Below are 56,993 nucleotides of genomic sequence, written 5' to 3'. Positions count from 1 at the left end.
TGGCGGGCGTGGCATGGGGGGTGATGTTTCTCTTCAACGTGCGTGGTGCGGCCGACGAGTTCGCCGCGCGACGCAACGCCGTCAGGGCTGTGGCCGCAGCGCAGACGATGAATCTGAGGCTTACAGAGCCGTCGCGACTTGGTGCTTGGTTCTTTCGGCTCATGGGCGGCATCGTGTTTCTCTGCTCGCCCGGGCTCGCCCTCGCTGGACTCGTCATCGCCGCGCGCAACTGACACGTTGATACGCGAGTTTGACTGACGTTGTGCCAGCCCCTGCAAGGAGGGGCGCCGTGGACATGACCGCCGTGGCTGCGAAGCAGGGTTCCATGGGCCGGAGATCGCGGACCGCTGCCGCGACCGGTGGCCGTCGCGTCCGCCGGCTTCCCGTTCTTCGGGCGCGGGAGGGCAGGAAGGCGGCGCAACTGCCGGTGCCGGAAAGATGGTTGACGCGGGTCGTATGGTGGTGGGGAATCGCATCGTCGCCGTCGTCGGCCTGGGTTCGGGCGGCCGAACGGGGGAAGAAGGGTGCGTGCCCGATGTCGGTCGGGCTCATCTCCACGATTGCCGCCGTGTTCTACGGGGGCACGGTCTCGGTCATCGCGCTGACGGCGACGTTCGCCCGGCGCCGTTCACTGCGGGACGAGGCGCGCAGCACACTGGCCGTTCTGGTGCCGGGCGGGTCGTCCGGGCCGTCGGGGCAGGAGGACGGCCCGGGGGTGATCGGGCCCAACGACGGTTGAGGACGATGCCGTTGGGGCCCGTTCCGGCGCCTTCCCGGTAACGCCCGCGGCGACAGCGACGGCAGCCGCCGCGGTGCCGGGGGTGGCAATGTTCCGGCACCCGCGGCCGCAGCCGTCGTTCACCGGTCCGGCACCGGCTCCGTCTACGTCCCGGGTTTCCACGCGCCGTCGAAGAGGGCCAGTTCGAGGAGGTCCGGTTCCGGGGGCCAGCCCGGCACCGTGGCGGTGAGGTGGGCGGTGGTGGTGTGCATCCACCGGAGGTAGATGTCGTAGCGGTGGGATGTCCAGCCGGCGTCGCGCCAAATGCGGGCGGCGATCGGCTCGGCCCAGGTGTATCCGGCCTCCTCGCCCGTGTCGATGGCGTGGGCGCGGAGGACCCGGGCCAGTTGGCTGTCGAGGATCAGCGGGGCGAGGCCCGCCGTCTCCGGCCGTGCCTTCGCGGCGAAGTAGAGGAACTTGGTGAGGAAGGCCGGGCCCAAGCCCTTCAGGACCAGCAGGGTGGTGTAGGCGGAGGAGGGGCCGACGGTGTTCAGACGGTGGACCGCTTCCGCGAGGATCCGCTCGGCGTCGACCGGGATGGCCTCGGGGGCGAGGATCGCGGCCGTGCGGTGCGGGCCGTAGCCCGTGCGGCCGTGGCCCCAGACCTGGCTCGCCGTGAAGGCTCCGGTCCACCCGCCCGGCCGGGTGTGCCGGAACACCTCCACCACTTGCTCCCGGCTCACCCGCGCCGACGTGGTGGTCGACCGGTCGGCCAACGCGTCGGGCCAGGGGGTGACGGACGTCCAGCGGTGCGGGGAGTACGTGACGGAGTGGGGGCCGGTTCCGTTCCGGTACGGTCGGCCGCGCTGCGGGGCGTCCAGCCAACTCCCCAGCTGGGCGGCCGCGGTGGGTGGCAGTGGGCGTTCGAGCATCGCCTCGTCGAGCATGTCGGCCAAGCGCTGGTCGAATCCCATGTGTGCCGCCCCCGTCGTGTCCCTCGTCCGCGTTTCCCGCGTCGGCGGTCATCGTGGCACGGGCGCGGCGGATACCTTGCCGGAATGGGCGACGAGGCGGCCGGGGCGGGTGGTTCGACCGGCATGGGCGGTCACGCCGGGGCGGACGGGCCCGGCGGAGCGGCGGGGGGCCCGGACGGGACGCAGCGTCCTGGCGGTACGGGGGGTCCGGGCACCGCCGGCGGTCCCGGTGGTACGGAGGCTCCGGGCACGCAGGGCGGTCCCGGTGGCACGGAGGGTGCGTGTCGGGTGGGCGGTCCGACGGTGTGGGCGGTCCCGGCGGGGTGGACGGCGTGGGTGGTTCGGGCGGGGCGGGCGGTCCGGCCGGGAAGGTCGCAGAGCTGTCGGACGGAGACGCCGGGTCGCCCCGTGGCACCCCGGACTCGCCCCGTGGCATCCCGGACTCGCCCCGTGGAAAACGTCGGTTCGTCCGATGACGCCGCCCATGCGGTCGGCCGCCCGGCCGGTGCGGGCTGCGGCGCCGCCGTCGAGGCGCCCGGCGCCCGTCGTGCGCCCGGTCCCGTGCCGCCTCCGCTGCTGTTCCTCGACGTCGACGGCCCCCTCCTGCCGTTCGGGAGCCCGGCGCCGATGGGGACGGCCGCCGCCGAGAATCCGCTGCTGGAGCGGCTGGATCCCCGGGCGGGCGCTCGGCTGCTCGCTCTCGGCTGCGTTCTCGTGTGGGCCACGACCTGGGGGGACGAGGCCAACGAGGTCATCGCTCCGCTTCTCGGTCTGCCTCCGCTGCCCGTCATGACCTGGGGCGAGGAGGACGGGAGGGGCGCCCGGGGCGTGCCGCGGGGGCTGCACTGGAAGGTGCCGCACCTCGTCGCGCGGGCCGGGGGACGGGCGTTCGTCTGGGTCGACGACGAGATCGGCGCGGTGGACCGGCTCTGGGTCGCGGCGGAGCACCCGGGAGCGGCGCTGCTGCACCGTGTCGAACCCCATGTCGGCCTTACCGGGAGGGACTTCGACGTGATCCGCCGGTGGGTCCGGGAGGTCGGGGGCTGCCCCGGGCCCGTTCCGGGTGGGGACGAGTCCGGGGGCGGGGGCCGGTGACCGTGCCGTCCGCCCCTCCGGCACCCGGGCGGATGGTCCCCGGCCCTCGCGTGCGCGCCGCGCGGACGAGGGCATCCGTCACGGTGGGCGCCGACCGCCCCCGGCCCTCGCGTGCGCGCCGTGCCGGACCGGTGGCCGGTGACCCCGGGGCTGTCCCGGGACCGGGACGGGCTCCTTGTGACAGGGCTGTGACCGGGAAAGTGGCCCCCGTCACAGGTGGGGGCGGGACCGGCTGGTGGGGTGGGCCGATGCGTACTTCGTCCAGGCTGCTCGCCGGGTCCGGTGTCCTCGTCGTCTCCCTGCTGCTCACCGCCTGCGGCACCCGGACCACGGGGGCGGAAGCGGGGCCGTCGTCGTCCGCCGGTCGGTGCGGGGAGGTCCGGGGCGACGCCGGGGACCTCGCGCGGGACGGTGTGCGGATCACCGGCGCGGTGGAGCGGGAGGGCGCGGCCGGCGGTCCCGGGGAGGCGGGCGGGTCGGCCGGCATCCCGGAGGGGCTCGTGCGGGCCGAGCGGCTGCCCGCCGCGGGCGGTCAGCGGTGCTCCGTGCGGTACTCCGTGACCAACGACGCGGCCGAGCCGTACACCTACACCGTCGTCTTCTCCCTGCTGGACGAGCAGGGGCGGGCTCTGTCGAACGTCACGGAGACGGTGCCCGGGGTGGGCGCCGGGCGGACCGTGCGGCGCACCCTGGACACCGGCGGCGGGCTCGGGGAGCCGACGCGTACGCGCATCCTGGACGTGAAGAAGGTGCCCTCCGCCGAGGCGCCCGCCGCTTCGGGGGACTGCCCGGCCTCCGGGCTGCGGCTCACCGCCGACGACGGGGACGCCGCCATGGGCCTGCGGGTGGTCGGGCTGCATCTGGAGAACTGCGGCAGCCGCCCGTACTCCCTGTACGGGTACCCGGTGGTGGGGCTGCTCGACGACGCGCTCCGCCCGGTCGGCGGCGTCGAGATCCTGCGCGGCACCGGTGACATCCCCATGGCGGGCGACTCCGAGCCGCCCTGGCCGCTGACCCTGCCGCCGGGCGGGGCCGCCGCGGCGACGCTCGCCTGGCGCAACACCACCGAGGCCGGGGAACCGGTGACCGTGCCGTACGTACGGGTACGGCCCAAGGAGGGCGCCGACCCCGTGATCGTCGCCCCGAACCTGGACCTCGGCACGACGGGCCGGCTCGGTGTGAGCGCCTGGCGCGAGGCCGCCACGGCCGGGAACTCCGACCGGCCTCGCGGCTCGTAGCCCCTGGCCGGGCGCGGGCCCGGGGCCGTGTCCGTGCCGTGCCGTGCCTGTGCCCACCTCTGGGCCGTGCCCGCCCCGGACTGCGCTTGCCTCCGCCTTCGGACCGCGCCTGCCCCGGACTGCGCTTGCCTCCGCCCTCGGGCCGCGCCTGCCCCGGGCCGCCCCTGCCTTCGCGTCGCGCCTGCCCCCGGGCCGCGCCCGTGTCCGGTGGGCGGTCGGGGCAGTGCGCGCCGGAGCGGTCCGGGACGGTCCGGGGGCGGTGACGGAACGCTTCACCCCTTGCGGCGCCCGAGGCCGTGCGGTTTCCCTGGCACGTCCGCCCCTGACAGGGGGAAATGCGTGTTGAAAGGGGTTTATCGACAAGTGCTCACGCTTGAGGGCGAATGATGCCGTCCGGGGTGGTTGGTTCGACGGCCGCTGGGCAATTCTGATCACGCGACGTCGTGCACCGCGTCGGGGCGGTCGGCCAACCGTCCCCGCACACCGGCCGGTTCGGCCGGTCCACCCACGTACATGGACGGTTCGCGCGGTCGGCGGTCCGCCGGGGCGCATCTTTCTGGAGGAACCACATGGCAAGCATCCGTACCGCCCGGGTCATCGCCGCGGTCGCCGCGCTGCCGCTCGCGGCCGCCCTCTTCGGCGGTGTCGCCGCGGCGGACGACGGGGCCGCGGCGGGCGGCGGATCGAGCGCGACGGCGACGGAGGCCGAGGCGGGGGTCCTCGGCAGCGGGGTCGCGGGGGACAACAGCGGCAACGCGTCGACCACACAGCAGCAGGCGGTCGGCCCGGGAGCCTCGAACCAGAGCAACACCGCGCAGGTCGACGGCTCCGCCCTCACGTCCGTCAACCAGGGAAACGAGAACGTGTCCGTCGGCTTCCCCCCGCTGTGGTGAGCTGAGGGCCGGGCCGCCGGCCCGGCGGACACGTGCTTCCCGGGGTCGTCACCGGGCGGCCCAGCGGCGGTGCTCCGGTACCGTACCCGGGCCGTCGCCGGGCTGTACCGGGGCCGTACCGGACCCCTGCCCGGGGCGGCGGGTTCGCGCCCCTCCTCCCGGCCGTGCCCAGCTGCCGCGGCCACTCCGCCACCGCCTGCGCCTTCCGGAGCCTCGCCTTCCAGCTCGCCCCGCCCGGCCCGCGCCTCCGGCACCGGCTCTGCCCGGCCCGCGCCTCCGTCATCGGCATCGACCGCGCCTCCGGGACCCGCGCCTCCGGGAGTCTCCAGGACCGCCCCGCCCGGCCCGCGCCTCCGGCGCCCGTACCACACCCTTCGCATCACCCCCACCCGTTCCCGAGGGCCCGGAGCCCTGGGTGTCCGCACCCCGGTCGTCCGGGAGTTCCGCCCCTCTCGTCCACCTACAGGAGGTGGGGGTGACCCCACCCCTACAACCTGAGGCGGACTCCGCTTCGGGACCTGCGGCCGATCCGCTCCCGTACCCCCGCTCTTAGCGTTGAGGCATGACTCCACCCGTCTGCACCAGCGCCCCGAAGGCCGCCCCGGCCGTGACGCAGACCGTCGCCTACCCCTCGTTCTCCTCGTACGTCCGGGCCCGTCAGCCGGTGCTGCTGCGTGCCGCCCGGTCGCTGACCGCGAATCCGAGCGACGCGGAGGACCTGCTGCAGACCGCGCTCACCAAGACCTACGTCGCCTGGGAGCGGATCGAGGACCACCGGGCGCTCGACGGCTATGTGCGCCGGGCCCTGCTGAACACCCGCACCTCGCAGTGGCGCAAGCGCAAGGTCGACGAGTTCGCCTGCGAGGAACTGCCGGAGCCCGAGACCCCGGCCGCCGGGGACGACCCGGCGGAGCGGCAGGCCCTGCGGGACGCGATGTGGCGGGCGGTGATGAAGCTGCCGGCGCGGCAGCGGGCCATGGTGGTGCTGCGGTACTACGAGGATCTCAGCGAGGCCAGGACCGCAGAGGTGCTCGGTGTCTCGGTCGGCACGGTGAAGTCGGCGGTGTCCCGGGCGCTCGGCAAGCTCCGCGAGGACGTCGAGCTGGGATTCATCCGGTAATCATCCATAGAATGGCGATATCGGTGGGGTCGTCGAGGGGCGCCTCCGGAAGATCGTTCCCTTCCCCTAGTGACATACCGCCCGGTATGTGCGCAGAATCAGCGCACCCCTTACCGCCGCGTAGGCAATGTCGCCCCGGGAGGACACCGTGCTGAGCACGATGCAGGACGTACCGCTGCTGATATCGAGAATCCTGACCCACGGGTCCACGGTGCACGGCACCTCCCAGGTGATCACCTGGACCGGCGAGGGGGAACCGCACCGCCGCTCCTTCGCCGAGATCGGCGCCCGCGCCGCGCAACTGGCGCACGCCCTGCGCGACACCCTCGGCATCCGCGGCGACGACCGTGTGGCGACCCTGGCCTGGAACAACGCCGAGCATGTCGAGGCGTACTTCGCCGTCCCCTCGATGGGCGCCGTGCTGCACACGCTCAACCTGCGCCTCCCGCCCGAGCAGCTCGTCTGGATCGTCAACCACGCCGCCGACCGCGTCGTCATCGTCAACGGCTCCCTGCTCCCGCTGCTCGCGCCCCTGCTGCCGCGCCTCGGCACCGTCGAGCACGTCGTCGTCGCGGGACCGGGCGACCGCTCCCTCCTCGACGGCGCCGCCGTCCGGGTGCACGAGTACGAGGAGCTGATCGCGGGCCGCCCGACCAGCTACGACTGGCCCGAGCTGGACGAACGCGCCGCCGCCGCCATGTGCTACACCTCCGGCACCACCGGCGACCCCAAGGGCGTGGTCTACAGCCACCGCTCCGTCTACCTGCACTCCATGCAGATCGTCATGGCCGAGGCGATGGGCCTCACCGACCGGGACACCTCCCTCGTCGTGGTCCCCCAGTTCCACGTCAACGCGTGGGGGCTGCCGCACGCCACCTTCATGTCCGGCGTCAACATGCTGATGCCCGACCGCTTCCTCCAGCCCGCCCCGCTGGCCGAGATGATCGAGAGCGTGCGGCCCACGCACGCCGCCGCGGTCCCCACCATCTGGCAGGGACTGCTCGCCGAACTCACCGCCCGGCCGCGGGACATCTCCTCCCTCAACCGGGTGATCATCGGCGGCTCGGCCTGTCCGCCGTCGCTGATGCAGGCCTTCGACAAGCTGGGCGCCCCGGTCTGCCACGCCTGGGGCATGACCGAGACCTCCCCGCTCGGCACCATCTCCCACGCGCCCGCCCACTCCCTGGGCACCGACGAGGAGTTCGGCTACCGCGTCACCCAGGGCCGCTTCCCGGCCGGTGTCGAGGCCCGTCTCACCGGCCCCGGCGGCGAACGCCTGCCCTGGGACGGCGAGTCCACCGGCGAGCTGGAGGTCCGCGGCAACTGGATCGCCGGGTCCTACTACAACGGTCCCGACGCCCCGCCGCTGCGCCCCGACGACAAGTTCAGCGAGGACGGCTGGCTGAAGACCGGCGACGTCGGCACCATCTCCCCCGACGGCTTCCTCACCCTCACCGACCGCGCCAAGGACGTCATCAAGTCCGGCGGCGAGTGGATCTCCTCCGTGGAGCTGGAGAACGCCCTGATGTCCCACCCGGTCGTCGCCGAGGCCGCGGTCGTCGCCGTCCCCGACGACAGGTGGGGCGAGCGCCCGCTGGCCACCGTGGTCCTCAAGGAGGGCGCCGCGGCCGACTTCGCCTCCCTGAGCGCCTTCCTGGAGGAGCGGTGCGGCATCGCCAAGTGGCAGCTCCCGGAGCGCTGGACGATCATCGAGGGGGTCCCGAAGACCAGCGTCGGCAAGTTCGACAAGAAGGTGCTGCGCAAGCGGTACGCGGACGGGGAGCTGGACGTGACCCGGCTCTGACCCGGCTCCGGCCCGTACCCCCTCCCGCGACCCCTCCCAGGCGCCCGCTCGCCTCCGGCTCCGCCCCGCGCCGGGCGCCCGCTCGCTCCCCGGCCCGGCCCGGCCCCGGCGCCCGCCCCCGGCGCGGACCGGGCCGTGGCGCCCGCTTCGCCCCGGGCCGGCACCCCGCGGCACCCCGCGGCGCCGGCCCGCGCCGGTCTCCGCTCCCGGCGGCCCGGAGGGGCGGCGTCGCCCACCCCGCCCCGGTCGGCGTCCCGCCGCATGGCATCGTGGGGGCCGCCGGGAGCGCGGACAGAGGGGGTGCTCGGGCGGTGGCAGGGGCATTCGGTACGGCCATGGACGTGTTCACCCTGGTCATGGGGGTGGGCTGCGGCGTGCTGGGCGTCTCGGCCCTGTTCCGGCCGCACGCGCTGCCGGAGATGATCCGGGGCCCGATCCGGGTGGTCCGTGCCTGGGGGCTCGGCTATCTGGTGCTGGGGATCTCCCTCACCGCCGAAACGGTGGCCGTGATGGGGGGCGGCGAACCGGGCCGGGCGTCGGACCTGGCCCGCTGGGTGGCCGGACCGCTGATAGTCGGAGCGCTCCTGGCCGCGTTCCTGATCCGGCGACGGGACCGCCGCGGGGCGACCGGCCCTGGGGAGCGGCGGTGAGCCGCACCGTCCTCCCGGCCGGGAGAGGGGCCGCCGTACCCGTCGTCCTCCGCTGAGCGGTCCCGCACGGAGCCTGCCGGGGGTCCGTGGACGGCCCCGGGATGCCCGGCGCGCCGTACCTCATCGCATGCCGCCCGTGCACGACCCGGTGCGGCCGGGAACGAACCGGTACGGCCGGGTCCAGGCCCCCTCCCGCAGGCCCCTCACGTCGCCGCGCGCACACCGTGCACCCCTTCCCCGCGCGACACCCTCGCACGGCTCCACGAGCACTCGTACAGCGCTCTCGTACAGCGCCCTCGTACGGCTCCGCGCATGCGTCCGTACAGCGCCGCGTACGCCCCATACGCTCGGTGCTGGTCCGGGGCCGTTGCGGGCCGGTAGGCGCCGGGGGGTGTGCTCCGCCGGATGGTGTTGCTGTCGCCGATGTCCGCGCACCGCCGGAGCCGTGTGCCCGAGCATCCGCCGACGAGCCACCGCATGTGTACCGCCCGGACCGGAACGGCTCTGAACCGGAACCCACCCGGACCGGCCCCCCCGTGGGACGGACGCGCTCGCGGCGGCGGGGGTGGCCCCGAACCGGTGCGGGGTGGCCCCGAGCCGGCCCCCGAACCGGCGCGGGGCGGGCCCGGCGTTCCCACCGGACCCGCCCCGCCCCCGCCGGTAGGCGACCCTAGTTCGTGCCGATCCGCGACAGCAGTTCCACGATCCGGGACTGCACCTCGCCGCTGGTGGAGCGCTCCGCCAGGAACAGCACGGTCTCGCCCGACGCCAGCCGCGGTAGGTCCGCCGGGTCGACGGCGGCGGTGTAGACGACCAGCGGGGTGCGGTTGAGCCGCCCGTTCGCGCGCAGCCAGTCCACGATCCCGGCCTGCCGCCGGTGCACCCGCATCAGGTCCATGACGACGAGGTTCGGCCGGAACTGCCCGGCCAGCGCCACCGCGTCGGCGTCGCCCGCCGCCCGCGCCACCTGCATCCCGCGCCGCTCCAGTGTCGCGGTCAGCGCCAGCGCGATCTCCGTGTGCTCCTCGATCAGCAGGACCCGGGGCGGGTGCTGTTCGCTGTCGCGCGGCGCCAGCGCCTTGAGCAGGACGGCGGGATCGGCGCCGTACGCCGCGTCGCGCGACGCCTGCCCGAGCCCGGCCGTGACCAGGACGGGCACCTCGGCGGCGACCGCCGCCTGGCGCAGCGACTGCAGCGCGGTACGGGTGATCGGCCCGGTCAGCGGGTCCACGAACAGCGCCGCCGGGAACGCCGCGATCTGCGCGTCCACCTCCTCGCGCGAGTGCACGATGACGGGACGGTAGCCCCGGTCGCTGAGCGCCTGCTGCGTGGAGACGTCGGGCGCGGGCCACACCAGCAGCCGGCGCGGGTTGTCCAGCGGCTCGGGCGGCAGCTCGTCGTCCATCGGCTGCGGACGCGGCGGATCCGCCACCTCCACGGCACCGCCGGGACCGTCGAGCGGCTCGGGGCCCTCGGCCGCGTTCCGGTCGGGCGCGCCTATGGCGTACGACCGGCCCACGCCCTCGGTGCCCGGTACGGGCCTGGCCTGGCCGTCGCCCGGCTCCGGGGCCTGGGGCTGCGGCTGGGTTCCCGGGGACGCGGCGAGCGGCGGCTGCTCGGCCGACGGGTGCGGGCGGGCGCCCTGCTCCGGGCGTCCGGCGGCCGGGTCGGGCGGGGTGCCGAGCTTGCGGCGGCGGCCCGAGCCGTTGTTCGGCTGCTGAGGGGCGGGGGTGACCGCCGGACGCGGTGCGGGGGCCGTCTGCTGCTGGACCTGCGCGGCCTGCCGGGAGAACGGCACGCCCTGGCCCAGGGTGCGCACGCTGAACGCCCGGCCCTGCGTCGAGTCCGGGTCCACCGGCGCCCCGGTCTCGGCGGGCAGCGGCTGCGCCGCGCGCGGCGCCTCGGGCGGCAGCGGGGTGCCCTGGCTCGGGGTGGGGAGGGGCGCGCCAGGAGCCGGGGCGGCGGGCGGCACGGGGGTGGCCGCGCCCGATGTCGTGTCACCGGTGCCGGGCCACGGCCGCGGCGCCGGGAGGCCCTGGCCGCCGACGGTCGCACGGTCCGCGGCGTGGCCGTGCTCGGGCGGGAGCTGCGCGGGCGGCGGGGTGCTCCCGGCGGGCGGGAGGGTGCCCTCGGGGGGCGCGGTGGGAGCGGCGTGCCCGTGGGGCGGGGTGGCCCCGGGGGCGGCGGACGCGGCGGGGTCGCCGGGCGCGGGGGCTGCGGGGGACACGGGGGGTGCTGCGGGTGCGCCCCCCTGCGGCGGCTGCGCCACGGCGTGCGCGGTCGTGCCCCGCGCGGCCACGGGGGCACCGGGCGCACCGGGCGCCCCCGGCGGTACGGGAGTCCCCGGGTCCACGGGAGCTACGGGCGCCCCCGGCATCGGCAGCGGAGCGCCCGGCAGCGGCCCGGCGGCCCCGGCGGAGGCGTCCTGACCGTCCGGCTGCGTGGGGACGGCCCGGCGGCGCCGTCCGGTCGGCGTCTCGGTGGGGTGCGGCTGCGGCGGGGTGTGGTCGTCGGCCCGGTCGTGCGGGGCGGCGTCGTGCCGTCCGTCGTCCTGGGCCCCGGCGGCGGGGTGGGACACGGCGGCGCCCGGGTGGGCTCCCGCGCGACGGGCCGCGCCCGGCGCGGGCTGCTCGGGCAGCCGGACCCGGCCGGTGGGCAGTCCCCCGGGCGGCACGGCCCCGGCGGCCGTGGGAACCCCGGGGCCACCGGGGACCGCGGGGCCACCGGGGACCCCGGGGCCACCGGCAACGCCGACGGCGCCGGGGTCCCCGGGGGCCCCGGCGGTCGTGTCGGCCGCCATCGCCCCGGCGTCCGCCGCCCCGGCCCCGGTCGGGTCGGCCGGGCGGTCCGCCTCGGCGGGCGGCAGCGCGAACACCTGGCGCGGCGCCGCCTCCTGCGCCGCCGCCCGCTTGTTCGCGGAGGCCAGCGCGCGGCGCCGCCGCCCGGTGGGCTGCCCGGACCCGTCCGGAACGACCTCGTCGGCGGAGTGCGCGGGCAGTGCCGGGGGCAGGGCGTGCCGCTCCCCGTCCGCCCGCCGGGCACGCCGCCCGCCGGGCACGGACGCGTCCTGCGGTGACGCGCCCTGCGAGGACACGGGGGGAAGGCTCGGCTGCGCCGACGCGGGGGGCAGCCCCTGCGGTGCCACCGGCATGCCCTGCGGTGCCACCGGCACGCCGTGCGGCGGCACGGCCGCGCCCAGGCCGGTGCGGGAGGCCGCGGCCCCCGCGGCGTGCTCGGCGGCCGTGACGACGGCGCCCTCGGACACGCCGGTGGGCGCGCCCTGCGGCGCGGTGCCCTCCCCTGCGCCCGGGATCTCGGCGGGACGGCCGCGCCTGCGCCCGGTGCCGCCGCTGGGGTCGCCCGGCGCGGCCTGCACGGTCTGGGTGCTCTGGGTGTTCTGGGGGGTCTGCGCGGGGACCGGCGCGGCCGGCCCCGGCGCCGCTGCCGCGCGCCGCCTGCGGCGTCCGGTCGGCGCGCTGTCCTCGGCCCCGTCGGTTCCCTCGCCGTCGTCGCCGGGGTGCGGCGCGGCCCCGCTCTCCAGGAAGGCGTCGGTGGAGCCGCGCCGGGCCCGCCGCCGCCCGCCCACGGTGGCGGGCCCGGCGTCCGGGGCGGTGCCTCCGACGGCGGCGTCCGCCTCGTGACCGGCGAGGGCGTCGGCGGGACCGGTGGCCCCGATGCCCTCCGCGTCCCCGGGAGCCGCCTCCGGGCCCGGCGCGTCCCCGGCGGGCGCGTCCGGGACCGGTACCGCACCGGGGGCCGCGGCCGCGACGGGAACCGCCCCGGCCCCGCCCCCGATGGGCACCTCCAGTACGTACGCGCTGCCGCTCATCCCCGGCACCTCGTGCGTCTGCAGCACGCCGCCGTGCGCCCGGACGATCCCGCGCACGATCGGCTCGTGCACCGGGTCCCCGCCCGCGTACGGCCCGCGCACCTCGATCCGTACGACCTCGCCGCGCTGCGCCGCCGCCACCACGACCGTGTTGTCGAGGTAGCCGCCGGCCGCGGACAGCGGCGTGTTGCCGGTCGCGTCGACGCCCGCGACGTCCGCGACGAGGTGCGCCAGGGCGGTGGCCAGCAGCCGGGGATCGACCTCGGCCTCGATGGGCGGCGCGTGCACCGCGAACTGCACCCGGCCGGGCCCGATCAGCTCGACGGCCCCGTCGACCCCGGCGGTGACGACCGCGTCGAGCATCGCCTTGGTCCGGCTGACGCCCTCGGCGCCGGTGTCGAGCCGCTGGTAGCCGAGGACGTTGTCGATGAGGGTGGTGATGCGCGAATAGCCGGCCGTCAGGTGGTGGAGCACCTGGTTGGCCTCGGGCCAGAGCTGTCCGGCGTCGTCCGAGGCGAGCGCGGCCAGCTCACGGCGCAGCTCCTCCAGCGGACCGCGCAGGGACGTCCCCAGCAGCGTCAGCAACTGCTCGTGCCGGGCCGCGAGCGCCTCGTAGCGGTCCTTCTCCCGCTCGCCGAGGGCGGCGTACCGCTCCTCGTCGGCGGCGAGCCGCTCGGCCTGCTGCTCCTCCAGCTCCTCCAGCTCGCGCACGTGCCGCTGCCGCAGGGCGGTCAGCTCGGCGGCGTGCTCCTCCGCGAGCCGCTCCCGGTCCTCGGCGTGGGCCTTCTCGGCGCTCTCCCTCTCCTCCAGCAGCGACTCGTAGGGCCGCCGGTCGGTGAAGGTCATCACGGCGCCGACGAGCTGGTCGCCGTCGCGGACGGGCGCGGTGGTCAGGTCGACGGACACCTGGTCGCCGTTCTTGGCGAACAGCACCTGCCCGCGCACCCGGTGCTTGCGCCCGGAGCGCAGGGTGTCGGCGAGCGGCGACTCGTCGTACGGGAAAGGGGAGCCGTCGGCGCGGGAGTGCAGTACGAGGGTGTGCAGCTCCCGGCCGCCGAGGTCGCTGGCCCGGTAGCCGAGGATCTGCGCGGCCGCCGGGTTGACCAGGACGATCCGCCCGTCGGTGTCGGTGCCGACGACGCCCTCGGCGGCGGCCCGCAGGATCATCTCCGTCTGCCGCTGCGAGCGCGCCAGCTCGGCCTCGGTGTCGATGGTCCCGGTCAGGTCGCGCACGACGAGCATCAGCAGTTCGTCGCCGGTGTAGCCGTGGGCGTCGTAGGCCTGCTGGCCGTTCTCCAGGTTGGCGCTGGCCACCTCGACGGGGAACTCGGCGCCGTCGGTGCGCCGGGCCACCATCCGCGTCGGCTTGGTCCTCGCCCGGGGGTCGGCGTGGCCGGGGCGCCGCATCGACCCGGGGATCAGCCGCGAGTCGAAGTGCGGCAGCAGATCCAGCAGCCCGCGCCCGACGAGTGCCGTACCGGGCGTCTCGAACGCCTCCAGCGCGATGCTGTTGGCGTTGACGACGGTGCCGTTCGCGTTGACCAGGACCAACGCGTCCGGCAGAGCGTCCAGTATGGCTGCGAGGCGAGCAGCGCCTCGGGATGGCCTGCTGCTCACGAGACGCTTCCCTCCTGTTACCGCGCCGGCCGACCGCCCGGCCATCTTGCCAAGGGGCCCCCGGCCTGTCACGCGAGGGAGTCTAAGCGCTGAGGGTCGGGAGGCGGTGCGCGATGAGAGGGAGGTCGCACGAGGAGATGACGTAGAACGTGTGACCGGATCCCACTACGGCCGTACGGGTGAGCCGGGTTGGGGCAGCAGCGGCACCATCCGGTCCCAGCGCTCGATCTCGCAGCCGTCGCCGCGTCGGAAGACCGCGTCGACGGGCCGCCCGGCCCAGGTCCCGGTGACCCGCGCGGTGGCCGGTCCGCCGTACTGCATGGTGCACATGGCGCCCTCCGGGACCGGGGCGAAGGCGTCCCGCCCCCACCGGGTGCCCCGGTCCAGCGCGTCGCAGGCCCCCGCCGGGTCCGGGTGGGTCCCCCGGGCGGGGTGGCAGAACAGCACGTACGTCCCGTCGGCCCCGGCACCGGCGTGCCGGACGGTGACGGTGAGCCGGTCGCCCGCGCGGGCGGGGACGCGGGCGGGTGTGGTGAGGACGGCGGATGCGGCCGGTGCCGCGGGGGTGGTGAGCGCGGCGGGACGGCCGTCGGGGGGCGCTACGGCGGCCGGGGGTGCGGTGGTGGCCGGGGGTGCGGCGGCGGCCGGGGGTGCGGCGGCGGCCGGGGGTGCGGCGCACAGCGCGGCGAGGCCGGCGGCGGACGCGGCGGCGGCACCGAGGATGCGGGTGACCTGCTTCATGCCCTGCCTAACGCGCCGGCCCCCGGGACGTTGCGGTGCCGCGCGCGAAGGGCTTTGCCCTGCGGGCCGCCTGCCTAGTACCGTGGGGGCCGATTGGTGACACGGCGCTCGTCTGTGACATCATCTGCACACACCGCTCGCGCTCGCACGCGGGGGTGCGTGTGAGGAGGCGTCGCCTAGTCCGGTCTATGGCGCCGCACTGCTAATGCGGTTTGGGGTTTACCCCCCATCGAGGGTTCAAATCCCTCCGCCTCCGCACCACCGAAGCCCCGGCCCCGGCCGGGGCTTCGTCGTTCCCCTCGCACAGGGCGTTTTCGCAGGTCACAAGGGGTGTGGCCAATGGATTTCACATGACGGCGGCAGTCATGTAATGTTCTTCCTGTCGCCGGAACGGGCCGAAAGGGCCGGGAGGCGGCGGGAAAACCGAATAACACAAGCACTCGTAGCTTAACGGATAGAGCATCTGACTACGGATCAGAAGGTTGCAGGTTCGAATCCTGCCGAGTGCACACTGGTCAAAGGCCCCCCGGGATCATTCCGGGGGGCCTTTGACATCAACGGCTGACATCAACGCGGCCGGAAGTGCCGATCACTCGTCGGTGTCCGGCCCCTGCTCGCCGCTGGATTCCTCTTCCGACTCGTCCAGACCGAGGGCGTCATCCATCCGATCGGCGGCGGCCTTGAGCGTCGTGCTCATCACGTGCGCGTAGGTGTCGAGCGTCATCGTGATCGTGCTGTGCCCGAGGGTCTCCATGATCGTGCGAGCGTCAACGCCCTGCGCGAGCAGGAGTGAGGCGCACGTGTGTCGGAGGTCGTGCACGCGCACGCGCCGTACGCCGGCGTCCCGGCACAGGATGGTGAGCATCCGGTTCAGGCTGCGGGGGTCCGTGACGCGCCCGGTCGTCGTCGTGAAGATCAGCCCGTCCGGGTGCCCCGGGGCAGGCTGCCACTTCTTTCCCGCGACCATGCGTTCCCGCTCTTGCTGTGCTCGGTGCTGCGCGAGCGCGCGCATGCAGTGCTTCGGGAGGGACACCGTACGAATGGAGCGCATGGTCTTGGGACTGCCGAAGATCAGCTCACGCCGGATGCGCTGCACGTTCCGGCGGACACGGAGCTGACCGTTCGTGAGGTCGACGTCCGCCCACGTGAGGGCGAGCGCCTCGCCCCTCCGCAGGCCCGTCGACACGAGCAACAGCCACAGGGCGTACAGGCGGTGGGAGCGGGCGGTCTTGAGCATGAGGCGAGCCTCGGCGACGTCCAGGGGACGCACCTCCTTGCGGGTGACGGTGGGGGTCTCCACGATCCGCGCGACGTTCCGGGCGATCAGCTCTTCCCGGATCGCCTGTTGAAGCGAGGATCGAAGGACGGCGTGGATGTACTGGACGGTTCGGGCCGACGGGCGACGCTTGCAGCAGCGGCCTACGGCGCAGCACGAGCGCTTCTCCTTCGGGCGCTCGGCGTCCGCACCCCGGAGGCAGCACAGGCACGAGTCCTTGAACTCCGCCAGGAACCGGCGCACGTCCGCCGGCGACAGCCGGTTCAGGCGCTTCTTACCGAGGGCGGGGCGGATGTACAGGCGGGTCAGACCCTCGTAGCTGTTGAGCGTGGACGGCTTGAGTCGCTGCGGCGCGATCGTGGCGAGCCAGTAGGTGAGGTAGTCGCCGAACGCCATCGTGGACTCTGCGGCCGGGATGCCCTGACGAGTCTTCTCCAGCAACTCCGTGAGTTTCTCGGCTACTTCCTTGCGGGTCTTGCCGTAGACGAACTTTCGGGTGCGGGTCCCGTCGGGGCGGTACACGTATGCGGCGGCGTGATACCGGCCGTCCGCACGCTTCGTGATCGTTCCTTCGCCGTTGGCGCGCTGGGCCATCAGTCGGTCTCCTCAATGCGGTTCCGCATGTACTGGCGTACGGCGTCGACCGGGACGCGGCGAGCGCGGCCGGACGTGAAGCTTTCGAGCTGTTTCGAGCGAATGAGGTCGTAGACCTTGCTGCGGCTGAGTCGCAGGGCGGACATGACCTCGGGGACCTTGAGCGCCTGGTGGCTCGGGGGCATGGCGGTGCTCACGCGGTGACTCCTCCGGGACGGTCCTTCGGGGGCCTCTCAGGGGTCCGCTACATCCGCTACATCCGCTACACCGCAGGTCAGAGGGGGTGTTTTGTGTAGCGGATGGCGGCGATGTAGCGGCTACGGCGTCTGGTGGGTACGGGGCCGTAGCCGCTACATCGGGGGATTGCCGCTACAGGTTCAGGGCCTGTGACCTGGGGCGTAGCGGCTGTAGCGGATGTAGCGCTTCTCACGGGCGGGGCGGGGGCGGGCAGTAGCGGGCCCATGCGTCGGTGAGGTCGTCGGCGTAGAAGCCTTTGAGGATGCCGCCGCTGGTTCGGATGTTGCGGGAGGTGATCGGCTCGTTGTCCGCCGTCATGTACTCGCCGAGCATCTTGGACAGGCGCCGGTTGTCGAGCGGCCGGCCGCCCAGGTCGGCCCATGGGGCGTCGTCCAGGGCGTTCAGTCGGTCCAGGATGGCGACGGTGGGAAGGCGGTCGATACCGATCATCACGTGGTCGCGCAGGTCGGTGAGCAGCCGGATTCCGAGACTGCCCTTGTCATTGGCCTGCGATGCCTTGACCAGGGCCACGCACGCCTTTCGCGCCCGGTCGGGCCATTCGCCCCCGACGGCGTCGGCGACGGCGAGCAGGGGTTCCCACACGTCCGCAGGGCGGTCGGTGACGCCCTCGGGCATCTCGGGCCACGCTCCCATGACGAACCCACGGGCGTGTTCGGCCCATGCCGCTAGGCGGTCGCGCAGGGCGTTCCCTTCCGGCTCGTGCTGGCCGGCGCGGAAGGGTTCGACGTGCTCGTTACGGGCACGCCGGCGCATGCGGATGATCACGGAGCGGGTGAGGATCGTGTCCGGGAGGGAGCCGAGTCCGGCCACGGCGAGGGCTGTGAACGAGGGGAACGAGGTCACGGTCTGGCTGTCGCCCACGCACCGGTAGGTGACGCCCTTGCGGCGGTGACCAGCGTTGATGAACCCGCGAAGTTCCTCGTTGTCCCCCGCCTTCGGGCCGAAGATCGTGTCAATCTCGTCGAACAGGATCGTGGGTCGTCCGTCGGGCCCGGACACGGACCGGAACAGGGCGGCGGCGGACGCGTTCACCGCGACCATGGGACGCGGTACGAGGGTCTCCACGATCTCCAGCGCGCGCGACTTCCCCGATCCCGGTTCCGGGGACAGGAAGGCGAGACGCGGGGTGGAGTCGAAGCAGTCGAGCAGGTGGGCGTGGGCGTCCCACAAGGCGACGGCGACGTAGGCGGCTTCGGTGGGGAAGACGTTGAAGCGGCGGTGGAAGGCTTCGACGTCGTTGAGGAGTGCGGCGCCGTCGGTGGGCTCGGGCATGCGGGTGTTCCTCCGTGCGGGTGCCGGGGCGGGGCGACGGTGGTCGGTCGGGTGGGGGTCAGGGCTGGAAGGGGCGCCTTCGGCGGCGTTCTTTGCGGCGCCCGGGGCGGGCGGTGGCGGGGCCGGTACGGCGGCCGGGTGCTGGTACGGGGCGTGGAGGGGGCTTTTCAAGGGGGAGGTTTCTGGGCTGGTCATGCGGCGGCGGGCCGGGGGCGGGCGGTGCGGATGGACCAGTCCAGTGCGCTGCGGATCGTGGCGCGGCACTCAGCCGTGGTGAGTCCGGCCGCCTCCCCCGCCCCTTGAAAAGCCTGTTCGGCCACGTGCCGGGGGATGTCGCCCCATGCGACGAACCGCCCCACTGCCCGGGTGGACGCCAGGAGCTGGGCGTTCCTGCCGCCCTCCGGGCTTGCCGCGACCGTGGCGGTCTCGCGCTCCAGCGCCACTTCGGCGGCGCGGGTCCCCTTGCCGGTGAGCACGGCCGGAGCCGAGGTGCGGGCGGGTGTGGTGGGGGTGGTGAGGGCGGTGTGGAGCCAGTCGGGCAGCGGGACGGGCGGACGGCCGTCGAGGATCTCGTATGAGCCGTGCGGGGTGCGGGAGCCGGGGGCGACGACGTAGCCGCCCCAGCCGCGGGTGTCGATGTGCCTGCCGAGCCGTCCGGCGCTGTTCGGGAGGCGGGCGCCGTCGGGCTGGGTGAAGTACAGGTGCATGCCGCCGCGTGCGGTCCGGACCCGGTGGGTGAGGGGGACGGCGTGCCCGGCGCGCTCGCAGAGCGCCTCAAAGGAGGTGACGCCGTCAGGTGTTCCTTTCTCGTCGTTGTCCTTGAGCGTGTCCAGGTCGACCACGAGCAGCCCGGAGGGGCCGGTGGCGATGCCGATGTTGTAGGGGGCGTGGGTCCACGCGGCGACAAGGAGGTCGGGGTCGGTGGTGGCCCGCTGCTCCGGGGTGCGGTGCCCGTCCGTGCACCGGCCGGTGCCGGGGCACCTTCGCTCGGCGTGGCCGGCGGGCCGCTTGTCGCCGGGGCGTAGGGGGAAGACGGGCCAGCCGCGTTCGGCGGCGGCCATGGCGTGGGCAAGCAGGCCCAGACCGGGGAGATCGATGGAAGGCAGGTCGCTCATGCGGCCACCCCCGTCTTGTTCCGTGCGAGGTAGACGAGCGCGTCACCCTGGTGGCGGTGGACGGGGTAGTTCCGTCGGTCGGCGATGTCGCATCCGTCGACCTGGAATCCGGCGCGGGCGTAGCCCACGGCTGCGCCGCCGGCGCAGCAGAACAGGTCCAGCAAGCGGGGCCGTCGGGCGGAGGCACGCCGGGTGATGTTGGTGGACTGGTTCATGCCGCGCTCCTGTCGGTGGACAGCGTCTGCCGATGGGTGGGGATCGAGTGGATGACGCGCTCGCGCCACTTGAGGGCGTAGTCGATGCAGTTGGCGCAGTTCTTGTGGGTGTGGCCGGGCAGCGGTGGACGGTAGCGGGCGTGGGAGCTCCAGGCGGCGGAGTCGGCGGAGGCGAGCAGGTGGCCGACGCGTTCCAGGCCGAGGGTTTTGAAGCCGAAGCCGTGCAGGTTGAAGCCGTGGGCGGCCATGGCGGTGACGATGGCGGCGCCTTCGCGTGTGGACTGCAACCGGCATACCGAGCCCAGTCCGACCACCGGCTCACGCCGCAGGTCGACTCCGGCGTTCTCGAACAGTTCCACGCACTGCTCGTACTCCGGGATGCTGCGGCCTTGCAGGACGGGAGCGATGCGCAGGTCGGGGGCGATGGAGCGCAGTTCGAGGAAGTTGGCGACGGTGCGGCGCTGGTGTTCGGCGATGCTCAGGTGGGTGCCGGTGAAGTGCTGTCCGCTGAAGGTGCCGCCGTGGATGATGGCTTCTTCGCACATCCAGTCCTGTTGGGCGGCCCAGTCGTAGGGGCCGACGTGCTCCCAGATGCGGCGCAGCGAGTCGACGTATTGGCGTGGGGTGCGGGTCCAGGTGCCCTTGTTCTTCAGCTCCATGAACCCGCCGGAGTCGATGGCGTACGGGCCGCGCGCCACGTCCCACTTGACGGCGCGGTCGAAGTGTTCGGACTTCAGGAACAGCGGCACGTCAGTCAGCCGCAGCCAATGGCGCTTGTGGGTGGTGAGGTAGAACCGCATCCCTCCACCCGGAGCTCCCAGCACGGGTGCAGGCACAGCGGACGGGAGGACTCGCTCTAACAGGGTGTGTTGGGTCATGCTGGGGACCTCCAACGGTCTGTTGCGGACTGGTTGGGCAGGGCGGCCCCGGACTTTGGCGAGACGGGGGCCGCTCTTGCGTTGTCAGGGGGTCTTTTTGGGGTGGAGTTTGAGGTTGATGCCGCCGATGGTGATGGGGCCGGTGGCGGCGGCGATGCTGAGGGCGGTGTGGACGGCGAAGTCGAGGAGGGCGAGGAGGGCGGCGACGGTGGCGGTGACGCCGATGGCGCCGGCGGTGGCGAGGGCGATGGGGTAGAGGTAGTGGCCGAGGGGGCGGCCGGCGGGGTCGGTGGTGTGGACGACGACGACCACGGGGGTGCCGGTGCGGGCGGCGCGGTGGTAGGCGTCGGCGGGCACGTGGGGCGCGATGATTCCGGGCGGGCCGGGGCGCGGGTCGGAGTGCATACGGAATCCCTTCCGGTGCTGTCGGGGGAGGCAGGGACACCCCCTGCCGGAGGCGCTGTGCGGGGGGTTTCGGGGGTGCTGACCTGCACGCCTCCCCGCCTCCCCGATCGGGTGTTTTCGCTGATCAACGCGGGGGAGGCGGCGTGGGGAGGCGGTTGGGGAGTTCTCCCCGCCTCCCCGGCCGGAGGGGGTGCGCCTCCCCGCTACTGGGAGGTGGAAGCGGAACCGTCGGTGTCGCGTTCGGTGAGGGCGCGGGTGACGTCTTCGGCGCGGACGACCATGCGGCCGTGGGACTTCTTCGGCTCGATGCCGGCCGCGTCCAGGACGCGGGTGAGGTCGCCGAACGACCAGCGGCCGTAGGTGTCCTCGCTGAGCAGCGCGAGCCGCTTGATGACGTCCTGGGTGAACACCCGCTTCTCGTCGCCGAGGACGGTGAGGATGTCGGCGAGCGGGTCACGCGGCTCGTCGCGCTTGACGGTGTGGAGGGTGGTGACGCCGTTGCGCAGGGCCTTGGCGCGGTCGGTGATGGCCTTGGCGTCGTCGTCGCCGATGAAGTGGGTGCGCACGGTGATGGACGACTGGCCCTTGGGGATCTCGATGCCGTCGGAGGCGACGACGAGGGTTCCCTTGTCGAGTCCCTGGCGGAGCAGGTGCGGGGCGGCGCCGCCGTTGACGGCCTTCTCGCCGAGTGCCATGACGGACTGCGCCTCGGTGCCCAGCGCGAGGGAGGCCCGGGTGTGGGCTCCCTCCCGGACGAGCTTGGGAAGGTTCTGGTCGGTGGGGTCCTGCGTCCCCTCGTACATGAGCACGTCGACCACACGCCCCTGGTTGTGGACCTTGCGCACCGCCATGAAGTACCGGGAGATGGCTTTGGCGCCGCCGTAGGGGCGCTTCTCGTCGTCCACGGCCGGGCACATGAACGCCACCTGCGCTTCGTCCACGATGCCGATCAGCGGTTCGAACACCATGGCCGGGTCGGACTGCCGCTGCGCGATACGGCGGTTCATCTCCTCGACAAGGCCCTCAACCATCTCGGTCGCCTCGATCACGTGCTCATCGGTCGGGCCCTGGATGAGCACGGTGGCCAGCCCGTCGAACATGGCCCAGTCGCCGGCGCCCTTGAGGTCGGCGATCCGGAACTCAACCCGCCGGTCCAGCGACGCCCACAACGCGAGCGAGCGCAGAGCGGCGGTCTTGCCCTGGTTCGACAGTCCGGTGATCAGGAGGTGGCGCTGATACAGGCTCAGCGTGGCGGCGTCCCCGCGCAGATCCTGTCCCCACGGGGCCCGTCCGGTCCGGTAGTTCGCGATGACCGTGTCATCGGTGACCAGCGGGGACGGGCCGATCGGCTCGTCCAGAGCCCCGGAGTCCGCGATCCAGAGCCGCACGGTGCGGGCGGCTTCCGGGATGGTGATGAACACCTCGTGCTCATGCCGGTTGAGGTTCTCCGCAAGCTTCTTGCGCCGCTTTTGCACCTCGTCCGTGGCCACCCCCGAGGGAAGGGTCACGTCGACTTCCACGCCGCATCCGGCAATGGTGATCGGCGACAGCATGGACGCCCCGGCGTCGCCCATCGCCTTGATGGCGTTCTTCAGCGGCGTCAGGCCCAGATCCCGCAGCGCCTTGACCACGATCGACGGCGTGATCGGCTCCCCCTCGCTGTTACGCACCTTCGCGGGGAGGGCCCAGGTGGGGGCGGCGTGCTGCTTGCGGCCGACCGACCAGAGGGCGAGGAGGGCCAGGAACGGGCCGATCGTGACGAGGGGGCCCCAGACGACGGTGACGATGGTGATGAGCAGGGCGATGAACTCGACCGTCGCCGACAAAGGCGTGACCACGTCCCCGACGCGGCCGGTGTTCAGGGCCATGACGACGCCGAGGGCGACCAGGACCCCGGCGCTCATCCCGGCGCCTACAGCCGCACCCCTGGCGGCTTCCACGGGGGAGTGGAGGAGGTCCATACGGCGGTGGTGACGGGCGGCACGGAAGCGCTGCAACCGCTCCTCCCACTCCTGCGCCGCCTCCAGATTCCCCGCGGCCTCCGCCGCCCGGATCATGCGTTCGTACCGGGAGCCGGTACGGCCGTCCCATGCCCGGCGGGCCACGATCCGGCCCCCGTTGAGCGTGTAGAGGCTGTGCCGGATTGCGGCCCGTGCCCCGGCGCGGGTCCGTTCGTGCGTGGCGGCGGTCTTCACCGCCCGCCCGGAGCGCACCCAGAGCGGAACGGGGGCGGTTGGTGCGGGGTCGGGGACGATGGTCAGGGTGGTGACGGCTTCGGCCGGTGCGGCCGGAAGCGCGGTGTCCTTGTGGAGGGGAACCACGTTCTCGGGCATGCTGAAGTGCTCCTGACTGCCCCTCGCAATGAAGAGGGCGGGAGTTGAGGGAGCCGAGGTGGCCGTGTCCGTGGAAAGTCCCGGCCACCTCGGCGCAGAATCAGGCTGGTCAGAACCAGCCGGACGCCTTCTTGGCGGCCTTGGTCTTCGCGGTCTCGTTCATGAGCCGCTGCCGCTCGCTCTGGAGGGCGGTGAGTTCGGCGGTGAGCCGCAGTTCGATGGCTTCCGTGGTGGTGTCCATGCGGCGTTCGGCGCGGCCGGCGCTGCGGCCCCGGGCGATCTGGTAGGAACCGCCGGCCAGGGCGCGGGCCATGGCCCGGCGCTCGCTGCCGTTCAGCGGCCACCACTCGCCCCTGCGGACGGCTTCCAGCTTCTTCGTCGTGGCCAGGATCTCCCGGTCCAGACGACGGATGTCGGCGTTACCCATGTCAGGCACTCCCGGGCGAGAACGAGGAGACGGGGGCATCCGTGCGGTCATGCCGCAGACGGCGACCGATGACGGTCATGGGGTGGCCTCCGTCGCGGGGCGTTCGGCCACTCGCTTCCAGGCGGCGCGGAGGCGGACTTCGGAGGCGGAGTGGCCGGCGGTGCGGAAGCGGGTGGCCATCTCCCGGTAGGACAGCGGGGGTGTGCGGCTGTGACGGATCTGGTCGACGAGTGTGTCGAGGGCGTCGTCGGTGAGGGCCGGGGCGCTGTCCAGGGCGGTGGTGACGGGGTCGCTGGGGCCCCAGACGGGCAGTTCCCAGCGGGCTGTGACGCCGGGTGTGACGGGGGTCGTCACGCTGGTCAGCGCCCTGCCGGTGTCCTCGCCCTGCCGCGCCGATTCCAGCGTCGACCACGCCCCGGCGAGGGTGGCGGCGGTCCTGGCCTGGACGCGGGCGACGCGCGCGCCGGCCGCCGTCACGGCCGTCAGCCGCGTCTCCTCGGTGGTCGCGTCCGCCCGCAGTCGGGCACGGGCCACGGCCGCCTCGTCGCGGGCCTCTTGCAGGATTCCCCGGATCGCCCCGAGGGCGCTGGGGGTGAGTGCGGTGCGCTCCCACAGTCCGTGTACGAGCCACAGGGCCTTGGCCGCGACCGGGAGCCACGCGACGGCTAGCCACGCCCCGGTGGACTCTTCGGCGGTGAGGGCGTGGGCGACCAGGACGCCGGTCGCGATCAGGCCGAAGCTCCAACCGACGGCGGTCACGCCGTGGCTGTGATCGCCCTGCGCGGCCAACCGGCGCTCATAGGCGAGCGTGGCGAGCCATCCGCCGTCGATGCCCAGACCGACGACCAGCGCGACGGGCCACGGCATCGCCGTGCCCAGCCACATCACAACCACGGCCAGGGTCAGCACCATGGACACCGCCGTCATCGCGACGGCGGGAAGAACGGTCTTGGCGTTCACGCGGTCACCGCCCCTCGGAGATGGGGCGGACGCCGACGGCGGCGATCAGGATCGTCGCCGTCGCGTCGTCGTCGGGGTCGCGGCTGTCCTCCGACCACGACCACGCCGCACCGGGCGCCACCTCGTAGCCGAGCAGGTCGAGCACCGCGCGGCGCTCCGCACCGGTCGGCACCGGCCCCGGGAGCTCCCACCGGAACGTGGGCCACTCGGTCTCCCCGTACAGGACGACGTACAGACGCCACGGCCCGCCGTCACTCGACATCTGCGCGGTCATCGTGCTCACGCCGCACCACCCGGCAGCATCACGCCGGCCATGCGGTTGACCAGGTCCCGCCGCGCGGCGAGCACCCGGTTACGGGCCCGGCGGATCCGGCGGGTGTCCACCTCGTTCGCGGGGCGGTCGAGGGTTTTGATCTGCGCGTTGAGCAACTCGACCTCCGCCAGGATGACGGGGGACTCCAACTCGATCACGTCCAGCTCCGCGAGCGTTGGCTCACGGTCGAAAACGTCGGCGGTAACAACCACCTGAGCAGCACCGATGTGCTTCATGGGTCTTGGTTCCTCTCACGAAGGAACGGCCCGACAGCGGTCCCGGGTCTAGCCACCCGGGGCCGCGCGCCGTTGAAGTCGGAACATCCGGCTCCCCTCAGCGCTGCACGTGCGAGACGTGCAGCGGAGGCAACCGGCCGCAGCGAAGCGCTGCGGAGGCTGGTCGTGCAGTCGCGTGCGGGTTGCACCCGTACGCATCCGTCCTCTTGCTGGCAGGGGAGGGACGGCCTCCCCGGCACGCTGTTGAGTTCTCAAGTAACGAGTGCTTCCTTCGTACTCACCCCTGCGGGCTTTCCTCCGGGCACACCTGTACGGCAGTGCCGTACGTGACACCCCGTCCGACTTGTCTGGAGGAGTGCCGTGGCAAAAGATTGCATGAGTCTGACTTGGAGAGTCAAGCCCCCTGGTCTAACTTGTACGGAGGAGTCGGAGCAGAGGGGAAGTCTTGTCAGTGCGACGCGGTATGACGAAGTCTCAGGAAGTCGCCTATGACCTGCGGGAACAGATCCTGTCCGGGGCGCTGAGTGGGGGCGAGGCACTCCCCAGCGAATCGAAGATGATGAGTCAGTACGGCTACAGCCGCGAGACCATCCGCGCCGGCGTGCGCCTCTTGGTTGAGGAGGGGCTGGTCGTCACCGGGCAGGGACAGGGGAAGTACGTCCGTGAGGACTACCCGCCCGTCGTGTGGAACTGGACGACGCTGGAAAGCCGAAGTCGCCATGCCACTGCGGTTGAAGGGCGAACCGCCGGCGACCAGTGGGCGAGTGTGATTGCGGAGAACGGCAACGCCCCACGCCAAGACATCACGGTGTCGATCGTGGAGCCACCTGCCCACGTGCGCGAGTGTCTCGAACTCCCCGCAGACGGTTTGGCCGTGGCTCGGAAGCGCATCCGGTACATAGACAACCGGCCCTACGCCCTCGCTGACTCGTACTTTCCTCAAGAGCTTGTGAGCGGGACGCCTTTGATGGAGCCCCGGGACGTCTCAGCGCCCGGCGGCATTCTGGCGTCCGTCGGACTCGTGCAAGCCAAGTACGTGGACGAAATCTCAGTGCGCATGCCGACTCGACAGGAGGCTGAGTTGCTTGGTCTACCTGCCGCAACACCAGTCGCAGAGCACACCCGAACGGGCTATGACGCGGACGGCCAGCCCCTCCGCTGCATGGTCACCATCCTCCCCGGAGACAGGCACAAGATCCTCTATGAAGTCAGCACGGACTGAGTACCTCCGCCCCGCAGCGGCGGAGGACGTACCCGCTCTTACGGCCCTGCGAACGGAGGCGGAAGGGTGGTTGCGCACCAAGGGCACGGACCAGTGGAGCGACCCGGAGACGGGCGAACGAGCCATCGCCAAATGGCGCGCCAGCATAGATGAGGGGCGGGCATGGGTCGTCGTGAACGAGCAGGACACGGTGCTTGCGACCGTGAGTCGTGGACCCGTTGACCGGGACTTCTGGACGGACACCGATCGCCCAGAGTCAGCGCTGTACTTGTACAAGCTGATGGTCGCGCGCGAAGCGTCCGGCCGGCACCTCGGTACACGGGTCATCGACTGGATGTCCCGCCTTGCTGCGCTTGAGGGTCGAACCTGGGTGCGCATCGACACGTGGCGCACGAACACGGGGCTGCACGCCTACTACGAGCGGTTGGGATTCAAGCACGTGCGTACTGAGGCGCCATCTCACAGGCTCTCGGGCTGGCTAGCCCAACGTCCGGCGGGTGAGATGGCGTTGCCACATGATCTATTGCCCGTTGGCCCCTACGACGAGCAGCGCGACCACGTGGGCAGGCTTGTTGAAGTGCCGCACCAAAAGGGCTGACACACCGCCAAAGGTGCTTTGACCATCGATAAGGGCAGGCTGTTTGACATCAACGCCTGACATCAACAGCCACGTACAACGGCGCACACTCACGGACCGATCCGGGCGCATCGCGGTAGGTCGGCGGCGCTGAATGGCTGGTCGGCGGGCCGCCCTTCCGGGAGTAGCGCGCCTACGGATCAGAAGGTTGCAGGTTCGAATCCTGCCGAGTGCACAGCAGGCCAGGGGCCCTGTGGAGTGATCCACAGGGCCCCTGCTTTATGCCTTGACGGCAGTGTTTGACGGCAACCGGATTCGGGGCCGATCAGACGGCTACCGAGACACCGGCTGCGCCGTCATCGTCGTCCGGATCGTTGCCGTCACCCCTCAGCGCGTCGCCGACGCGGTCGAAGGCAGAGCGCTGGGAGTCGAGTCGAACGAAGGTGTAGATGTCCATGGTCACTCGGATCGAGCTGTGGCCGAGGACTTCCATGATCATGCGGGCGTCGGCGCCCTGTTCGTGGAGGAGCGAGGCGCAGGTATGGCGCAGGTCATGAAAGCGGACCTTGCGGACGCCGGCGCGGGCGCAGAGCACCTCGAAGGAGCGGTTCAGGTTGCGCGGCTCGATGGGGGTCCCGTTCTTGGTGGTGAAGACGAGGCCCTGACCCGTCCCCTTCCAGTTGGCACCAGCCGCTTTCCGGTCGGCGATCTGCTGCGCGCGCTGGGCACGGAGCGCCGTCACGCACTCGGCGGGTAGGGCCACACGACGGGCGGAGCGCTGCGTCTTCGGCGCGACGATCAGCAGCTCACCGCCGACGCGCTGTAGGGCTTGCCGAACAGTGAGCACGCCTTCGTGAAGGTCAACGTCCGACCAGCGCAGGCCCAGCAGCTCACCGCGCCGGAGGCCGATGCGGACCGCCAGTTCGTACGCGGCCCACAGCCGGTTGTCCCGCGCCGCCGCCAGGAGCTGACGCCCCTCCTTGGCGGTGAGCGGTTCGATCTCGCGCTTCGTTCCCATGCTCAGCTCCACGTTCCGGGCCACGTTGCGCGGCAACTCGTCCTCACGTACGGCGTGCTGTAGAGCAGCACGCAGGATCACCAGCAGGAAGCGCACGGTCCGGTCAGAGGGGAGCTTCTTGCAGCACTTCCGAAGGGCGCAGCAACGCCGCTTGTGCTCCGGCCGCTTCTTGTCCTTGCCCTGTGCGCAGCACTGGCAGGTGACCGCCGTCTTCGCGAGGAAGGCGCGGATGTCGCGAGCGGTGAGCCGGACCAGCTTCTTCTTGCCGAACTCCGGGGTGATGTAGTTGCGGACGAGGGACTCGTAGTTGACGTAGGTCGTCCTGCGGACCCTGCCCTTGACGACGTTCGTCAGCCAGTACGTCAGGTACTCGGCGATGGTCATCTTGCTGGTGGCGACCGGCAGGCCGTTGAGGGAGTCCGCCTTGAGCTTGGTCAGCTTCTCGTGCGCCTCGTCCCAGGTCTTGCCGTAGACGCTGCGCCGCTTGTACGTGCCGTCCGTGGTCAGGATGTACGCGCTGCCCTCCCAACGGCCGTCCTTGCGCTCGTAGATGGTGCCCTCGTTGTTCGGGTTCTTCTTCGGTTTGGCGGCCATCAGGCAGCTTCCTGTTCGGTCTGGAGGGATATGTAGGTATGCACGGCGGATTCGCTGATACGGCGGCAGCGGCCGATCTTGAAGGAGGCGAGTTCACGCGAGCGGATCAGGTCGTGGACCTTCCACCGGCTGATGCCGAGACGCTCGGCGACCTGGTCCACGGTGAGCACGGCGGTCGTCATGCAGGCACCAGCCCTTCGTGCTTGAGGCGTGCGGTGTGAGCTATGTCGTGGCGGACCTGGGCCGCGAGGAGTTCCTCGCCAGGGCGGTAGCCGGTGCTGAGGTAGGTCCACGAAGAGGAGGTGACGAGGGTGGTGTTCTCGTCGGTGGCGGGGAGGCCAGCGCGGGCGCGGGCGGCTTCGGCCTGGGCCAGTCGCCAGGCTCGGCGTACGTCGCGGAGAGCGCCGAGGGTGGTGGAGTAGGCCCGGGACTTGGTGGAGAAGTGGCCGCGGAAGCCGAGCATGTGAGCCCACTTCCAGAGCTTGAGGTCGGCGAACTCCGGCAGGTGGCCCAGGTCCCATGCGGTGCGGATCATCTGGCGTACGTGCTGCTGGATGGGCAGAGCCTTGATGGGTTCGGCCTGTCCGGTGCCGTCGCAGTCGTCACACCGGTCGTGGAATCCGTCCGGGCCGCGCACGTAGCCGCGTCCGGAGCAGGGGCGGCACATCAGAGTGCGGTCTACGGTGCCCGCCCCTTCGGCGTTCTTCGTGGCGTACTTGGCGACGTATCCGGCGACCTTGGCGTCTGTGTACTCGGCAACGCGGGTGTCGGTGAGTTCGCCGTCGCCCAGGGCCTTGATGGGGTCGACCTTGTACCGGCCGCCCCAGGCGATGACGCGTTCGCCGATGGCGTCGGAGGCGATGGTGAGCCGGGCACGCTCGATCGCCAGGCCCACGGCGGCGCTCAGGGCGTCGAAGGTGGCCCAGAGTGGGGGCGGGGTGGTGTGGCCGTCGGGTCCGTCGAAGCGGATCACCGCGTGGAAGTGGACCAGGCCGCGCTTCTGGTACTCGGCGACCTTGGCGAAGGAGACGCGGAGGGCGGTGTTGAGGGCCTTCTGCGTCATGCCGAGGTGTTCGGCCAGGGCGCGGCGCAGGTAGGTGGTGAAGCGTGCCCAGAGCTGTCCGGCGTGGGCGTTCCAGAGCACGGCGCCGGTGTAGTCGTAGGAGCCCGGGTTGAGCGGGGTACCCAACACCGGGTCGTTCTCGGGGTGTTGGGAGCCGCAACCGCAGGGGCGGAGTTTGCCCGTGCTGTCGGTCTTGCGGTTGTGGACGGGGCCGAAGGAAGGGGCGGTGAGGGTGACGAAGGCGCGGGGGTGGTCCCGGACGGTTTCGGCGACGCTCTTGCCACCGGAGAGTCCGGCCTTGATGAGGTGGTAGGTGTCGGCGGCGTAGACGCGTGAGCAAGCGGGGCAGCGGGAGGAGCGCCGGTTGCCGCACGTGGTGAGGAGACGCCCGGAGGGTTCGTCCTCGGAGCGATAGGAGCGGACCACTTCCTTGGTGAACTGGTCGGTGGTGACGGTCCAGCCGTGGAGGTTGACGGGGTTGGTGCAGCCGTGCAGGTCACGGACCTGTTCGTTGACGCGGTCGAAGTCGTGGGTGTTGGCCAGTTCGATCAGGTCCCGCAGGCTGGGGCTGATGACGTGGCGCAGGTCGAGGGGGCGGCGCATGGGTGGCGGGGTCTCCCTTCTGGCATGAGGGTGGGACCTGCGGGCAGCAGCGATCAGCGCTCGGGCTGCTGCCCGCAGGCATGGCAGGTCGGGCTCAGAAGTGGGCGAGGGTGGGAAGTGCCGAAAGGCCGGCGGGGGAGAGCGCGGCTCTACAGGGCGGCGTGCAGGGCGGTGGCCATGGGCAGGCCGATGCCGAGCCGCATCTTGAGCTGGGCCGGAGTGATCGCTTCTCCGTGCTCGGCGTGGTGCGATGCCGCGATGGACCGTGCTTCGGTGAGCAGCGGTTCGGGGACCTTGACCGCAGGCGCGGCCGGAGCAGTGAGCGGAGCGACCGGGGCCGGGGTCGGTACCGGCGAGACGGGCGGGGCAGTTGCCGCGACGTGCGCGGGCTCGGCGGGGGCCGGGGCAGGCTCTTGGGCCGCTTCCGTCTCGGTGGCGGGCGCCGGTTCGGCTGCATGGGTGGCGGCCGCGTGGAACGAGCGGAGAAGCTGCGGGCCGACCGCTCCCCAGCCGAGGAGGAGCAGGGGGGCCACGGCGTCGATGGCGGCGCGGCCGTAGTGTCCGGCGACGACGGGTTCGGCGATGTTGAGGGCCAGGGTCAGTAGGCCGGATACGTGCATCAGCCGGGTGGCCGCCTTCATCTGCTCGGGTGGGACGCCGCGCAGGGAGAGGTAGCGCAGGGCCACCAGGAGCCCGACCACGGACAGGTCGACCATGGGGGCGATGAGCGGCGCGATGGGGGCGGGGACGCCCAGGCGCAGGGCCAGGGCCCAGACGTTGCCGAAGGAGAAGACGAACGCCAGGAGGGCGATGATGCCCATGACCACGGTCACGGTGCGCTGGGTGATCCGGTCCTCACTCATGGGGAGTTCACCTCCTTTCGCGGTGTCGGTGGGAAGCTGGGTGGGGGCGGGTCAGGGCTTCGGGGCGAGACCGGTCAGGTGGGCGGCGTTCGTGGGTGTTGGCGACGCGGTACGCGGCGATGCCGATCCGACCGGCGCGGTCGAGGTCCCCGGCGGTGATCGCCTTGCGCATGTGCCGGACGTAGATCCTCATGACGCGGCGCATGTCAGGCCGCCACGGCGGGGGGCTCGGGGGCGTCCTTGGTGAGGTCCACGACGTCCCGTCCGGTCAGGTCCTCCAGGAGCTGGGCCGGGTGGCGCACCAGGTGGCAGGTTTCTGCGGCGACGCGGGCGGCGTCTTCGTCGGCGACGTAGGGAGTGCGGATGCGGATGAAGCCGGGGCGCCCGTGCTGGGACATGACCGCGACACCCACGTACGCGGGGTCCTGAAGGTTGACCGGGCTCGCGTCGGGCCACTCCCGGATGTCGTCGCCGAGGGCGGCCACGGCGGCGTCAGCGGTCTTTTGGGCGAAGGACAGGCCGACCGGGCAGACATCGCGGATGAAGGTGGGGATGGCGTCCCCGGTGGTCTTCTGCGTGGTCAGCAGGGTCAGGAAGCCGACCGATCGTCCCTTCTTCACCAGGTCCTCGACGAGGCGGGCGTTGTCCGCCGCGAGCGCGGCCAGCCGCTTCGTGACCGGGTCGGATCCCTTGTGGTCACGGAAGTAGGTGTGGGCCTCGTCGATGACGATGACGACCAGCGGCCAGTCAGCCGAGGGGCCGACGTGCCACATGTTCTTCCTGCCCAGCACGCTGCGGATACTCGCGGAGCGGGCGCGGCGCAGCTCCACCAGCTCCTTGAACAATTTGTTTGCTTCCTCCAGGTCGTCCCCGCAGAACGCGAACGCCCGGTGCACGAGGTCGGCGTAGTCGCCCTCGTAGGCGTGGGAGACCTTCCCGTCGAAGAAGGCGAACTGAACGGCCGGCGAGGGCGCCCAGTCACACACCAGCCGGTTCACGCACGAGGTCTTCCCGAAGCCCGGCAGCCCGCCGACCGCCACTCCGGGCACTTCCTTGAGGGGCACGAAGACGGGCATGCCGTACTCGTCCACCCCCAGCTCCCACTTCGCGTACTCCTCCGGAGGGCGTCCGGTGGGCACGTGAATGGTCGGCGTGATCAGCGGGTCCACGCGCACCCCGCGCAACACGACCTGTCCGGGCCTGTCCCCCGGCAGCGCTGACACACGGGTCATACGCCAGGCGTCCGCCAGGTAAGGGGCAGCCTTCTGGAACTCCGCTAGGCCGACGCCCGGCAGGCAGCCCGCCCGCGCGATCACCCCGTACGCGTCATGCGTGACTTTCAGGGCCGGTACCAGGACGCGCGGCTTGATCGGTTTGCCGTCCGTGTTCGCCAGCGATGCCATGGCGGTCGGCATCTTGTCCGTGGCCGACAGGTTCAGCATCTGCGCGAGCCGCTTCCAGGTCCGCCGAACCCGAACGGCCTGCCGGATGGACTGCCGAGTCATGGCGTCGGCCCGCAAGTAGCGGACCACCCACACCAGCGCCCACACGGCGATGCCAGCCAGACCCATCCCGACCAGAACGGGGGCGTAACCCATCACCTCAGTCACGTCGTTCAAGGTCACTTCGCTTCCTTCTTTCGATTCCGGTTCCGGGTGCCTGTTGCGGGTGTCGGCGCAGCGAGGATCAGGCAGATTTCTGCGCGCTGCACCGCGTCAGCAGGCGGAAAGCCGTGGTTCGCCCACATCGCTGCGACGAGGCGAACCCTGTCGTCGTGACCGGCGAGCGTCAGGCAGATCTCCGCATGGCGGAGAGCCGATGCAGGTGGAAAGCCCGCGCTCTCCCACACCGCCGCGACACTGTGAAGCCGGGTGTCGCGGCCGGTGCGGAAGAAGTCGGTGCCGCTCACGCCGTCTCAGCGGCCGGGGCCGAGCCGCCGACCAGGTCAAGACGGTCCGCGCGGTACGCGATGCCGTCCGAGAGCGACCCGTTGAAGATCCGCGCCCACGGGGTGGCGAACAGCTCCACCGGGACGACCGGCACGCCGGGCTTCAGGCCGTTGGGGAGACCGGTCTCCGGAACAGTGACCTTCATGGCCTCCGCCCGGTCCTCCTCCATGAGGAAGAGCGTGACTGTGAACAGCTTCGCCCCGGTCTCACGGTCGGTCGCGAACTGGGTCTTCTCAGCGTCCGAGTACTTCGGAACCGCCATGTTGCCGACCATGAACGACGTGGACGGGAGCAGGCCAACACGGATACGAGCCATGGGTGTTACTTCCTTTCGGTAGGTGCTCCGCCAGGTGGCGGGGCGTGATCAACAGTGCACTACATGGGCTGGGTGCGTCAAGCGCTTAGCGCACATCGGACCTGAGGTGAGCTAGCTCTGTGGTGATATGGAGGTGCATCAGGGTCTTACCGCGCGAGGTGGGCTAGGCCCGCTACCCTCGGACCATGAAGCTGCCCAAGGACTCCGACACTCCGCCGTACCGCCTGGTCGCCGAGGAGCTGCGGCGGCAGATCCGCTCTGGGCGCCTCAAGCCGGGCGAACGGGTCCCTTCGTCACGCGACCTCGAAGCGACCTACGAAATCGCGAACATGACCGCGCGGTCCGCACTGCGCATACTGCGCGATGAAGGGCTGGTCTACTCCATGCCGGGCCGGGGCAACTTCGTCGCCGATCCCCTGCCCTCAGAGGCCGACCCGAAGGCCGGCGCTACCGAGGCGGCAAGCGGCGGGCGAATGCCCACACCCGAATACGTCGAGCTGTCTGAACGGCTGGATGCCATAAACGCCAGACTCGACAGCCTGTTGCAGGTCTTCCAACAACTCGGCGGCACTACCGGGCCGAAGAAGTAGCGGGAACCTTCTCGGCGACCCGACGTGCTATCTCTTCCAGCCGCATCACCTTCTCTTCCACCTCCTTGAGTCGCGCCGTAATACGTGCTGCCTCGTCCTCAGTCATGGCCACCCGTTCGTTGCTGTGCCGTTGTCGCGTACTGCGTCCAGCCCAACCGCCGAGGGCTTACCCGGAGGCCTGCCCAGCGGCCATCCGCCACCGGATCAGGGCTTGCCCGTACTGCCCGGCAAGCTGTCATCACGGCTGTTGAGCTAGGTCTACCTGCCAGACCGGACACGTCGGAGGCGTGCGGCGCTGCACTCCCGCAGGGCGGGCAGAATCCGTCCTTCGGATTCCCACGCATCCCGCCGGGCGGGAACTCGTCCCTTCGTACGCTCACGCCACTCGTCCTTCCGGTCGTCGGTCAGGAGCATCAATGGTCCGGAGAATCCCCGGGTTCGCTAACCGGCGATCGTCGGCTATGTTGCGCCGCTCGCCCCGTCGCGCATCGCCTATAGGGGTCGACAAATCCGCATCGGTGTGACCCTCGTTTCTGTGATCCATGCCACCCCTCTATCTCTGGCTTCGCGTCCGGTCGGAACCCCGTATTCATCTGCTACAGGTGTCGAGCACCCCTATCGGTGTGACACCTCCTTCCGTGACCTGGGTCACTTGACTCAAAGCGACCCTCTCCATCAAGAAGGGGGAGCGGGGAGGCGGTTGACGTGATGGCCGCTTTGGTCACGACTCCATAACGCCGGATGGCGAGGGTCGCTTCGCCATCGCGAGAACTATGCGGCCCTCAGCCTGTGGATAAATTCCACCGATAGCCGGAACGAACCGCCATGAATGCCTCAACATGGGTTCATATGGCATCAGAGCTGCGGAACGCATGGGAAGCCGGGGCCAGCGCATGGCCGCGCAACCGGCCACGAGCCCAGCGCAGCGGAGCTGTTCAGAGTTTCTTTACTGGATTCAGAGTTTCTTTACTGGATCAAGGCGGCCCGCCTACGGCGGGCCGCGCGCGCTGGCGGCCAGGGGCCGCCGCCGCTCCTTGTCTCCGCCACCGCTCCGGCGGCCCCACCCGCTCAGCGCGCAGCCCTGCCAAGGCGGACGACCAGACCAGGAAGCAACCCGACCACTCCGAGCACCAGGACCAGGTCGACGCCCACCAAGCGTGATCACGCCACCAACCGCCCACCGCTCGACGCCGCATGGCCCACAGAGCCGCAGCCCGAGCCCAGAGGATGGGCCACACCAGCAACGTCCAGGTCGGACCGAGGTGCGGCCCGTGACGATGGAAGAAGCGTGGCTGAGGACGGCACGGGGTTGCTGGAAACACACGTGACGGGTGCTCAGTCGGCGCACCCGCCGTCGTGGCTGACTTTCGCTGGCTCAGCTCAGGACCCTCTCCAACTCGACATCGCGAAGCCGGGGTTGCAGCCGCACCCACGTTCGAGCACGCCAACCGCCCCGGTACCATCGGCACCGGGGTCCTGATCAGGGCTTCCGCGACCGGACCACCCGGAATGCTGTCCAGGCTGAGGGGTGGTCCGGTCTTTGAGTTGTCGGCCGTAGCCGTGCGAGCGGCGCCGACGAACCGGCGCTTCGGAATCAGCTCAGAGTCTTGCCCACCTCGTAGACGGTGGGTCGGTCCCCTGGGGCATGGCTGAGCATCGCGTCGATCAACTCGCCCAGCTCACCAGGTGCTTTCACGGGCCGGCGCCGACCATCCGCCACGGCCTCTCTCTGCGCCGAGCGGGGAGCGTCGTCCGGATACTCCATCGCCCGCCAACCGGTAGCAGAGATCAGCAGGGAAGCGCCGAGCGCGTAGACGTCGGCTTCCGGTGTCGGCTCGGCTTCTCCGGTGTCGAGCACGCTGCGTGCGATCTCCGGTGCCTCGTAGTGGACGAGGCAGCCGCGGAACGGGAAGTCGTAACCCTCGGGCACGTGGCCGCCCCGGGCAAGAGCGAGGTCGATGAGATGCGTTCGTTCCGGCCCGATGATGAAGTGGGCGGGCTGTACATCACCGTGCGCCCAGCCCTTGGCGTGCAGTTCGGCCAGCGCCTCGACGCAGCCCAACGCCACGCTGCTGTGCGGTGCGATGGACGAGTCCGGCCTACGGCAGGGCTCCCAGAGTTGGTACAGGTCCGGCCCTTCGTGCCACGGCTGGAAGTTCCAGGTACCGCCTTCCCACTCGCCGTACGCGAGGTCAACCAGGCCGAGGCGCAGCAGAACGGCCCCTTCACGTGCGGGCGCGAGGGCGGTCCAGGGCTGGGCCGCCCATTCGGTTGTGGCCTCGATCGGGTAGCCGACTTTCACGGCGTAGTGGCCTCGATGGCTTTCTACCTCCCACACCGTGGAGCCCCGGCGGTCGAGGACCAGGCGCTGGGACGTGGGCATGAGCGCGTCGAGTACCACGATCGGCAGTTCAGGGGGTGACCCGGGCAACGTCTTTTCTCCTTCCGAGCGAACGCGGCCGACCACGAGTCGAGGCCGGCCGCGTCGCTGCTGTCGTGTCCTACTCCTGATAGTCCTGACCGTATGGACGGCCGCAGTCCGAGTCGCACTGCGCGAGGTTCGTGCCGTCCACGGTCCACAGGTCGTCGAAGACCATGAACCCAGCCGCCTTCATGGCGCGAGCAGCGGTGATGACCATCAGTAGGTCGCGGGGCCCGCCGCCCGGCTTCGGGTTGTGGTGCAGGAAGCGGCCCGCGTACCGGTCGCACAGCCTCGCGTACTCCCGCGTGTGCAGGATCAGCGCGTGCAGGCCGAGGTCCACGTCATCGGACGGGACCATGGGGACGTTGGCCGTGGCCGCGGTGACGAGGAAGGCGACCGCCTGGTCCGCGATCCGCTCGGCCCGCTCGGGTGACTGCCCGTTGTGGACGACCACGAAGTGGGCGAGGCTCTCGAACACTTCCTCACCAGCCACCGCGCGACCGGTCTTCAGATCGTTCGCCGTTGCCGTCATACGAGTACTCCTTGTGTGTGGCGGTGCGTGGGTTGGATGGCCGGCCCCGAACGGGGAAGGGGGAGCCGGGGAGTTGGCACCCGTCCAGGGCGGCCCGTCTACTGGCCCATGGCGAGACCCATGCCGATCACCAGGCCGCACGAGCCGCTGACCATGATCACGAACAGGACTCCCGCGTACCGGCTGACAGTGCGGATCACAGCCCGTCCCGACTGTTGCCGTTCTTGATGGCCAGGCGCGCGCTCAGTTCCTCTCGTGGACTCGGCGCCACGACGTTGTCCGGCATGGCATCCCATTCCGTGCCGCCGCCGATCGGCCTCATCTGCACCCGACCGCCGAGCGCACCCATGACGACACCGATCCGGTCGCGGGCGCTGTCCTTCGCCAGTTCACCGATGCCTGGTCTGGTCTGCTGGTTGCTCGCCATGAAAGGAGCATCGCGATCAGGGCAGCCCTGCCAAAAGGTCAGGCTGGTTACCCAACTTGGGTAACATCGCGGCAAGTAGAGAACCAGCGACGTTGCGTAGCCCTCGCAGTGTGGGAGCTTGCCGATGCCCGACGCAGACCGACCGCAGGAACTGCCAGCCAGGCTGCTCACCGATCCCGAGATGATCGACGCATGTCGAGTGCGGGACTTCGCCAGAGTCTTCCGGCTGGTGAAGACCAAGGCGGGCATCTACCCATCCATGATCGCCAGACGCTGTGAGCTGACTCCCAGCCGCGTCGGCGAAGTCATCGCCGGGCAACGCCAGTTGCAGCACATGGACGTCATCGAGCGCATCGCGGACGGTTTGCGCATCCCAGGACACATGCTGGGGCTCGCCCGTCGGGTGTGGGAGACACCTCAAGCCCTTGTAGTCACCGAGCGAGAGGTAGCCCAGGAGGCGGAGCCCGCGCCGCAGACTCCCGCCGTTCTACCTGGTCCTGACGTGGACAGCATCCTGGCCCTGGCCACGCGAACGAGCCTGAGCACGGCCACACTTGAAGCCTTCCGCTCCTCCATCGAGGACTACTGGCGACGGGACGACCAGCACGGAGGCGAGGCACTACGGCCGGCCATCGTCGGCCAGCTCCGCCATGTCGTCGGTCTCTTGAAGGAGAACCGACTCCGTCCATACAGAACGGTCTGTACGGAATCGCCGCCGAGCTGGCACGTCTCACGGGCTGGACCTACTTCGACGCCCGCCAGTACAACCAGGCCCGCGCGTACTTCACCGAGGCCCTCCAACTGGCCAAGGAGATCGACGACCGCCAGTTCATGGCCAACGTCCTTGCCTGCATGAGCTTGCAGGGCACCTACCAGGACAAACCTGCTGACTCCCTGGCCTTCGTCACCGCCGCCCAGGACCAGGCCCGCTCGGCTGTCGACACCACCCCACGGGTCCTGTCCATGCTGTCGATGCGCGAAGCCTTCGCTCACGCCACGCTCGGCAACCGAGACTCCACTCACCAGGCGATCGGGGAGGCGCACCGCCACTTCGAGCGGATTCGGGTGAGCGACCCGGGCCCCTCCTGGGTGTCGTACTTCGACGAGACCAAGCTGATCGTTGACACGGGTATCGCCCACGGCCGACTGGGCGAAGCCGCCACCGCCGAACCCCTGATCGCGGACGCGTTACGGCGCGAGGCCCGCACCAACCAGCGCGGACGGGCGTTTCACTCGTTCTGGCTTGCCCGTACGCAGCTGGATCAAGGCAAGCTCGACCAGGCGTGCGACACCGCCACGCAGGCACTGGAACCGGCATCGGCAGTGGCCTCCGAGCGAGTGTCAGGCCATCTCCGGGAGTTCTACGACCAGTTGGCCCCACACAGGCAGGAGCCCGTAGCCCTGGCCTTCGAGGCGCGGCTACGGGAACTCCTCCCGCCAGTCAGCGGATCGCTTCATCCATGAGCAGGTACAGCAGGCCGACGAGCGAGCCGCTACTCACGACCTCCCGGCGGTCGATCATGCCCCGCACCTCTGAGAGGGGAATCCACTCGATGCGGTCGGACTCGTTCTTCTCCGTGGGCGGCCCGGCGTAGGTGGCGCCGTCGATCCGGAAGACGTGGTGCTGCGAGTCGGTGATCCCGTTGGCCGGCTCGGCGTAGATCAGAGGCTTGATGGGGCCAGGTTGCCACCCCGTCTCCTCCAGGACCTCACGGGCCGCAGCCTCCTCCGGAGTCTCGCCCTCCTCGACCAGGCCCATGGGCAACTCCCACGCCCATGAATCCGTGATGAAGCGGTGCCGCCACATCATCAGGACCTCTTGGCGGTCGTTGACCACAGCGGCCACGGCCAGGTGCCGTAGCCGAACAATGTGGTACTCCCACCTGCGCCCGTCAGGCTGCTGGACGTCGACCAGACACAGATTCACCCACTTGTTCGTGTAGATCTGTCGCTCACCGTGCGTCTTCCACTCCATACCTGCGACCCCTCTCGATCGGTCTCCAGGATCTCAGACCAACAGACACGCTATGCAGGCATGAGAAACGTTCACGTCAGGGTGACGAAATTATCTCCGTTCACCTCGGTACCGCCGTTGCCATCGGGGAGCTAGCCCGTATCTCCCATGTGTGGTGCAGGCAAGCAGGGCCTTCATCGATGGGGGCTTAGGATGACGTAGACCATTTACCACTGCCTTCATGTCTTCGATTCTGGAAGCCAGAGGTCGGGCCCGAGCCGTCTCAGACGGTCGCGACGGGCATTGCAGTCAGGCATGGCCCGCTGAACCGTCCGCCAGAATCGTCCGCTGTGTTCGGGCACATGCACATGGGCGAGCTCGTGCACGAGCACGTAGTCGATCAGATCGGGCGGAAGCTGCATGGTCGCCCAATGGATGTTGAGGGCGCCGTGGAGCGAGCACGACCCCCAGCGGTAGCCCAGAGGCCGGACCCGGAGTTCACCGCAAACCACGTCCATGCGCTGGGCCCACGGTCGGAGTCGACCAGGCAGCCAGCTCACACCACGCCGGGTGTACCAGGCGATAAGGGCCGTGGACGCCTCGTGGAGCACGTCCTGCCGGATCTCCAGCCGGCCTCGCTGCAACCGCACATCGGTCGGGCCGGTCTCGACGACCAGCAGCCGGTGGCTGCGCCCCAAGTAGAGAAAGCCCTCGCCGGAGACGTACTCACGGGGGGGTCTGCCCTCGCTTAGCGACTCGCGTTCCGCGAGCTTGCCGTACAGCCATTGTCGTCGGCTTCTGATCAGCTTGACCAATTCGGCTTGCCCGGTCCCTGGAGGGACGGTGACGCTGACGGTCGAGTCACGCTCGACGGTCAGCCTGACCTGTCGCCGTCGCTCGCTGACCCGCACCTGTACGTCGAGGTCGTCGACGCGCAGGATCTCGACGGCCGCTGAACTCTTCACGGTCACATCCTGGCACCCGTCGCTGACATCCTTGCCAGCCCTGGCATCAAGGACGCGGAATCTCTGTACGGCGGTGTCCGATCACTTCCACAAGCTGGTCGGCCAGTGAATCGACCTTGTCGATAGGTGCCGCGTCCTTGGTGATCAGCAACTGGACGGTTTGGTGTCGGAAGTCCTCTTGGTCGACCGGGCTACGCCAGAAATCACGCCGATGAGTCACCTGCTGCGCTAGGACGTAGACGCCGGTACTGATGTCACACAACCTCTGGTCGGTCTCCGGGTCGACAATTCCGTCCTGCGCGGTTTCCTCCAACAATACGCCGTACAAAGCCCGTTCAACCGAGCTGAGCGGATCATCGGGCGCGGTATGGTCCGTTCGCAATTCGGCAACCAAGGCGGCCAGGAGCGCGGCTTGTTGCTCCCAGTTCTCGGCGTAGTCGCGCAGAATCTCTTCGAGGCGCTGACTGAGCCGCTTATAGAAGTGCGGGTCCCTGCCCCGGTTTATCTCGATGTGGTCCCGTACAGCGTGCTCCATCTCCGAGGCACGGGTTCGCGCGCCGGGCAGCGCCGCTACCTTCTCTTCGAAGTCGTCCGCTGTCAGCGACACCGGCGGCAGCTTCTGGTCGATACCCAGCGACAGCAGGTGATCGTCGAGCAGCTGCCGGACTTTCGCGCCGTACGCGCTGGGGTCGAAGTCGCCACCGTCGACTCGGAACCTGCGCTTCGCCCGCATCGCGACCTCCGCGTAGAGAGTGGCGTCTTCGAGAAAGGGGCGCACCGCCGGTTCGGGCAGGATGACGTCGATGGTGGTGAGGAACCGCTTCAGCTCGGCCTCGAACCTGTCGAACAGGGCGCCGTCGTTCAACAAAAGTACACAGTCCTCCAGGGTTGCCCCGGAAGGGGGGACACCGTGGTCGGTAAAGACCGCTTGGAGGCGACGACGCATCGGATCCAGCTTTGCGACTTCCTCGCGGAGGTCGAGGAAGACTCCATCGACATCGTCGGCGGAGTAGGCCTTGAGAGCTTCGGTCAGATGGTTGGCGACCCCGAAGTAGTCGACAACATAGCCACACTTCTTGTCCTTGGCCGGCCGGTTGACCCGGGCCACCGCCTGCAGTAGCTCGGCTTGCTTGAGCGAGCGGTCGATGTAGAGCACCTGCTCGATAGGCGCGTCGAAGCCAGTTAGCAGCATCGACTTAACGATCAGGAATGCGACTGGGTGGTCGTCCGGGCCGAGTTCCGTTGGGAACGGCCGTGTGAAGTCGTCAACCCGGCGCTCCTGCGGCTTCTGCGCGGTCCACTCGGCAAAGCGCTCTTCGTGGTCGTCGGTGCCCGGTGAGACGATGGGAACGAAGTCCATGGCACGGAGCAGATTGAGATTCCGGTATGCGTTGACTTGCGAGATCTGCCGGGCGGTCAGCTGGTCCAGCGGAGTATCGAGCAACCGTTCCGTGACTGTCTCGGCCTGGTGAACCAACTCGTCTCTCGCGGCGAGCAGAGCCGTTCGATAGCGCAGTGTCGCCTCACGGCTGTTCGCAACCAGTTGGGCCTTAAACCCGCCCGGCAAAACGGTCGTAACGTAGTGCCGGAGCAAGTGCCTGGCCTTGGCCGTGATCAGCTCTTCGGATTCGAGCACGTCGCCCTTGGTGGCGTACCGGCGCTGTAGAGCCTCACGGTCCTCCTCGCTCTGCTCGGCGAATAGGTCTTCAAAGACTTCGTCGAGGTCACGTCCGTCTTTAACAGCACCCTTGACGGTGTTGCCCTCGTAGAAGATCCGCACTACCGCGCCGTCGGCCTCGGCGTCGGCCAGACGGTAGGTATCGATGACGCTGCCGAAGATTTGGGAGGTCTTCTTCTGCTTGCCCATGATGATCGGGGTTCCCGTGAAACCGATCCGGGCGCAGTTGGGCAGCGCCTCCAAAAGGTTCATGTGCAGCCTGGAGCCGTGCGACCGGTGTGCCTCGTCGATGAGGACCACGATCGCGCTGCCGTCGTTGAGTTCCCCGAGTGAGGGGGCAGCCTCGACCAACTCGCCGTTGTTGGACCGTGCTGCTACGTCCTGCTGCTTTTGGATCATTACGGCGACGATGCCCGGGCCGTCGGCCGCCAAGAGCCGCTTGGCGTCCTTGACCCGCTTGGCTTCTTCGACTTCCTCACCGGTCAGCCGGAGCGTCTCGGACAGCTGTTTCTGGAGCTGGGTCCGGTCCGTGACCAACACGACCTTGACCCCGGACAGCTCTGGTATCGACCGCATACGGCGGACGAGGAACGTCATGGTGAGGCTCTTACCGGAGCCCTGGGTGTGCCAGATGATCCCGCCCCGACGGTCCTGAACACCGTCTTCCTCGCGCGTGTCACCCGTCAGCAGGCGCTCCAAGGTCTTCTCGACTGCGCGGAACTGCTGGTAGCGCGGCGCAGCCTTGATCCGGATGCCGTTGTCCAGCGTCATGAACGTCACGTAGTCGTGGATGATCTGCAGCAGCCGCTCAGGGTGCAGCACCACTGCCGTGAGCCGATTCTGCTCAGTTACCGACCGCTCATCGCACTCAAGCCTGGCCGCGATGACTGCGTCGGTCAGCGGGTACGGGTCCCGCCACGGCACGTAGTGCTCAGATTCGGCTGTGAAGGTGCCCAGGCGGGCCCGCTCCCCACAGGTCGCAAGGGTTAGCTGAACGGTATGAAAGAGCTTCGGATTTCCGGTGGGGATCCGGCCGCGTCCCTGGCCGGCGTACCGCCTCAGCTGCGTCACGGCTGCAGCGATTGCGTCACCTTTACTGGGCTTCTTGCACTCCACGACGACCAAGGGGATGCCGTTGACCAGCAGTACCTCGTCGGGTGCGATGTGCTTCAGCCCGCTCGTGCCTGGCACGTCGACCCGGAACTGGGACACAACTACGAATTCGTTGCGCTGCCAGTGCTTCCAGTCGATGAAGTGGACGCGCTGGTCCCGGCCCCCGTCCCAGCCTGGCAGACCAGGCACGGTGACGCCCTTGATCAGCAGCTCGGTCGTCAGCTCATTGGCCTCGAGTAGACCCCTGGCTGTGATCCGGGTCAGCTCGCCCAGCGCCTGACTGATCCGCGCCTCGTCCAGCCAGGGGGCGCCATCCGGCCCTAGGTTGATATCACTGAGCGCCTTACGTAGCCGCGACTCCATGAGGACCTCAGCGAACGATTCGCGCCCGGACTCCGTCGGATCCTCGGGCTTGAATGCGCCCTCCGCTTGGCCCGGCAGATGTTCCCACCCCATCAGCGTCAACTGCCGGAGCAGCGGCGCCTCAACCTGTACGTACTCGGGCCCAGACACGAGCGTCCCCTCGCTTCACGGCAGGTATGCGATCAACAGCAGCCTCAATCATTGCCTGCGGAGACCGCAACACGCCACGGATTCCCCCCAGTCGGGCAGCTCCAGAGCGAACGTCTGAGTTCGTCGCGCTTCACCCGTCCGGGAGCCTGACGAACCGCCCGAGCTCAAGGTTCTTGGAGCCCCGGACACCGACGTGGCCACTCAACTTCGCAAGGACTCGCTCGAGAATCCGGCACCCGCCGATAGGCCACGGCAAAGTCGTTTTGGGCCCTCATGTCCACCTGACTCAAGCACGCACCCGCCCAGTTAGAAGGTCCTCCACCAACCCCTGCTTGAGGGACCGCATCGCTGTTAGCATTTTTTTCGATCTCTCGATGTGTTCGGCACAGCTCTGAATAGAGTCAACAAGTTTATGTTGCACATTGAGTGGAGGTACCGGAACCTGCATAGCTTTGAGTTCAGTTGAATTGATCGTGGCGAGGTTTGAAGTCTGTTTGGCGATGCGGGCGAAGTATGCTCTCCCTTGGGCGGACGACGTATATAGTGCCAGATATTCCGGAAGAATCCACCGCAGGTCACAGCGGACCCGGAAAAGATGATTCTGGTACAGGCATGGTTGAAGATGTCCGTCCCAAACGGCTCCGCGCCCAAGCTTGTCCCAGTCGCCTCCTTCTGTGAGCAGGAGGTCTCCCGCCCTGAGGGAGTACCGCTCCACTTGAGAACGCAAGACGCGTACCAGCTTCATCTCGCCAGTATCGAAATAGCCATCCTGTACGTTTGCTACCCGAAGGTACGGAAGCTCTACGGAGCTCGCCCCGGCCGGCTCGCTTCCGAGCGTAACTCCACTGGCAATCTGGGCCAACTCCCCTAGTCCGCGATATCTGGCTGAGGCGACAATCGCGGTTGCGATTGAATCCTTGACCAGCGCTTCCCGCAAAAGCGCCAGTTTGGCCAGCTCCTTAATTCGGTCAGATAGCTGCTGATCGACCGCATCGAGGATCTCTGCAATCCGTCGCTGCTCATCAAGGTCAGGAACTGGAACGCGTGTTTCCAACAAGTCAGATCGTGACAACTCGACCTGATTTGTCGAACCTGTGAAGCAGTGCGACTCCAGATACTGCTGGCCCCACCGAGATCTCAGCATCGCCTCAATCCAGCGGGGATCCACTTTCGACCTGTCGGCCCTAAGTACGGTGACATGCCCGTCCACTATATAGTCTCGGTCTTCATTAAAGATGCAGCTACGGCCGATAGTTCCCGTACCTGTCGAGTTCAGAAGAACATCCCCACGCTCGGCCCTCAAAACGTTCTTCACCTTGTGCGAGTGGGGCCGAGCGGCACTCGCATCGAATCCTGTTTCTCGGACACATCTTTGCCCAATGGCGAAAACTTGACTGTCGTTTACGTAAACCGGAGCTGTGCCGCGTGAAATCAACTTACAGAGGTCAACCAAGCGTTCCTCTCGCCACCCCACCAGGTTCGGTACCTCAATCCGACTACTCATAGCCGAGCTCCCGCAGCATCTCGTTAACGCGGGCGGCTGCGGTGAATCGCTGGGCTTCAAGTTCGGGTAGCGTCACCGCGTACTTGGCAGCCCACCTGCTGTACCGGTCGATCAATACTCTGCGGCCGGTGGTGAGACGAGCGTCAAGGCGGCGGCTGAGATCGGCTTTGAGGATGCGCATGACTAGGTCGGGTTCGGTCTCGTTCCTGTGGATTAGGCCGACGCTCGAGCCGAGTTGGTCAACAAAGGCAGCTTCCAGTTTGCGGACTTTGGACTTGGCCGCGGTGAGTTGGGCGCGCAGGCGTTTCAGCACGACAGGGTCCACGTCCTCGACTGCTTCAGAGTCGTCCTCTGAGGCAGTAGTGAGGGTCTTGACCTTGGAGTCGAGTTCGGCCCGTAGGTTCTCGGCCTCCTCAAGCTCGTTGAGGTAGTCGGAGAGGACGTACGGGACCAGCGGGTGTTCCCGAGCCTTGCGTTTGGCGGCTGCCTGACGCTGGGCGTTCAGTGCCCCGGTGCTGTCATCCGCGAAGGCAGTCTGGATCGTCGTCAGCCAACCCTGGACGACTCCACTGAACTGGTGGAAGGCCAGGGTGCGGATGTCGTATTGGACGCTGCCCCACCAGGAGGCGACCGCGCCGGAGAGCTGGAAGCGGTCGAGCGTCCCGAGGGGCTCGAGTTCTGCGACGAAAGACTCCAGCAACTCGGCTCGGGTGTCCATGACCTTGTGTGTGTCGGGCAGCTCGCTCAGCCGTTTGCTGTGCCGAGCCCACCAGTCATCGAACGCGTCACGCACACGCGCTTCGGCGGGCGCGGTCAGCTCAGGAATGCGGGCGGCAGCCGATCGCCAGCCATCTGCCGGGAAGTCGTAGTAGTCTGCGTTGCGTTCGACGAACAGGGAATGCACGTTCACGCCGTACGTCTGGAAAGTGATCTCGTGCCCATGGACCTCGGATTTCGGGACGCCGCCGTGCAGATGAGCCCGTACGTCTTGGGGTTCCGTTGGCGGGGTGTTGTCGACGTATCGTCGAATGTTGAGGTTGAACTGGTTCTCTTCGAGTTCCTCGAGTGACACCACGCGGGCGAAGCCGACGATCTCGTGTGCCGGATTGGTCATGTAAGCCCGAAAGGCGGCGACGATCTTTTCGGCGTGTTCAGGTTCGAGATAATTCTGGGCGCGGCCGGACAGGTATTCGCGGTCGGCGTTGATGAACAGGACCTTGCCTTGATGCGAGGCCGGCCGGGGGCCGGGACCGCGCAGGATGAGGATGCACGCCGGGATACCAGTGCCGTAGAACAGGTTCGAGGCGAGGCCGATGACCGCCTCCAGTCGGTCGGCCTCGATTACCTTCTTACGGATTGCCTGTTCCTCGCCGCCACGGAACAGCACACCATGCGGCATGACCGTGGCGCCGAGGCCACCGGGCCGGAGTACTGAGAGCACATGCTGGGCGAACATCCAGTCGGCCTTCTTGCCAGTCTCTGGAGTCCAGCCGTATTCAAAGCGGTCGGCGTGCTTCATCCCGGCGCGCACGTAGTTCTGTGAGAACGGAGGATTCGTAAGCACCCGGTCGAAGAGCGTCAGCGTTGAACCATCCGGCTCGATGTGCAACGGGTTGGCGAGGGTGTCGTCGTTTTCCAAGTCGGCGTTAACGATGCCGTGAAGGATCATATTCATCTTAGAGACGGCCCAGGTGCCACCGTTGGCCTCCTGGCCGTATAGGCGCAGGTCCTGAGCGTCCTCGCCTGCCTCCGCCACATACTCCTTCGACATAATCAACATGCCGCCGGAGCCGGCGCATGGGTCGTACACCCGCATTCCGGAGCGGGGCTCGATTAGGCGAGCCATCATCCGGACGACGCCGCGCGGAGTGTAGAATTCCCCGCCCTTCTTGCCCGCCGAGTCGGCAAACTCGCCGATGAGGTACTCATACGCGGCACCTAGTAGGTCAGGGAACTCGAAGTCCTCATTGCGGAGCCGGTAGCGGTCGAAATGCTTGATGAGGGCCCGAAGTTTCTGGTCCGACAGCGACGTCTTGCCGACCTTGCGGGTGAAATCGATGTGCCCAACCACACCCTGCAAGGCAGTGGAGTTGGCAGTCTCGAGCGCGCCCAAGGCCTTGTTTAGTAGGTCCGCAATGCCGTTCTCGGCCGACTTGTCTACTAGGTATTTCCACCGGGCTGCCGTCGGTACGAAGAAGTCGCCGCCCCGGTAGAACGCCCGGTTATCGGCGATCTCCTCGGCCCGCGCCTGTGTCCGACCCGCTGTGATCTGCTCGGCGATGACCCGGCCCCGGATCGTGTCGAACTGGTCGGAGCAGCGCTTGAGGAACAACATCCCGAAGATGTATTCCTTGAACTCCGAGGCATCCATCTTGCCGCGCAGGATGTCGGCCGCGCCGAACAGATGCGCTTCCAGTTGCGGCAACGTTAGCTTCGCCACAGGCGGAGCCCCCAGTCGTCAGTCAAGGCGGGTCACAGAACCCCTTACGATACTGCCCCGCACAGATCAGCAACGGCCTACCATGAGGGTTGCCCACCCCGTCGGAGGAGTGTCCGTGCCGCAGTTGGCGATCGCCAAGGAGTTCCTCTCCGAGTACGCCAAGCTGGAGAAGCCGGTCCAGAAGGCTGTGCAGGCCGCGCTCTCCAAGTTCGCCCACGCCACCCACGCGGGACTGCATCTGGAGAAGCTCAACCGAGCCGAGGACCCTCGGATCAGGACGATCCGTATCAACCAGTTCTACCGCGGCGTTGTGCTGGCGCCGGCGACCGGAGACCTCTACTGCCTGCTACGCGTCCTGCCACACGATGACGCGATCGCTTGGGCCACGACGAGGCTGTTCACCGTCAACCAGGTCCTCGGCGTCCTGGAGATGCGTGACGAGACGCAGTTGCAGAACATGACTGGCACACTGCGTCTGGCCGCCGAAGCTACACCGGCCAGGCTCTTTGATCACGTCAAGGATTCGGAGTTCCGCACGCTCGGCATCGACGATCAGGTGCTGCCGATCGTCCGATTGCTGACCCGGGAAGCGCACCTGGATGCCCTCCAGCACATGTTGCCCTCACTCCAGTACGACGTCCTCGTCGCGCTGGCCGCGGGTATGACGATCGAGGAGACTTGGGGAGAAGTCAGCAAGCATCTCGTCAACGCCGCTAAGCCCGACCGGGTAGAGCCGGACGACCTGTCCGCAGCGATCGGGCGGACCCCCGACCAAGTTGCGCTGGTCAGTGGCCCTGAAGAACTTGAGAAGCTGCTGCGCCCCCCGTTTGCACTGTGGAGGATCTTCCTCCATCCGATGCAGCGCCGGATTGCTTACCACGATCCCTATCCCGGCTCGGTGATGATCACCGGCGGCGCGGGCACTGGCAAGACGGTGACTGCCCTGCACCGGGCTGCGCATCTCGCCAGCCTCTCTGACAGTGGCGCGCCGATCCTGTTGACCACCTACAGCCGCCCGCTCACTGCGGAGTTGGCTCGTCAGCTGGACCAGCTCGTCGAGAACCCCGAGGACCGAGACCGGATCGAGGTGATCACCACTGATCAGCTTGCTTCCCGGGTTGTCAGTGACCGCCGTGGAAGTCGCCCGGTGGTGCTCACGTCGCGCGAATTGGTCAGCCTGGCTGACGCCGTGCACCCGGATTACGCCGGGGAGTTCTTGATCGATGAATGGGAGCAGGTGCTGCTCGCCCAGGATGTCACCACGCTGGAGACGTACCTGACGGCAGCACGCACCGGCCGAGGCCAAGGCCTGCCTCGCTCGGAGCGGCCGTCTGTCTGGGCCGCCATCGAGGCGCTGCGGACTCAGCTGAGCGGCCTCGGGTGTTGGTCGTTCTTGCAGGTAGCCGATGAGGCGGCTCGAATCCTGCGGCAGGAGGGCGGGCCTGCCGTCTACCGGCACGTCATCGTCGACGAAGCTCAGGACCTACATCCTGCGCAATGGCGGCTGCTCCGAGCGGCCGTCCGCCCGGCGGAGGACGACCTCTTCCTCGTTGCGGACCCGCATCAGCGGATTTGGCAGCATCGGGTACCGCTGAAGAACACTGGGATCAACATCGTCGGCCGGACACAGCGACTCACCGTCAGCTACCGCACCACCCAGGAGATCCTCACATGGGCCGTCCGAGTGCTGGGGCTCGTGTCCGAGGAGGACCTCGATGGCTGGCCCGACAGCCGGGAAGGCTATGAGTCGCCGATGCACGGCCGCCGGCCGATCGTCCGGCGGTTCGCCGAGTGGTCCGAGGAGCGCGCTGCTGTGGTCTCCCAAGTCCGGGCCTGGCTAGTCGACGGTGTCGAACCGGGTGCGATCGCCGTCGCTGCCCGGGTCAACGCCACGTCCGACGAGGTGGCGGGCGCACTTCGCTCCGCGGGCATCGAGCCCGAGCCGCCAGGTCCGTCCGGCGGCCACGTTCAGGTCGGCACGATGCACAGCATGAAGGGCCTGGAGTTTCAATGTGTCGCGGTCGTCGGCGTTCAGGACAAAGTGGTACCGCACGACCGGGCGATCGTTCCGTTGGATGTCGACAGGGCAGCCCACTTGGAGAGTGTGCAGAGGGAGCGGTGCGTGCTCTATGTCGCGTGCACTCGTGCCCGTGACCGACTGTATGTGTCGTATTCCGGGGCTCCCAGCCCCTTCCTTCCCCGTTGAGTTCGAGGAGCCTCCCATGCGCCCCCTACGCGTGGCCATCCGGAATGTTCGCGGCGCCCTCGACGTCGAACTGCACCTGCGTCCGTTCGGCGCACTGATCGGTCCGAACAACGCGGGAAAGTCCACTCTGATAGATGCCGTCCTACTGTTCTACGGCGCACTGGACTGGAACGAAACTCGAGACCTTCCCTGGCACGCGGAGCCTGGTGCAGAATCCTGGGTGGAGATCGACTACAGCGTTGACGCCGCCGAGGCCAAGCAGATTGGGGTCGACCTGGTTGACGGCGATTTCCTCCGGATCCGGCGCTGGTTCACCAAGAACACTGACCGTCTTGCCGGGGCTTACTACCTGATTCCCCAGGACGGCGGTGAACCACAGCCGACTGGTTGGACCAGCGCCGCCAAGCTCGGTCAGTGCGTCTATATCCCGGCGATCAGCAAGATGGCCGACCACATGTCGCTTACCGGTCCCTCGCCTTTGCGGGACGTACTACTCCTTGCCTTCTCTGAGCGACACATCGAAACAATGCTCATGACTGCTAGGGCTGCTCTTGGAACGCTGAGCAGTGCCTTGCAGGAAGGGCCCATCACTGACCTTGAGAGCGATCTCGACGAGGCACTAATGCCCTGGGGCCTGTCCGCGAAGGTCGACGTTGGCGAGCTGTCTAACGAGCTGATCATGCGCCACCTCATCGAGCTGCGACTCCACCAAGAGGGCACTCACCGCCCGCTGGAGACTCAGGGATCCGGCGTACAGCGCACAATGATTGCCGCGCTGATCCAAGCGGCGGCACGACTACGGGCTCAGGCCAAGGAGGGCGCGTTCCGGTGGGTCCTCTTCGAGGAGCCTGAGGCCTTCCTCCACCCTTCCCAGGTGACACGGCTCGCCCACGACCTGCACCAGCTCGTTGCTGCGGGCAATACAGCAGTGACGATCACCACGCACAACGCATCCGTGATCGCGGCTGCCGAGACCTCTCCCGAGGCGATCACTCGGGTGCGTCGTTTACTCCATCGGATCGAAGTGGTGTCGCCTTCCCCCGCACTTGTGAGCAGGGTTCTCTTGGACATACACACCCGCTCGACCTACGCCGTGGGCTCTCGCTCCTGTTTCAAGACTGCCCGCCTGACCGCGGCCGACGAGGAGCGAGATCGGGTTCTTTACGACCTGGACGCGCACCGGGCCGCCGCATTCTTCGCTGACCGCGTGATCGTCGTCGAAGGTCCTAGCGACGTGTTGTTCTTCGAGTGGCTGGCCCGTCGGGGTCTCCTTGCCAAACTCGGCCCCAATGTGGGTCTCCTCAGCGCGTTCGGCAAATTCGAGCTGCATCGTGCGGCGAGCACTCTGTCCCTGTTTGGTATCCCGCACGTTGTTCTCTGGGACGAGGACGCGGTCATGGCCACAACCCAGAACAATTTCAAGAAGCGGCTGTGTGAGGACGCATCGGCGCTCACCGCGCTGGCAGCGGCCGCCAACGATTCCGAATCATCCTTCGCGGGCGCAGTTCGTCTCACCGGCACCATTGAGCGCTGGCTCGGCATCACGGAGGAGCACGACAACCCCTGGAAGGCCGCTAACATCGGTGCCGCCCTCAGCCAAGCCTACGCGGACCCGTCTTCACCTCTACCGGCGCGGGTCAACAATCTGCTTGCTGTGCTCGAAGACCTGTTCGTGGGCCGGGACATCGCTTCCTACCGGCAGCTGCCGGACTTTCAGGGCGCACTGATCTCGCCGACTCTGCCTCTACCGACCGTCAATCTGCCGCTCGAGGTTGCAACCTTTCCGCGTCACACGTGCAGTTGCCCCCTGCCCGCGTGGCCACGAGTCATCTGATGGACCAACCGTAAGGAGGTGGAGCCAGCTGATCGCGTTCGGAGTTGACGGCAACCCTGACGGCAACGACGGCACACAGACGCGCATGATCGCTAACCTGAGCGATCGCAGTCTGAGTCCGCTGGCTCCCGTTGCGGCAGGCTGCCCGATCCTACGGATCAGAAGGTCGCAGGTTCGAATCCTGCCGAGTGCACACAGGTGGGAGGCCCGGACGAGAGTCCGGGCCTCTTGCGTTGTGGGGCCGTACAGCGGCGAAGAACGGCAACCGCAGCAGCCGCCCATGACCGGCAGCCACTCTGAAGATCCGAACGAGAACCTCAGCGAATCTCGTTGACCGATCTCTTCGCAGCTGCGGATCAGACGGTTGCGGGTTCGAATCCTGACGGGAGCCCCGTCGCACGGGGAGCTGCCGACGTCCGGGGACGCCCGGCACGGCGGATCGCCAAGTCGTCCGGTGCACCCGCCCGGCCGGTCCGCAGGCACGCCGGTGGCCAGTGCGGCCAACCCGTCAGTCGGCCGTGCTCCGGTGGGGTCCGGGCAGTCTGGCGGTCAGTGCCGCAGGACGCGGGCGAGTGCGCCGAGGACCTGTGGGGAAGCCGTACCGGGCTGGTCCTGTTCCAGCCGGGTGTAATAGCCGAGGCTGACACCGGCGAGCTCCGCCAGCTCCTCGCGCCGGAGGCCCGGCACCCTGCGAACGGTGCCGTGAGTGAGCAGGCCGACGTCACCGGGAGTGACGCGGCTGCGGCGTGTCTTGAGGAATACGCCCAGGGTTTCGGTCTGCACGTGATCCACCGTAGGTCGGCCGCGCTCCGCGTTCCTGCACCTGTCAGGGGCAGCCAGGACAGGGTTCCGGTCGCACGGGCGCCGCTTCCGCCTTCGGCCCCTCCGCCCCGCCGCGCCGGTGTTCCCCGGGGTCGCACGCGTACCGCGGGCACCGTGGCGAGCCGTACGGCGGTGCGCCGGTCGGGCGTGGCACGGTGGCGGGCATGAACCCGTCGACCCCCTCCCGGCCGTCCCCCCATCCCGGCCGCGTGATCATTCTGACCGGGCCGCCCGGAGCCGGGAAGAGCACCGTGGCGCGGCTGCTGGCGGACCGTCTGAGCCCCGGTGTCCACCTGCACGGTGACGACTTCTGGCACTTCATCAAGCGGGGGCGGATCGCGCCCTACCTGCCCGGGGCGCACCGGCAGAACGAGGTGGTCCTGGGGGTGCTGGTCTCGGCGGCGTTCGGGTACGCCGCCGGGGGCTACCAGGTGATCTGCGACGGCGTCGTCGGGCCCTGGTTCCTCGACCTGTTCCGCGCGGGGGCGCGGGAGCGGGCCCTGCCGCTGAGCTACGTCGTCCTTCGGCCGGACCGGCGCACCACCCTGGAGCGGGCGACGGGCCGGGGCGGCGACGCGTTGACCGACCCCGGGCCGGTCCGCTCGCTGCACGACCAGTTCAGCGACCTGGGCGTCCATGAGGCCCATGTCCTGGACTCCGGCGGCCTGACCGCCGAGGAGACAGCCGGAAGCGTCCTGCGGGGCATCGCGACGGGGGCCTATCTCCTCGATCCGGCCGCCGGCGACACCGGCGGCGGTGTCGCCGCGAACGGCCCGCTGCGCGAGTCCTGACCACCGCGCGTCGGCTTCCGTCGGCGTCGCGGAGCGCTCCCGGACGCCCGGCCGTGCCCACCCGTTGCCGAAGCCACCGGTCCGGCGCACGGCCGGGCGGGGGAAGCGCGCCCCCGGCACGCTGATGGGGACACGGGGGCGTGGACGTCCCGGGCGCGGGCGGGCGCGGCCGGTTCGGCGGGCACCCGGTCGACGGTGATGGTCCTCCCGGCGGGGGCAGTGGCCGACGGGGGGCGGTTTCCAGGGGCCCTCGGGGCCCTCGGCGCGCGGGGTGGGCATGCCTGGTGCCTCGGCCGCGGATTTCGCAGGTGGGAGGGGTGCCGGACGGGCGGGCGTGGCGCGGGCGCGGTCCGTTGTCAGTGGTGCCTCGTACGCTCGGGAGTGATGGCGCGGGTGTGGAAGTGCTCGGGACTGCGGTGGTCGGCCGATGGGCCGGTGCTGGCCTGGTGGGGTGGGCGCGTGACGGCGCTGCCCCGGGGGAAGCGGGTGGCCTTCGCGGTTCCGGACGGGGGAGCGCGCGTCTGCGTCGGGGCCCGGGGGCATGCGTGCCCGGTGCGGGCCCCCGTGCCGGGGCGTGCCACGGGGGCCCGGTGCGAGGAGTGCGCCCGGCTCGACCGGGCGCACTCCGTGGCCGCCGACACCCTCGCCGACGACCCCCGGCCGTACCGCGTCTACCTGGCCTGGTTCGGGCCCGGCCTGGTCAAGGCCGGGATCACCGCGCGGGAGCGGGGCCCGGTCCGGCTGCTGGAGCAGGGGGCCGTGTGCTTCACCTGGCTCGGCACCGGGCCGCTGATGTCCGCGCGCCGCGCCGAGGAACTGCTGCGCGCCGCGCTCGGCGTGCCGGACCGCGTCCCCTACACCCGCAAGCGGGCCGTACGGGCGGCCCTGCCGCGCGACGCCGCCACGCGGGCGGCCGGGATCGCTGAGCTGCACGCGCGGGCGCTGGCGCTGGACGGCTGGCCCGAGTCGCTCGCCCCGGAGCCGTTCCGCGCGGTGGACCACTGGGAGGTCTTCGGGCTGGGCGGCGCGGAGCCCGCCGTCGCGGACGTCGTCGAGCTGGTGCCCGGGGGCGCGCTCGCCGGAGAGCTGGTGGCCGTCGCCGGGCCGGACCTGCATCTGCGGACCGGGCGCGGGGTCGTGGTGCTCGACACCCGGCTCCTGCGGGGCTGGGAGCTGGTGCCCGCCGGGGACGAGGGGCCGCGCCGAGGGTTTCCCGTACGGGAGCTGGGGGCGTCGTCGGGCGGTGCGCAGGACGGGTTGTTCTGACACGCGCGGGTCCTGGGCGGGGTGGGGGAGCGGGCGGGTTCGTGGAGTGGCTCCCTGACGCGCTGGCCGTGACGCCGGCCTCCTGAGGCGGGGTTCGCGCTGCCCGGGTCGGTCACCGGTCCCGTGACGCCGGTCCCGTGACGCCGGGGCCGCGTCCGCTGTGCGTGCTGTCGCCGGGTTTGTTCCGCCGCCTCGGTGTTGCCGGGGCCGCGTCCGCCGGGCGGGCGGTGCAGGGTTGGTGCCGTCGGTGCGGGTGCCGTCGTGCCGTTCTCCTCGGGGCGCTCGCCGGGGCCGTGTCCGCTGTGCGTGCTGTCGCCGGGTTCGTTTCGGCGTCTCGGTGCCGTCGGGGCCACGCTCGCCGAGTCGTCCGCCGGGCCCGGGGCTCCGTTTCTCAGAGAATTCACAGCTTGGGGAAAGAGTGCTCTCAGAGCGCGCCGACATCGTTCCGGTATGACCACGACCTCGCCCCAGGGGCGCACCGAGCTGCTGCTGAGGACGGACGGGAGCCCCGTCCGGGTGCTGGTGGTGGACGACGAACAGTCCATCACCGAACTGCTGTCCATGGCCCTGCGCTACGAGGGCTGCCAGATCCGCAGCGCCGGCGACGGTCACGGCGCGCTGCGCGCGGCCCGCGAGTTCCGTCCCGACGTCGTCGTCCTGGACATGATGCTGCCGGACATGGACGGCCTGGGCGTCCTCGGGCGGCTGCGCCGCGAACTGCCGCACGTGCCCGTGCTGTTCCTGACCGCCAAGGACGCGGTCGAGGACCGGATCGCGGGGCTCACCGCGGGCGGCGACGACTACGTCACCAAGCCGTTCAGCCTGGAGGAGGTCGTCGCCCGGCTGCGCGGGCTGATCCGCCGCTCCGGCGCCGCCGACCCGCGGCGCCCCGCGTCCGTCCTGGTCGTCGGCGACCTCACCCTCGACGAGGACAGCCACGAGGTCACCCGCGGGGGCACCGGCATCCATCTGACCGCGACCGAGTTCGAACTGCTGCGGTATCTGATGCGCAACCCCCGGCGGGTGCTGAGCAAGGCCCAGATCCTCGACCGCGTCTGGTCCTACGACTTCGGGGGCCAGGCCAACATCGTGGAGCTGTACATCTCCTATCTGCGCCGGAAGATCGACGCCGGCCGCGAGCCGATGATCCACACCCGGCGCGGCGCCGGCTACCTGATCAAGCCCGCCGCCTCGTGATCCCGCGACGGCGACGGCGTCCGCCGAGCCTGCGGACCCGCCTCGTCGTCGTGTCGGTGGCACTGGTCGCCATCGTCTGCGCGGTGATCGGCACGGTCACCACCCTCGCCCTGCGCTCGCACCTGTACGAGCAACTGGACGGCCAGGTGCGGGAGGTGGCGATGCGGGTGGCGGGCGGTCCGGCGCGGGCCGCCCCCGGGCCGCCGCCCGCCCCGCCGGACGGCCGCGACCCGCTCGCCTTCGCCGCGAAGGGGCCCCGCGCGGTGGGCACGGTCGCCGCGGCCGTCGTGGACGGCGAGGTCACCGAGGGCATCGTCAGCCGCCCCCGGGAGGCGGACGGGTACCGCACCGCCGAGCCCGTCGCGCTCGACGCCCGGCGGCTCGCGGCCCTCGCCGCCGTCCCCCGGGACGGCCGCCCGCACACCGCCGACCTCCCCGGGCTGGGCGGCCACCGGGTGCTGTTCCAGAGCGGCCGGGCCGGGGACTTCTACGTCGCCCTTCCGACCGCGGACACCGACGGCGTCGTCACCACCCTGATCCTGGTCGAGGCCAGCGTCACCGCCGCCGGTCTGATCGCCGCCTCCCTCGCGGGCACCGTCGTCGTCTCCGCCGCCACGCGGCCGCTGCGCCGGGTCGCCGAGACCGCCACCCGCGTCGCCGAACTCCCGCTGCACACCGGCGAGGTCAACCTCGACGAGCGGGTCCCCGGACCCGAGTGCGACCCGCACAGCGAGGTCGGCCGGGTCGGCGCCGCGCTCAACCGGATGCTCGACCACGTCCACGGCGCCCTGCGCGCCCGGCAGGAGAGCGAGACCCGGGTACGGCAGTTCGTCGCGGACGCCGGCCACGAACTGCGCACCCCCCTCGCGTCGATCCGCGGTTACGCCGAGCTGACCCGCCGGGGCGGGGAGCCGGTCGGCCCCGACACCCGGCACGCGCTGGGCCGGATCGAGTCCGAGGCCGCGCGCATGACCCTGCTCGTCGAGGACCTCCTGCTGCTCGCGCGGCTGGACGCCGGACGGCCGCTGCGGTTCACCCGCACCGACCTCGTGCCGCTCCTCGTCGACACCGTCGGCGACGTCCGCGCGGCCGGTCCCGGCCATGTCTGGCGGCTCGGCCTGCCCGACGGGCCCGCCCATGTCGCGGCCGACGCCGCCCGGCTCCAGCAGGTGCTGGTCAACCTGCTCGCCAACGCCCGCACCCACACCCCGCCCGGCACGACCGTCACCGCGCGGGTGCGGCGCGAGGCGGCGGCGTGGTGCGTGGACGTCGAGGACGACGGGCCCGGCATCCCGCCCGCGCTGCTGCCGCACGTCTTCGAACGGTTCGCCCGCGGCGACAGCGCCCGCTCCCGCGCCACCGGCTCGACCGGGCTGGGGCTCGCCATCGTGCGGGCGGTGACGGCCGCGCACGGCGGGGCAGTCACGGTCACGGGAGCACCCGGCCGGACGGTCTTCACCGTACGGCTGCCGGCGACGGCGGAGACGGACCCGGACATGGACACGGGCGCGGAGACGGACCCGGACATGGACACGGGCGCGGAGACGGACCCGGACATGGACACGGGCGCGGA

At 70.0% G+C, this 56,993-nt stretch carries 47 protein-coding genes, 2 tRNA genes and 3 pseudogenes (1 of these 52 running past the window's edge); 20 read left to right on the top strand and 32 right to left on the bottom strand.

Annotated elements, in window-relative coordinates; all coding sequences use genetic code 11:
- Together GTY84_RS28380 and GTY84_RS33190 are read left to right on the top strand one after the other, a co-directional pair.
- A protein-coding gene (locus tag GTY84_RS28380) for a hypothetical protein (protein WP_161229260.1) crosses the window boundary here: on the top strand, positions 1–233 show its 3' portion. The gene continues 28 nt to the left of window position 1, outside the view; 233 of the gene's 261 nt are visible here — the last part of the coding sequence; its start codon lies off the left edge, out of view; the stop codon is at positions 231–233.
- A 302-nt stretch (positions 234–535) separates the two neighbouring features.
- On the top strand, positions 536–739 hold the full coding sequence (locus GTY84_RS33190; RefSeq protein ID WP_202551926.1) for a hypothetical protein: 204 nt from the start codon (positions 536–538) through the stop codon (positions 737–739).
- 143 nt (positions 740–882) lie between these two features.
- On the opposite strand, the gene GTY84_RS28375 is transcribed toward GTY84_RS33190, so the two are convergent.
- Positions 883–1,692 (bottom strand): hypothetical protein, encoded by an 810-nt coding sequence (locus GTY84_RS28375; protein ID WP_161229259.1) that lies wholly within the window; start codon positions 1,690–1,692, stop codon positions 883–885.
- A 561-nt stretch (positions 1,693–2,253) separates the two neighbouring features.
- On the opposite strand from GTY84_RS28375, the gene GTY84_RS28370 reads away from it, so the two are divergent.
- The 6 genes from GTY84_RS28370 to GTY84_RS28345 all read left to right on the top strand — a co-directional run bounded on the left by GTY84_RS28370 (position 2,254) and on the right by GTY84_RS28345 (position 8,492).
- The gene (locus tag GTY84_RS28370; protein WP_161229267.1) at positions 2,254–2,787 is read left to right on the top strand and encodes an HAD domain-containing protein; all 534 of its coding nucleotides are present in this window, start codon (positions 2,254–2,256) and stop codon (positions 2,785–2,787) included.
- A 248-nt stretch (positions 2,788–3,035) separates the two neighbouring features.
- The gene (locus GTY84_RS28365) at positions 3,036–4,025 is read left to right on the top strand and encodes a DUF4232 domain-containing protein (RefSeq protein WP_161229258.1); all 990 of its coding nucleotides are present in this window, start codon (positions 3,036–3,038) and stop codon (positions 4,023–4,025) included.
- A 569-nt stretch (positions 4,026–4,594) separates the two neighbouring features.
- Positions 4,595–4,918 carry a hypothetical protein gene (locus GTY84_RS28360; protein ID WP_161229257.1) on the top strand — a complete coding sequence of 108 codons (324 nt, stop codon included), beginning with the start codon at positions 4,595–4,597 and terminating at the stop codon, positions 4,916–4,918.
- A gap of 562 nt (positions 4,919–5,480) precedes the next feature.
- Positions 5,481–6,038 (top strand): SigE family RNA polymerase sigma factor, encoded by a 558-nt coding sequence (locus tag GTY84_RS28355; protein WP_161229256.1) that lies wholly within the window; start codon positions 5,481–5,483, stop codon positions 6,036–6,038.
- 127 nt (positions 6,039–6,165) lie between these two features.
- Positions 6,166–7,842, top strand: a complete 1,677-nt coding sequence (locus GTY84_RS28350) for a long-chain fatty acid--CoA ligase (protein ID WP_161229255.1) — start codon at positions 6,166–6,168, stop codon at positions 7,840–7,842.
- 335 nt (positions 7,843–8,177) lie between these two features.
- A complete protein-coding gene (locus GTY84_RS28345) occupies positions 8,178–8,492 on the top strand; it encodes a hypothetical protein (protein WP_161229254.1) in 315 nt (104 codons plus the stop codon).
- 670 nt (positions 8,493–9,162) lie between these two features.
- On the opposite strand, the gene GTY84_RS28340 is transcribed toward GTY84_RS28345, so the two are convergent.
- Complete coding sequence (locus GTY84_RS28340) at positions 9,163–13,938, bottom strand: PAS domain-containing protein (protein ID WP_345943548.1); 4,776 nt, start codon at positions 13,936–13,938, stop codon at positions 9,163–9,165.
- A gap of 165 nt (positions 13,939–14,103) precedes the next feature.
- Complete coding sequence (locus GTY84_RS28335; RefSeq protein ID WP_161229253.1) at positions 14,104–14,679, bottom strand: SSI family serine proteinase inhibitor; 576 nt, start codon at positions 14,677–14,679, stop codon at positions 14,104–14,106.
- A gap of 165 nt (positions 14,680–14,844) precedes the next feature.
- Between GTY84_RS28335 and GTY84_RS28330 the strand changes: the two genes are divergently transcribed.
- Both GTY84_RS28330 and GTY84_RS28325 read left to right on the top strand, forming a co-directional pair.
- Positions 14,845–14,935: transfer RNA gene (locus GTY84_RS28330), tRNA-Ser, on the top strand.
- 180 nt (positions 14,936–15,115) lie between these two features.
- Positions 15,116–15,188 (top strand) — tRNA-Arg (locus GTY84_RS28325).
- 80 nt (positions 15,189–15,268) lie between these two features.
- Here the strand turns inward: GTY84_RS28325 and GTY84_RS28320 are convergent.
- From GTY84_RS28320 to GTY84_RS28265, 12 genes and pseudogenes are all read right to left on the bottom strand, one after another.
- Positions 15,269–16,549 carry a tyrosine-type recombinase/integrase gene (locus GTY84_RS28320; RefSeq protein WP_237532729.1) on the bottom strand — a complete coding sequence of 427 codons (1,281 nt, stop codon included), beginning with the start codon at positions 16,547–16,549 and terminating at the stop codon, positions 15,269–15,271.
- On the bottom strand, positions 16,549–16,746 hold the full coding sequence (locus GTY84_RS28315; protein WP_161229252.1) for a helix-turn-helix domain-containing protein: 198 nt from the start codon (positions 16,744–16,746) through the stop codon (positions 16,549–16,551). Before GTY84_RS28315 ends, GTY84_RS28320 begins: the two co-directional genes overlap by 1 nt.
- A gap of 229 nt (positions 16,747–16,975) precedes the next feature.
- Positions 16,976–18,079: a DUF3631 domain-containing protein gene (locus GTY84_RS28310; protein WP_161229251.1), complete on the bottom strand. Its 1,104-nt coding sequence runs from the start codon at positions 18,077–18,079 to the stop codon at positions 16,976–16,978.
- 191 nt (positions 18,080–18,270) lie between these two features.
- Positions 18,271–19,194, bottom strand: coding sequence for a bifunctional DNA primase/polymerase (locus GTY84_RS28305; RefSeq protein ID WP_161229250.1), 924 nt, complete (start codon positions 19,192–19,194; stop codon positions 18,271–18,273).
- Between the two features lie 23 nt (positions 19,195–19,217).
- A pseudogene (locus tag GTY84_RS28300) lies at positions 19,218–19,409 on the bottom strand (DNA methylase); the annotation flags it as partial.
- A complete protein-coding gene (locus tag GTY84_RS28295; protein ID WP_161229249.1) occupies positions 19,406–20,209 on the bottom strand; it encodes a hypothetical protein in 804 nt (267 codons plus the stop codon). The pseudogene GTY84_RS28300 and the gene GTY84_RS28295, both read right to left, overlap by 4 nt.
- 162 nt (positions 20,210–20,371) lie before the next feature.
- Positions 20,372–20,692, bottom strand: a complete 321-nt coding sequence (locus tag GTY84_RS28290; protein WP_161229248.1) for a hypothetical protein — start codon at positions 20,690–20,692, stop codon at positions 20,372–20,374.
- Between the two features lie 203 nt (positions 20,693–20,895).
- Entirely contained in the window at positions 20,896–23,025 is a 2,130-nt protein-coding gene (locus GTY84_RS28285; protein WP_161229247.1) for an ATP-binding protein, read from the bottom strand.
- 109 nt (positions 23,026–23,134) lie between these two features.
- Positions 23,135–23,452, bottom strand: coding sequence for a hypothetical protein (locus GTY84_RS28280; protein WP_161229246.1), 318 nt, complete (start codon positions 23,450–23,452; stop codon positions 23,135–23,137).
- 75 nt (positions 23,453–23,527) lie between these two features.
- Positions 23,528–24,412 (bottom strand): protein spdB, encoded by an 885-nt coding sequence (locus GTY84_RS28275; RefSeq protein WP_161229245.1) that lies wholly within the window; start codon positions 24,410–24,412, stop codon positions 23,528–23,530.
- A 4-nt stretch (positions 24,413–24,416) separates the two neighbouring features.
- On the bottom strand, positions 24,417–24,686 hold the full coding sequence (locus GTY84_RS28270; RefSeq protein ID WP_202551921.1) for a DUF6303 family protein: 270 nt from the start codon (positions 24,684–24,686) through the stop codon (positions 24,417–24,419).
- A 5-nt stretch (positions 24,687–24,691) separates the two neighbouring features.
- Positions 24,692–24,961: a DUF6284 family protein gene (locus tag GTY84_RS28265; protein WP_161229243.1), complete on the bottom strand. Its 270-nt coding sequence runs from the start codon at positions 24,959–24,961 to the stop codon at positions 24,692–24,694.
- 463 nt (positions 24,962–25,424) lie between these two features.
- Here GTY84_RS28265 and GTY84_RS28260 point away from each other — a divergent pair, with 463 nt between their 5' ends.
- Positions 25,425–26,183: a GntR family transcriptional regulator gene (locus GTY84_RS28260; RefSeq protein WP_161229242.1), complete on the top strand. Its 759-nt coding sequence runs from the start codon at positions 25,425–25,427 to the stop codon at positions 26,181–26,183.
- Entirely contained in the window at positions 26,095–26,781 is a 687-nt protein-coding gene (locus GTY84_RS28255) for a GNAT family N-acetyltransferase (protein WP_345943547.1), read from the top strand. Before GTY84_RS28260 ends, GTY84_RS28255 begins: the two co-directional genes overlap by 89 nt.
- 304 nt (positions 26,782–27,085) lie before the next feature.
- Here the strand turns inward: GTY84_RS28255 and GTY84_RS28250 are convergent, their stop codons facing one another.
- From GTY84_RS28250 to GTY84_RS28215, 8 genes are all read right to left on the bottom strand, one after another.
- Positions 27,086–28,372 carry a tyrosine-type recombinase/integrase gene (locus GTY84_RS28250; protein WP_161229241.1) on the bottom strand — a complete coding sequence of 429 codons (1,287 nt, stop codon included), beginning with the start codon at positions 28,370–28,372 and terminating at the stop codon, positions 27,086–27,088.
- Positions 28,372–28,554 carry a helix-turn-helix domain-containing protein gene (locus GTY84_RS28245; protein WP_161229240.1) on the bottom strand — a complete coding sequence of 61 codons (183 nt, stop codon included), beginning with the start codon at positions 28,552–28,554 and terminating at the stop codon, positions 28,372–28,374. The genes GTY84_RS28250 and GTY84_RS28245 overlap by 1 nt, the downstream gene beginning before the upstream one ends.
- Positions 28,551–30,038 carry a replication initiator gene (locus GTY84_RS28240; RefSeq protein WP_161229239.1) on the bottom strand — a complete coding sequence of 496 codons (1,488 nt, stop codon included), beginning with the start codon at positions 30,036–30,038 and terminating at the stop codon, positions 28,551–28,553. Before GTY84_RS28240 ends, GTY84_RS28245 begins: the two co-directional genes overlap by 4 nt.
- Before the next feature lie 149 nt (positions 30,039–30,187).
- Entirely contained in the window at positions 30,188–30,901 is a 714-nt protein-coding gene (locus GTY84_RS28235; protein WP_161229238.1) for a DUF2637 domain-containing protein, read from the bottom strand.
- 7 nt (positions 30,902–30,908) lie between these two features.
- Positions 30,909–31,094 (bottom strand): hypothetical protein, encoded by a 186-nt coding sequence (locus tag GTY84_RS28230; RefSeq protein WP_161229237.1) that lies wholly within the window; start codon positions 31,092–31,094, stop codon positions 30,909–30,911.
- A gap of 13 nt (positions 31,095–31,107) precedes the next feature.
- On the bottom strand, positions 31,108–32,511 hold the full coding sequence (locus GTY84_RS28225; RefSeq protein WP_345943549.1) for an FtsK/SpoIIIE domain-containing protein: 1,404 nt from the start codon (positions 32,509–32,511) through the stop codon (positions 31,108–31,110).
- 11 nt (positions 32,512–32,522) lie between these two features.
- On the bottom strand, positions 32,523–32,810 hold the full coding sequence (locus GTY84_RS28220) for a hypothetical protein (protein WP_161229236.1): 288 nt from the start codon (positions 32,808–32,810) through the stop codon (positions 32,523–32,525).
- Entirely contained in the window at positions 32,807–33,166 is a 360-nt protein-coding gene (locus GTY84_RS28215) for a hypothetical protein (protein WP_161229235.1), read from the bottom strand. Before GTY84_RS28215 ends, GTY84_RS28220 begins: the two co-directional genes overlap by 4 nt.
- A gap of 185 nt (positions 33,167–33,351) precedes the next feature.
- On the opposite strand from GTY84_RS28215, the gene GTY84_RS28210 reads away from it, so the two are divergent.
- Positions 33,352–33,756 carry a winged helix-turn-helix domain-containing protein gene (locus GTY84_RS28210; protein WP_161229234.1) on the top strand — a complete coding sequence of 135 codons (405 nt, stop codon included), beginning with the start codon at positions 33,352–33,354 and terminating at the stop codon, positions 33,754–33,756.
- Between the two features lie 1,594 nt (positions 33,757–35,350).
- On the opposite strand, the gene GTY84_RS28205 is transcribed toward GTY84_RS28210, so the two are convergent.
- The 3 genes from GTY84_RS28205 to GTY84_RS28195 form a co-directional block, all read right to left on the bottom strand.
- On the bottom strand, positions 35,351–36,187 hold the full coding sequence (locus GTY84_RS28205; protein WP_161229233.1) for a protein kinase: 837 nt from the start codon (positions 36,185–36,187) through the stop codon (positions 35,351–35,353).
- Between the two features lie 70 nt (positions 36,188–36,257).
- A complete protein-coding gene (locus GTY84_RS28200) occupies positions 36,258–36,710 on the bottom strand; it encodes a hypothetical protein (protein WP_161229232.1) in 453 nt (150 codons plus the stop codon).
- Between the two features lie 196 nt (positions 36,711–36,906).
- Positions 36,907–37,137 carry a hypothetical protein gene (locus tag GTY84_RS28195; protein ID WP_007503961.1) on the bottom strand — a complete coding sequence of 77 codons (231 nt, stop codon included), beginning with the start codon at positions 37,135–37,137 and terminating at the stop codon, positions 36,907–36,909.
- Positions 37,138–37,261: 124 nt separating this feature from the next.
- Between GTY84_RS28195 and GTY84_RS28190 the strand changes: the two are divergent.
- A pseudogene (locus tag GTY84_RS28190) lies at positions 37,262–38,601 on the top strand (hypothetical protein).
- On the opposite strand, the gene GTY84_RS28185 reads toward GTY84_RS28190, so the two are convergent.
- The 5 genes from GTY84_RS28185 to GTY84_RS28165 all read right to left on the bottom strand — a co-directional run bounded on the left by GTY84_RS28185 (position 38,579) and on the right by GTY84_RS28165 (position 47,304).
- Positions 38,579–39,112 carry an NUDIX hydrolase gene (locus tag GTY84_RS28185; protein ID WP_161229231.1) on the bottom strand — a complete coding sequence of 178 codons (534 nt, stop codon included), beginning with the start codon at positions 39,110–39,112 and terminating at the stop codon, positions 38,579–38,581. The pseudogene GTY84_RS28190 and the gene GTY84_RS28185 overlap by 23 nt on opposite strands.
- 218 nt (positions 39,113–39,330) lie before the next feature.
- Positions 39,331–40,056 carry a SprT family zinc-dependent metalloprotease gene (locus GTY84_RS28180; protein ID WP_161229230.1) on the bottom strand — a complete coding sequence of 242 codons (726 nt, stop codon included), beginning with the start codon at positions 40,054–40,056 and terminating at the stop codon, positions 39,331–39,333.
- A 46-nt stretch (positions 40,057–40,102) separates the two neighbouring features.
- Positions 40,103–43,360 carry an HsdR family type I site-specific deoxyribonuclease gene (locus GTY84_RS28175; RefSeq protein ID WP_161229229.1) on the bottom strand — a complete coding sequence of 1,086 codons (3,258 nt, stop codon included), beginning with the start codon at positions 43,358–43,360 and terminating at the stop codon, positions 40,103–40,105.
- 286 nt (positions 43,361–43,646) lie between these two features.
- A complete protein-coding gene (locus tag GTY84_RS28170) occupies positions 43,647–44,675 on the bottom strand; it encodes a restriction endonuclease subunit S (RefSeq protein ID WP_345943546.1) in 1,029 nt (342 codons plus the stop codon).
- Positions 44,676–44,856: 181 nt separating this feature from the next.
- Positions 44,857–47,304 carry a class I SAM-dependent DNA methyltransferase gene (locus tag GTY84_RS28165; RefSeq protein ID WP_161229227.1) on the bottom strand — a complete coding sequence of 816 codons (2,448 nt, stop codon included), beginning with the start codon at positions 47,302–47,304 and terminating at the stop codon, positions 44,857–44,859.
- A 115-nt stretch (positions 47,305–47,419) separates the two neighbouring features.
- Here GTY84_RS28165 and GTY84_RS28160 point away from each other — a divergent pair, with 115 nt between their 5' ends.
- On the top strand, positions 47,420–49,510 hold the full coding sequence (locus tag GTY84_RS28160; RefSeq protein WP_161229226.1) for a 3'-5' exonuclease: 2,091 nt from the start codon (positions 47,420–47,422) through the stop codon (positions 49,508–49,510).
- Between the two features lie 16 nt (positions 49,511–49,526).
- Positions 49,527–51,344, top strand: coding sequence for an AAA family ATPase (locus GTY84_RS28155; RefSeq protein WP_161229225.1), 1,818 nt, complete (start codon positions 49,527–49,529; stop codon positions 51,342–51,344).
- A 555-nt stretch (positions 51,345–51,899) separates the two neighbouring features.
- On the opposite strand, the pseudogene GTY84_RS28150 reads toward GTY84_RS28155, so the two are convergent.
- Positions 51,900–52,127 (bottom strand): annotated as a pseudogene (locus GTY84_RS28150) (helix-turn-helix transcriptional regulator); the annotation flags it as partial.
- A gap of 248 nt (positions 52,128–52,375) precedes the next feature.
- Between GTY84_RS28150 and GTY84_RS28145 the strand changes: the two are divergent.
- From GTY84_RS28145 to GTY84_RS28130, 4 genes are all read left to right on the top strand, one after another.
- Entirely contained in the window at positions 52,376–52,957 is a 582-nt protein-coding gene (locus GTY84_RS28145; RefSeq protein ID WP_345943545.1) for an AAA family ATPase, read from the top strand.
- 384 nt (positions 52,958–53,341) lie between these two features.
- Positions 53,342–54,223 (top strand): DUF2797 domain-containing protein, encoded by an 882-nt coding sequence (locus tag GTY84_RS28140; RefSeq protein ID WP_161229223.1) that lies wholly within the window; start codon positions 53,342–53,344, stop codon positions 54,221–54,223.
- Positions 54,224–54,673: 450 nt separating this feature from the next.
- Positions 54,674–55,420: a response regulator transcription factor gene (locus GTY84_RS28135; protein WP_161229222.1), complete on the top strand. Its 747-nt coding sequence runs from the start codon at positions 54,674–54,676 to the stop codon at positions 55,418–55,420.
- Positions 55,417–56,993 (top strand): HAMP domain-containing sensor histidine kinase (locus tag GTY84_RS28130; RefSeq protein ID WP_161229221.1); only part of this gene is annotated, 1,577 nt, incomplete at its 3' end. The genes GTY84_RS28135 and GTY84_RS28130, both read left to right, overlap by 4 nt.

Origin of the sequence: Streptomyces sp. SID8352, assembly GCF_009862265.1 — a bacterium.
Classification (GTDB): Bacteria; Actinomycetota; Actinomycetes; order Streptomycetales; family Streptomycetaceae; genus Streptomyces.
This window is presented reverse-complemented; position numbering and strand designations above follow the sequence as displayed.

Excerpts from the sequence above, each read along its gene's own strand:
- GTY84_RS33190 (WP_202551926.1), top strand. The coding sequence starts at position 536 with ATGTCGGTCGGGCTCATCTCCACGATTGCCGCCGTGTTCTACGGGGGC.
- GTY84_RS28375 (WP_161229259.1), bottom strand. The coding sequence starts at position 1,692 with ATGGGATTCGACCAGCGCTTGGCCGACATGCTCGACGAGGCGATGCTC.
- GTY84_RS28365 (WP_161229258.1), top strand. The coding sequence starts at position 3,036 with ATGCGTACTTCGTCCAGGCTGCTCGCCGGGTCCGGTGTCCTCGTCGTC.
- GTY84_RS28360 (WP_161229257.1), top strand. The coding sequence starts at position 4,595 with ATGGCAAGCATCCGTACCGCCCGGGTCATCGCCGCGGTCGCCGCGCTG.
- GTY84_RS28355 (WP_161229256.1), top strand. The coding sequence starts at position 5,481 with ATGACTCCACCCGTCTGCACCAGCGCCCCGAAGGCCGCCCCGGCCGTG.
- GTY84_RS28350 (WP_161229255.1), top strand. The coding sequence starts at position 6,166 with ATGTCGCCCCGGGAGGACACCGTGCTGAGCACGATGCAGGACGTACCG.
- GTY84_RS28345 (WP_161229254.1), top strand. The coding sequence starts at position 8,178 with ATGGACGTGTTCACCCTGGTCATGGGGGTGGGCTGCGGCGTGCTGGGC.
- GTY84_RS28335 (WP_161229253.1), bottom strand. The coding sequence starts at position 14,679 with ATGAAGCAGGTCACCCGCATCCTCGGTGCCGCCGCCGCGTCCGCCGCC.
- GTY84_RS28320 (WP_237532729.1), bottom strand. The coding sequence starts at position 16,549 with ATGGCCCAGCGCGCCAACGGCGAAGGAACGATCACGAAGCGTGCGGAC.
- GTY84_RS28310 (WP_161229251.1), bottom strand. The coding sequence starts at position 18,079 with ATGCCCGAGCCCACCGACGGCGCCGCACTCCTCAACGACGTCGAAGCC.
- GTY84_RS28305 (WP_161229250.1), bottom strand. The coding sequence starts at position 19,194 with ATGAGCGACCTGCCTTCCATCGATCTCCCCGGTCTGGGCCTGCTTGCC.
- GTY84_RS28295 (WP_161229249.1), bottom strand. The coding sequence starts at position 20,209 with ATGCGGTTCTACCTCACCACCCACAAGCGCCATTGGCTGCGGCTGACT.
- GTY84_RS28290 (WP_161229248.1), bottom strand. The coding sequence starts at position 20,692 with ATGCACTCCGACCCGCGCCCCGGCCCGCCCGGAATCATCGCGCCCCAC.
- GTY84_RS28285 (WP_161229247.1), bottom strand. The coding sequence starts at position 23,025 with ATGCCCGAGAACGTGGTTCCCCTCCACAAGGACACCGCGCTTCCGGCC.
- GTY84_RS28280 (WP_161229246.1), bottom strand. The coding sequence starts at position 23,452 with ATGGGTAACGCCGACATCCGTCGTCTGGACCGGGAGATCCTGGCCACG.
- GTY84_RS28270 (WP_202551921.1), bottom strand. The coding sequence starts at position 24,686 with ATGACCGCGCAGATGTCGAGTGACGGCGGGCCGTGGCGTCTGTACGTC.
- GTY84_RS28265 (WP_161229243.1), bottom strand. The coding sequence starts at position 24,961 with ATGAAGCACATCGGTGCTGCTCAGGTGGTTGTTACCGCCGACGTTTTC.
- GTY84_RS28260 (WP_161229242.1), top strand. The coding sequence starts at position 25,425 with ATGACGAAGTCTCAGGAAGTCGCCTATGACCTGCGGGAACAGATCCTG.
- GTY84_RS28255 (WP_345943547.1), top strand. The coding sequence starts at position 26,095 with ATGACGCGGACGGCCAGCCCCTCCGCTGCATGGTCACCATCCTCCCCG.
- GTY84_RS28250 (WP_161229241.1), bottom strand. The coding sequence starts at position 28,372 with ATGGCCGCCAAACCGAAGAAGAACCCGAACAACGAGGGCACCATCTAC.
- GTY84_RS28245 (WP_161229240.1), bottom strand. The coding sequence starts at position 28,554 with ATGACGACCGCCGTGCTCACCGTGGACCAGGTCGCCGAGCGTCTCGGC.
- GTY84_RS28240 (WP_161229239.1), bottom strand. The coding sequence starts at position 30,038 with ATGCGCCGCCCCCTCGACCTGCGCCACGTCATCAGCCCCAGCCTGCGG.
- GTY84_RS28235 (WP_161229238.1), bottom strand. The coding sequence starts at position 30,901 with ATGAGTGAGGACCGGATCACCCAGCGCACCGTGACCGTGGTCATGGGC.
- GTY84_RS28230 (WP_161229237.1), bottom strand. The coding sequence starts at position 31,094 with ATGAGGATCTACGTCCGGCACATGCGCAAGGCGATCACCGCCGGGGAC.
- GTY84_RS28215 (WP_161229235.1), bottom strand. The coding sequence starts at position 33,166 with ATGGCTCGTATCCGTGTTGGCCTGCTCCCGTCCACGTCGTTCATGGTC.
- GTY84_RS28210 (WP_161229234.1), top strand. The coding sequence starts at position 33,352 with ATGAAGCTGCCCAAGGACTCCGACACTCCGCCGTACCGCCTGGTCGCC.
- GTY84_RS28200 (WP_161229232.1), bottom strand. The coding sequence starts at position 36,710 with ATGACGGCAACGGCGAACGATCTGAAGACCGGTCGCGCGGTGGCTGGT.
- GTY84_RS28195 (WP_007503961.1), bottom strand. The coding sequence starts at position 37,137 with ATGGCGAGCAACCAGCAGACCAGACCAGGCATCGGTGAACTGGCGAAG.
- GTY84_RS28185 (WP_161229231.1), bottom strand. The coding sequence starts at position 39,112 with ATGGAGTGGAAGACGCACGGTGAGCGACAGATCTACACGAACAAGTGG.
- GTY84_RS28155 (WP_161229225.1), top strand. The coding sequence starts at position 49,527 with ATGCGCCCCCTACGCGTGGCCATCCGGAATGTTCGCGGCGCCCTCGAC.
- GTY84_RS28140 (WP_161229223.1), top strand. The coding sequence starts at position 53,342 with ATGGCGCGGGTGTGGAAGTGCTCGGGACTGCGGTGGTCGGCCGATGGG.
- GTY84_RS28135 (WP_161229222.1), top strand. The coding sequence starts at position 54,674 with ATGACCACGACCTCGCCCCAGGGGCGCACCGAGCTGCTGCTGAGGACG.